This is a genomic window from Pedobacter sp. WC2423 (genome assembly GCF_040822065.1).
Lineage (GTDB): Bacteria > Bacteroidota > Bacteroidia > Sphingobacteriales > Sphingobacteriaceae > Pedobacter.
The window spans coordinates 4,151,066-4,208,736 of the sequence record NZ_CP162005.1 but is presented as its reverse complement, the minus strand read 5'-3'; the positions used below and the strand labels follow the sequence as shown (position 1 = coordinate 4,208,736).

Sequence of the window (57,671 nt, the reverse complement as noted above, 5' to 3'; positions counted from 1 at the left end):
AATCCGTGCAGTAAACAGAATAGAACAGCGGATTGCTGAAGCTGACAAGCTGGGATTTGAAAGGATCTTTGTTTCCAATTATAATTTAAAAGGTCTGATTACAGATAAATATAAACTGGAGATTACAGGAGTGAACAAAATTGAAGATGTCTTTTCTTTATTGTTCGGATAAATTTCAATAGTTTTAATGAAAATCTAATATTATAAAACATGCTCATTATCATACTCATTGTTGTCGTACTGATCGCAATTATTGGCATTAGTTTCTACAACTCACTTATTGCTAAAAGAAACCAGGTCAGCAATGCTTTTTCGTCTATTGATGTCATGCTTAAAAAAAGATATGACCTGATACCAAATCTGGTTGAAACGGTCAAACAATATACAAAATACGAAGAAGGTACGCTGACAAAAATAACTGCCCTAAGAAGTAAAGTAGAAACCGGTCAGCTGAGCAATCAGGAAAAAATCGAACTGGATAAACAAATTGGTACAGCAGTCAATGGAATGATGCTTACTGTAGAAAATTACCCTGATCTTAAAGCCAATCAGAATTTTCTTAACCTTCAGTCTACCTGGACAGAAAGTGAAGAACAGATTGCAGCTGCCAGAAGAAATTATAATGCTTCAGTGACTGTATATAACAATGGGATAATGATGTTTCCGGGAAGTATTTTTGCCGGCATGCTGAATTATCAGCCTTTCCCGGTATTGGAAAATACAGTAGAAGAGCGAAAAAATATAAACGCCAAAGATCTATTCAATAATTAATGGCAGCAGATTTCAGAAATGATCCTGCATTACAAGAGGTTATACAGCGCTTGGAAATTGAGCGTAAAGCCATAGTTGCGCTCCAGGGTAAAGCAGGACTCTATGCTTTAACTGGTATACTCGTGCTGATTGGCTTTGGCCTTTTAGGCATCGCATTATTCTGGTTTTATATTCCAGCGATCGCCGCCCTGATTTATGCCTTTACCATCTACCTGAAAGTAACTCCGGCTTACCGCGCTTACAGACACAGTTTTAAAGCCAATGTCCTTACTGCAATTTTAAAATCCAATTACCAGGATATTACTTTTGAGCCTTATGAAGGTTTATCATTGGAAGAATTCCAGAGCTCACAGCTCTTTTCACATACTCCTGACCGTTATGACACTGAAGACCGTATCACAGGTTCTTTAGCCAAAACCAATTTCTATTTTTCGGAAGCAGATGCTTCTTACAAAACAGAAAGTACCGATAGCAAGGGCAATAAAACCGAAACCTGGCACGAAATTTTTAAAGGAATTATTTTTACGGCAGACTTTAATAAAAATTTCAACGGAGTAACCCTGATCCGGCCCGAAGATATTGGAAGTTCTATAGCGGATTGGTTTGCGAAGGCGCTACCGATATTTAATTCATCTGGAAATACAAAGGTTTTGCTGGAAGACCCTGAGTTCAACAAAACTTTTAGTACGCATTCAACTGATCAAATAGAAGCGAGGTATATTCTCACACCATCCATGATGAGCAGGATTCTGGCACTGAATCAGAAAACAAAGAGTACGATTTCACTTTCTTTCATTGCCTCCCGCGTATACATTGCATTTCCGATCAGCGGAAACTATTTTGAACCTCCTTTAAAGAAAAGTATTCCAGAAGACACTTCCATTGATCAGGATCTTTATATCGTTCAGTTTATGTATGATATCGTCAACGAACTTGATTTAAATACAAGGATCTGGGGCAAAAATTAAAATCTGGTTAAAATTAGGTCGCATATCACTGATATAGAAGAAGAAAGCGTAATTTCGCTGTAAATCAGCCTCTAAAACATGCATCCTAATCTAAAAAAACTATCCGCAGCGGGTATGTTAGTCACATTGGGTATAATATTCGGTGACATAGGAACGTCCCCGCTTTATACCTTCCAGGTATTACTCAAAGAAGGTGGACAGGTTAATCCCGCCTTAGTATTAGGAGCTATTTCCTGCGTATTCTGGACGCTAACCCTGCAAACTACTTTCAAGTATATTTTTATTACGCTTCAGGCAGATAATAAAGGGGAAGGTGGTATATTTTCATTGTACGCTTTAGTGAGGCGTTATGGTAAATGGATGGCCATCCCCGCAATAATTGGTGCCGGTACATTGCTGGCAGACGGAATCATTACGCCCCCCATCTCTGTAACTTCAGCTATTGAGGGCTTAAATCTCGTTCCGGCATTATCAAAGATTATTGTCCCCGGTAATACCCTGATTCTGTGTATTGTCATTACAATTATTGTATTACTGTTCTTTTTTCAGCAATTCGGGACCAAGATCATCGGGGCTTCATTCGGGCCGATCATGCTCTGCTGGTTCTGTATGATTGCCTTGCTTGGATTAATCCAGGTATTACATTACCCTGAGATTTTTAAAGCGCTGAACCCGTATTACGGCGCCAGGTTATTAATGGATCATCCACATGGTTTTTGGCTACTGGGTGCTGTATTCTTATGCACAACGGGTGCAGAAGCACTCTATTCTGATTTAGGACATTGTGGAAGAAAGAATATCCAGATCAGCTGGATTTTTGTTAAAACTGCCTTAGTACTGAATTACCTTGGTCAGGGTGCGTGGGTATTAATGCAAAGCCCGCAAAAAGATTTCAATGGGATCAATCCTTTCTTTGAAATTGTTCCTCATCTATTTCTGATTCCTGTGGTGATCATCGCAACCATGGCGACCATCATTGCCAGCCAGGCCTTAATTTCAGGTTCATTTACCTTGATCAGTGAAGCGGTGAGCATGAATTTCTGGCCTAAAGTCACGATTAAATATCCGACAAATATCAGAGGTCAGATTTATATTCCGAGTATCAACTGGTTACTTTGCATCGGTTGTATTGCAGTTTCTCTTTATTTCAGAACCTCCGAGAATATGACCGCAGCATACGGGTTTTCTATTACGATTGCAATGCTGATGACGACCATATTGATGTATTACTTTATGCGTTATGTAAAACGCTGGCCGCTTTGGCTGGTGATCATCATTGTGAGTGTTTTTGCTGTAGTAGAAATTTCTTTCTTTATAGCGAACTCTGTAAAAATCGTTAAAAGATTATTCTTCTTAGTCTTCGAAGTTGGTTTGATTTTCACCATGTTCATCTGGTTCAAAGCACGTAAAATTACAAACCGCTTCTTGAAATTTGTAGAGCTTGAAGATCAGGTACCCATGCTGAAAGCGTTAAGTGAGGATCGTTCCATAGCTAAATATTGTACACACCTGATCTATTTAACTAAGGCAAATAACAGCAAGCAAATTGAACAAAAGGTTCTTTATTCCATATTCAGCCGTAATCCTAAACGGGCCGATGTGTACTGGTTCGTGCATATTGAAAGAACTGATGAACCATATACGATGGAGTTTATGGTCGAAGAGCTTTCAGATGATAAAATTATCCGCATCGAGTTCAGACTCGGCTTCCGTATTCATCCAAGAATCAATGTGCTATTTAGAAAAGTGGTACAGGAGATGGTTGCAAATAAGGAAATTGATATTACCAGTAAGTATGACTCCTTGAATAAGTTCAATCTGGCAGCAGATTTCCGATTTGTGATCATGGAGAAATTCCTTTCTTATGAGAATGAATTCAGTTTAAAAGATGGATTTATCCTGAGAAGTTATTTTGCCATTAAAAGACTGGCGCAATCTGATACCAAAGCTTTTGGACTGGATACAAGCGAAACGGTCATTGAAAAGATCCCACTGGTGGTTTATCCTGCTGAGAACATTCATTTAAAACGGGTTTTTAAAACTGTTGGTTAACTGTCTTTTTTATAAGGATCCATTCAGGGCATAATTACAATCAAGGCCCTCTTTCGCGAGAAAAAAACCATTTACAATCCACTTCGTAATTGTCCGGGCAGAGACGAATACATTCTGTTAAGCCAGAAAAAACACAAGAAAAATCCAATGAAATCAACGCTATACCCAAACTGTTGAGCGTATTGAAACTCAAAGGCTCACGGTGCAGATGAAGTACTTACCGCTAAATAAAATCAGATACTTAAAATTAACTTAACTAAAAAATAGTAAAGGGAAATTATTTACAACCCAGCAACATAAAATCCATTTGAAAGATCTATATTTGACCAATTAAATATTAAAAACCAACAAATGAGAAAAAAATTTACAACAAATACTTGTGTCGGGTTTATTTTACTTGGATTAATTGCATTATTTGGGAGTTGTGCCAAAGAAAATAATACCACAGTCCAGCCAGTAACAAATAAAAGCGAAAATTCAAATGTAACAATGGCGGCAGCGTTACCACCAAAACCTAATTACGTTAAATTAGAAAAGAATGAATACAATAAAAGGTATGTGATAACAATTGATGTACTTCATCAGACTACGCCAACCGTGAGTGATCAATCAGTTCAAATAGCAAAAAACGGCCCTTATCACTTAGAATTTCAGTCTGATGGAAATTTAGTTCTTTATAAAGAGGGATTGGATTATGCATTATGGGCTTCTGATACAAATACTAAAGATGGTCAATACCAGGTTGCATCTCTTAGCTTTTATGAAAACGGACGGGTAATTATTTATAGAGCTAATGCAAAAAGCTGGACACCAGCTCCATTTACATCAATAGGCTCGCCCTATTACCCAATTTGGGTTCTGCAAGATGATGGAAATTTTGTAGGGTATGAGACTTACACTCAAGATGCTGCAGGTAACGTAACTATAACTGGTAAAGTTATCGGATCAACTAACACACAAGGTGGCCAAAGAAGTCATAGAAATGGTACTCTTTAGTATACGAGAACTACTCTTCAGTATACGTTAAAAAATTTAAAGGGAATAGGTTAGCTTAAATCCCTTTAAATTTAACTTCGGTATTCAGAAGGCGTTGCAATTCAGTTATTGGATATCATTCTCGTTTAAATACAATTTTACCCGGATAGCTTTTCTGAGCAAACCTATCAAAAATTCCTTCTGTAGTGATATTTTTCAGCCGAAGCTTTACCATAATAACCTGTAACGGATTATTATGGTAAAGCTTCGGCTGAAAAATATTATTTTGATAAATACATCGATTTGTCTTTATACAACTTTCTGAAATACGGATCTTCCAGGTCTTTGATAAAACGGATAGATTCACCAGTTGATTTCATCTCAGGGCCTAACTCCTTAGGTACTTCCGGGAATTTATCGTAAGAGAAAACGGGTTCCTTAATGGCATAACCTTCTAATTTACGTTCAATTGTGAAGTCTTTCAGTTTGTTGACACCTAACATGATTTTAGCTGCAATATTGATATAAGGAACATCGTATGCTTTAGCGATGAAAGGAACAGTTCTGGAAGCTCTTGGATTCGCTTCAATCACATAAACCTTTTCGTCTTTCACAGCAAACTGAATGTTCAGTAAACCGATTACATTTAATGCTCTGGCAATTTTCTTAGAGTAAGTCTCCATGCTCTCCATTACTTTAGCAGAAAGACTGAATGGCGGTAATACTGCAAATGAATCTCCGGAGTGGATACCAGCTGGCTCAATGTGTTCCATTAAACCTACAATATGCACATCATCACCATCACAAATCGAATCTGACTCCGTTTCTTCTGCTCTGTCAAGGAAATGATCAATCAGCACTCTGTTACCAGGTAAATCACCTAATAACTTCACGACTGCTTTTTCCAGATCCTCATCGTTGATGACAATACTCATTCCTTGTCCACCCAATACATAACTAGGACGAACCAGTACCGGGTAACCTACTTCATTAGCCACCACGATAGCTTCTTCCGCATTTTCCGCCACACCATATTTAGGGTAAGGAATATCCAGTTCTTTTAACAAGTCTGAGAAACGGCCGCGATCTTCAGCAACATCCATATCGTTGTAAGATGTCCCGATAATCTTAATACCATTCTCATGAAGCTTTTCTGCCATTTTCAAAGCAGTCTGACCACCTAATTGTACAATTACACCTACCGGGTTTTCCAGTTCGATGATTTCACGTACATGTTCCCAGAATACCGGCTCAAAGTATAACTTATCAGCCATATTGAAATCTGTGGAAACCGTTTCAGGGTTACAGTTAATCATAATCGATTCAAATCCGCTTTCTTTTGCTGCCAGTAAACCATGCACGCAAGAGTAATCGAATTCAATACCCTGACCAATACGGTTCGGGCCTGATCCTAATACTATAATTTTCTTTTTATCCGTAGGAATAGATTCATTCTCTTCCTCAAAAGTTGAGTAGTAGTATGGAGTTTGTGCAGAGAACTCAGCAGCACAAGTATCTACCATTTTATAAACTCTTCTGATTCCCAATGATTTTCTGCGGTCATAAACCTCATCCTCAGTTACATTACCTAGCAGGTAAGCAATCTGGATATCAGAGAATCCTTTTTGTTTCAGGGTAAAGAAGAATTCCTTCGGTATATTATTTAATGAATAACGTTTTAATTCTGTTTCCAGCTGTACCAGTTCCTGGATCTGTGCCAGGAACCACTTATCAATTCTGGTAACTTTACGGATAGACTCCAATGGAACGCCCATGCTCATTGCATCCTTGATCAGGAATAAGCGGTTCCAGCTTGGATGTTCCAAACCGTGCATAATCTCTTCGATACTTCTGTTGTGTTTTCCGTCGGCACCTAAACCAGCGCGTCCGATTTCTAAACTCTGACATGCTTTTTGAAGGGCTTCGATAAAGCTGCGGCCAATAGCCATAACTTCACCAACAGATTTCATCTGTAAGCCTAATTCCATGTTTGCACCTTTGAACTTATCAAAGTTCCAGCGTGGTATTTTAACGATTACATAATCTAAAGTCGGCTCAAAGTAAGCTGAAGTAGTTTTAGTAATCTGATTTTCGATTTCATCCAGGTTATACCCTATCGCCAGTTTAGAAGCAATTTTAGCAATCGGATAACCAGTTGCTTTACTTGCCAGTGCGGATGAACGGGAAACCCTCGGGTTAATTTCGATAGCGATGATATCGTCGTTATCAGGGTTAACTGAGAACTGTACGTTACAACCACCTGCGAAAGTACCAATCGCACGCATCATTTTGATAGCCTGGTTACGCATCTCCTGGTAACAGGTATCAGACAAAGTCATTGCTGGTGCTACTGTAATAGAGTCACCAGTGTGAATACCCATCGGGTCAAAGTTTTCAATCGAGCAAATGATAATCACATTATCATTACTGTCTCTTAATAACTCCAGCTCATATTCTTTCCAGCCCAAAACGGCTTTTTCTACTAATACTTCGTGTGTTGGAGAAGCTTCAAGACCACGTTTCAATGCAGCATCAAACTCTTCTTTCTTGTGCACGAAACCACCACCTGATCCACCCAGTGTATAAGAAGGACGGATAACCAGCGGATAGCCAATTTCCTGTGCAGCTTCTTTACCTTCAAGGAAAGAGTTTGCAATTTTTGAGGGTGCAACACCCACACCTATATCTACCATTAACTGGCGGAAAGCTTCTCTGTTTTCTGTTTTTTCAATTGCAGCAACATCAACGCCAATTACTCTAACGCCATGTTTTTCCCAAACACCACGCTCTTCAGCTTCCTTACAAAGGTTTAAGGCAGTTTGCCCTCCCATTGTTGGTAATACAGCATCAATTTTCCGCTCTATTAAAATCTGCTCAATAGAGTCTACCGTTAAAGGTCTGAGGTAAACATGGTCTGCAATGATCTTATCGGTCATAATCGTTGCAGGATTGGAGTTTATAATAGAAACTTCAATTCCTTCTTCTTTTAAGGATAAGGCAGCTTGGGATCCGGAGTAATCAAACTCACAGGCTTGGCCAATAATAATAGGTCCGGAACCGATAATCAATACTGAACGTATGGAGGTGTCTTTAGGCATAAGGCTTTAAAAAAGTCTAAAGTGTTTTGTTAAAAAATGTTCGTCTTGTATGACTGATAGCTGGGCGAGATTTTACGTGCTATTGCTAAAGAATCCCGACTGTTCTGTCGGGATGCAAAGATACATCATTAGCGCGTAATAATTAAGCTTTTTAAAAGAAATTATTAAATAAAGTCAGTAATAATTGCAGTTAAAAAATGGGATTATTAAACTCCGGAAGCGTTTTGATTTCTATTAGCGTACTTTGAACAACTTTTATGCGTTAATTAGAAAATACCTGACGCTGTTATACCTTATAAAACGATGAAGAAATTATTATTTACAGTCTTTGCTGCTGTTATCTTATTAAGCGGATGCGGAACTGTTCAATCCATTATCAAATCCAGTTTCCCATATACTGCTACCCTGGTTATTCCCAAATCTTCAAAATCAGATACAGTAGCTTCTGTGACCAGTACCGCCGGCAGCTTTGACGAGGTAATAGGCAATCAGAGTGGAAATGATTATGTCAGGGATATCAGAATTGCATCTGCAAGGATTATTGCTTCCGATCCGAATGATAAAAGCATGGGTATGTTTAAATCCATTAAAATTTTTATTTCCAACGGAAACAGTGGCGAAGTCATGGTCGCCTCAAGAAATGACGTATCAGAACATATCGGGTCTTCTTTGGTCCTGGACATTGACAATTCACGTTTTGTTGATAAGTTCATTAAAGGCAACAGCCTGAAAGTGCGATTGGAATATGTATTAAGAGAAAATTTAACCACAGATGTGAGTGTCAGAACTTCTTTGAGCTTCAGCTCTTCACCTGCCAGTAAAAATTGATCATAACCTCAGTATCAGGTATTCTTTTGTTTAGTTTAAAAATACCGCCTGGGATGTTCATCTCTGCCGGATTTTTTTACATTTGACCCATGGTAGCTCTAGTTGATGTAGTCAGGGAAAGTATTATTCATTTTTTTAAGATAACAAGCCGGCTGGAATGGTGTGGCGTCATTACAGGAACACTTTGTGTATGGCTGGCAGCAAAAAATAATATTCTGAACTGGCCTCTTGCTATTATCAGTGTACTGATTTATATTTTTATCTTTTTTGAAAGAAAATTATACTCAGACATGGGTTTGCAAGTCTATTTCTTAGTAACCAATGCCTATGGCTGGTATTTCTGGAGTAAAAACAGTAATAACCCTGAATCTTCCAGACCAGTCAGCTTGATTACAAACAAGGAGATAGCTTTATCTGCGCTGGCAGTCCTCCTGCTGACTATTCTCCCCGGTACTTTACTGCATTACTTTACTAAGGCATCTTATCCATTTCTGGATAGTTTTTGTACGGCATGCAGCCTGGTCGCTCAAATATTCCTCGCCAGAAAAGTATTGCAAAACTGGCTGATCTGGATTTTTGTTGATATCATTTACGTGGGCATTTATATTTCAAAAGACCTTTATGCTACTGCAATTATGTATGCTTTATATGTTTATATCGCCTGGGTGGGTTACCAGGAATGGAAAAAATCAACAGTGGAAACAGAAATTACATTGAAAAGTCATGACTAAAAAAATAGCTATCGTTGGCCCTGAAAGTACAGGAAAGTCAACACTCACAAAATTACTGGCCAAACATTACCATACGCTTTGGGTACCTGAGTTTGCAAGGTATTATTGTGCGGCATTAACAGCTCCTTGTACCATGCAGGATGAAGTTAATATGTTTCATGGACAACAGGCACTTGAAGAATCGATCCTGGCTATTGCAGAACAGGAGCTGATTTTCTGTGACACCACATTTTTAACGGTTAAAATATGGAGCGATGAGATGCTGGGTGAGACTCCTCAGCTTGTACTGGATGCGCTGCCATTGAGAACCTATGATCATTACTTACTGCTGAATATTGATTTGCCATGGCAGGAAGATCCGCAGCGCGATTTTCCGCATATGCGCGAACATTTTATGGCGATATGGCATAAAGAATTGAAAAACCTTGGTGCAGACTATGTTGTGATTAGCGGCATTGAAGACAGATTACAAAATGCGATTACAGCAATAGATAAATTTTTGGAAACAAAATAAGCATACGAAATGAACGAAACAGAATTTTTAGACTATTGTAAAAGTCAGCTAACCGGCCCGATTAAAGATGAAGATATCATTACGATGTTAACCGCCTGGGGAAGTATCAAATATTCACAAGGATATACGAATGCACAAAGCGAGAAAGAAGATATAGAATAGCGGTACATGTGTTGTTAAATTGCTATATCTAAAATATTTTATACATTTGCCGATATCAAAAGGGGTGCCTTGTTTTGTAAAAAACACAAAGACAGGCTGAGATCATACCCATTATTTGAGCGCTTAATTGATTTCACGCGATTCAAATATGCACCTGATCCGGGTAATGCCGGCGGAGGGATTGGAGTTATGGAGTTTAATTATGTTGTATTAGCCCTATGTACAACAGGTTTTACTAAAAAAACAGTAGCAAATTGAAAACATTATTGATCGCAGTTATAGCTGTGTTCCTTTTACCAGTATTTGCCAGCGCGCAATTCACAATTTCGGGATCAGTTTCCGAAAAAACAAAACAGACCAGTTTACCAGGAGCAAGTGTCAGCTTAAAAAACACTAATATTGGTTCCAGCAGCAATGCTCAGGGAGCATATGAGCTTAAAAATGTTAAAGCGGGTAAGTATGTGCTGACCGTAAGTTTTGTTGGTTATGAAACACAGCACAAAACTATTGAAGTCAATGGAGATCAGCATATCGATTTCACCCTGGAGCCTTCAGCATATCTTGCAGATGAAGTTATTGTCATGGCGACAAGGGCTACAGAAAAGTCAGGTACGACTTATAAGAATGTCAGCAAATCTGATATTGAAGCCAATAATTTCGGACAGGATTTACCTTTCATCATCAACAATACGCCAGGTGTGGTGGTTACTTCTGATGCAGGAACCGGAGTAGGTTACACAGGTATCCGGATCAGGGGGAGTGATGCGACAAGGGTCAACGTTACAGTTAACGGAATTCCTTTAAATGATGCGGAAAGTCAAGGTTCATTCTGGGTAAATATGCCTGATTTTGCTTCCTCAGTAGAGAGTATTCAGATTCAGCGTGGCGTGGGAACTTCTACAAATGGTGCAGGTGCCTTTGGCGGAAGCCTGAACATACAGACCTCTGCACCAGGTTTAGAACCTTATGCAGAAGTTAACAGTACCTATGGTTCTTTCAACACTTTAAAAAACACAGTGAAAATCGGAACAGGATTGATTGATAATAAATTCAGTTTTGATGGCCGTTTGTCCCGGATACAATCTGATGGTTTTGTAGACCGTGGCGCATCCTTATTAAAATCTTATTTCCTGTCTGGCGCCTATCATGGCAAAACTGATCTGTTACGGATCAATGTCTTTTCTGGTTCAGAGAAAACTTACCAGTCCTGGAATGGTGTTCCCGAATCGAAGTTAAGAGGTGATGTGCAGGGGATCAATGATTATATCGCAAGAAATGAGATAACCGGAGCTGATGCGACAAACTTATTAACTGCAGATAACAGGAAGTACAATTCATTCTTATACAAAGATCAAAATGATAACTACTGGCAGGATCATTACCAGGTATTGTATGCGAAACAGTTTAATGACAGGTTCTCTTTTAATGGGGCCTTACATTACACTTATGGAAGAGGCTATTATGAAGAGTTTAAAGCAAAACAAAAATTTGCCGATTATGGCTTAGAGAACCCGATTATTAACGGCGCACCAGTATTGATAACGGATCTTGTCCGCAGACGCTGGTTAAACAATAATTTTTACGGCGCAACTTACAGTTTCAATTACAAAGCGTCTTCTCAACTCAATTTCACAGTAGGTGGTGCTTATAACCAATACCGCGGGCAACATTACGGGCAAATCAACTGGTCACAAACCTCTTCGAACCTGAATAACTCTGATCATTATTATGATGGAGACGGAAATAAAAATGATTTCAATATTTTTGCGAAGGTTTCTTACAGCCCAGTTGAAAAACTGAACTTATTTGCAGACCTGCAATACAGAAGATTGAATTACGATATCACAGGTAATGACAATGATTTATTGCCTTTAAATATCCATGATAAGCTGAACTTCTTCAATCCTAAACTTGGTGCATCTTACTTTTTAAATCCAAAAAGCAATCTCTATGCTTCTTTAAGTATTGCCAACAAGGAGGGTAACCGCGATGATTATGTGAATGCAAATGTGGGTACTCTTCCACATCCTGAAAGGTTGTATAATGCAGAAGCCGGATACCGGATCAAAGATGCACAATACAGTGCGGGCGTAAACGTATATGGCATGTTCTACAAAGATCAGCTGGTAGTTACCGGAAAGCTAAGTGATGTGGGTGCTCCGATCCGTCAGAATGTTCCTAACAGTTCCAGAATTGGAGTTGAATTTGATGGATCCTATACTTTAAGCCGTCATTTTCTGATGAATGCCAATGCTGCATGGAGCAGAAATAAAATTAAAGACTTCTCTGAGTTCATTTATAATTATGATACGAAAAAAGAGGATACCTACAATTACACGAATACTACTATTTCTTTTTCACCGGATGCGGTATTATTCGGGGAGCTGGTTTATAAACCGTTTACCAGTTTCGCTGTAGCTTTACAAAGCAAGTACGTGAGCAAACAGTATATGGACAATACACAGAATGAAGGCAGAAAGTTGAATGGGTACTGGGTAAACAATGTCCGTTTAGGTTATGATTTCAGCTTTAAAGGGGTGAAAAATATGAACATCGGTTTACTGGTTAACAACATTCTGGATAAAAAGTATGAGAGTAATGGATATACCTATGGATCTTATAGTGGTGGTAACCGTGTAACAGAGAATTTCTATTTCCCGCAGGCAGGAACCAACTTATTATTATCCTTAAATGTTAAGTTTTAAGATTTAACTTTAGAAAATTTTAATAAGATATAAACTCATGAAAAAATTCATCGAAAAGCTTCAGTTTATCACACATGATATTGATGCCTTAACGCATATTGAACAGGCACAAATTGCTTGTGAAGCAGGCGCCAAGTGGGTTCAATACCGTTGTTTGACTAAGGATGACGAAGCTCTTTTAAAGGATATTCATGCCATCGCAGAAATTTGTGATGACTGGGGCGCAACACTGATTGTAACCAATCACATTCATTTGAACAGAAAAGCAGATATACAGGGTTTTCATATCGAAGACATGGATGCCGATTTCAGTGCATTGCGTGAGCAGTTAGGAGAAGACATTACTATTGGCGGTTCTTCCAATACCTTAGAAGGATTACTCAGGTTAGCCAGAGAAGGCGCCGATTATGCAGGCTGTGGTCCGTTCAGCCATACGGATACGAAGCCGAATAATGCTCCATGGTTAGGCCTGGAAGGTTATGCAAAAATTGCTTCAGCTTTAAAAGAAAAAGAAATTGATCTTCCGGTATTAGCTGTCGGTGGTGTAAAATTAACTGATGTAGAAGCTTTACTGGAAACAGGCATCTTTGGAATTGCAGCTTCTTCTGCCATCAACCAGGCAGAAAACATGAAGCATGCTTATCAGGATTTCTATGATCTTGTAAAATAATTTATTAATGTCAAATATGGCTTTGTCATATTTGACATTACATTTCAAAAAGACTTGCTTATACTATACATTTGTTTCAAATCATTTTCCTTTGGACAGTCCCACAATTGTAGATAAACAAGATCCTTACGCCGCCCTGCGCTACAGGGAATTCAGATCTTTTCTTGGTATGCGTTTCTTTTTTACGTTTGCCTATCAGATGCAAGCTGTAATTATCGGCTTCCACATTTATCACTTAACGAAAGATCCGCTTGCTTTAGGGCTGGTTGGTCTTTGTGAAGCACTCCCCGCTATCGGGATTGCACTCTATGGAGGATATATTGCAGACAAATCTGAAAAAAGAGGGCTGTTACTGAAAATATTTCTGGGCGTTTTTATCTGCTCACTGATCATGCTGATTGCAACCTCCCCTCAAATGCATCCATATGTTCCGGAAAGTTATATCATCCCTATTATGTATTGCATGGTATTCGGAATAGGTATAGCCAGAGGGTTCTTTAGCCCGGCTACTTCTTCTTTAATGGCCATAACCATTCCCAGAGAACTTTATCCCAATTCCAGTACCTGGAACAGTTCTTCTTATATGGCCGCATCCATTTTGGGGCCTGCTGTTGGAGGACTGGTTTACGGCTTTTACGGAATCACGGTTACTTATACAGTAATCATCGCTTTTATACTGATCGCTTTAGTCTGTGTATTTTTCCTGAAATCACATCCGCCAAAATATATTCCTAAAGAAAGTATTATGAAAAGCCTGACAGAAGGCGTACAGTTCGTATTCAAGAGTAAAATGATGCTTGGTGCAATGAGCCTTGATTTGTTCTCCGTATTTTTTGGGGGCGCAGTTGCTTTATTACCTGTTTTTGCGAATGACATTTTAAAGGTAGGTTCTGAAGGACTCGGTTTTATGCGCGCAGCAGCTTCGGCAGGCGCAGTACTGACCATGCTGGTCATGACCAGGGTCTCCCCGATGAACAAACCCTGGAGGAACCTGCTGGTAGCTGTAGTTGGCTTCGGCACAAGTATTATCTGTTACGGCCTTTCTAAGAACTTCTATCTGACTTTAGTGTTCCTGTTCATGGAAGGCGCATTTGATAGCGTCAGCGTCCTGATCCGGTCTACAATCATGCAATTACTGACACCCGACCGTATGCGTGGCCGGGTATCAGCTGTAAATAGTATGTTTATTGGTTCTTCTAACGAAATCGGTGCTTTTGAATCCGGGCTTACTGCAAAGTTAATGAGAACTGTTCCGGCAGTGGTGTTTGGTGGCTGCATGACTATAATCATCGCAGGTATCACTTATACCAAAACTAAAAGTCTGCTTGGCCTCACCTTACAGGATATTCACGAAGAAACAGTTTAAGCTTTATCTTTCTCCTACCTGCTGTCTCCACATAGCATAATACAGTCCTTTCTCTTCTAAGAGGTCTGCATGTTTGCCCTGTTCGATGATATGACCCTTTTCAAGTACATAAATCCGGTCTGCATGACGGATTGTTGATAACCGGTGTGCAATCAGTATCGTGATATGATTCGTAAATTCTGAAACTTCTCTGATCGTAGCAGTGATCTCTTCTTCGGTCAGGGAATCTAAAGAGGAAGTAGCCTCATCAAATACCAGGATATCTGGTCTGCGCAATAAAGCCCTGGCAATAGAGAGCCTTTGTTTTTCACCGCCGGATACTTTCACTCCACCTTCTCCGATCACCGTATCCAGTCCTTTGTCTGCCCGTGCTAAAAGCGTCTGACAAGCTGCCTGCTCCATCACGCGCAAACATTCTTCGTCTGTAGCTCCCGGACGGACAAACTGAAGGTTTTCCCTGATCGTACCGGAGAACAGCTGCGTATCCTGAGTCACAAAACCTATTTTTTCTCTCAGCTGATCCAGATCAATCTCTTTACTTGAAATACCATTATACAATACTTGTCCTACTTCTGGCTGATAAAGACCTACTAAAAGCTTCACTAAAGTCGTTTTTCCTGAACCTGATGGCCCTACAAAAGCAATAGTCTCTCCATCATTGGCTTTAAAATTAATTCCGTTCAGCGCATTTGTTTTTCCAGTAAGGTGTCTGAAATTTAATGCTGAAAATTCCAATGATTCAATTTTGTTCAGCACTTTAGGATTTAAAGGCTTCTTGTCAATTGGTGTACTCAGTATCTTTTTGAAATTACCCAGAGAAACTTCTGCTTCTCTCCAGGAAAGAATGACATTACCTAATTCCTGCAAAGGTCCAAAAAGGAAAAATGAATAAAACAGGAAAGAGAAATACTGACCTGCTGAGATTGTATTTTCAAAAATAAGAATCAACAGCACAACAACCATAATACTTCTGACCAGGTTAACTGTGGTTCCCTGTACAAAACTCATACTTCTTACGTATTTAACCTTTCTGAGTTCCAAACCCAGAATTTTGTAGGTAGTTTTATTCAGGCGGTCTATCTCTTGATTGGCAAGCCCTAAACTCTTTACCAGCTCAATATTTCTTAAGGATTCTGTTGTTGAGCCAGCCAATGCAGTAGTCTCAGCAACAATATTACGTTGAATCACTTTAATTTTACGGCTTAAAAACCAGCTGACAAAGCTAATCACCGGAATAGCCAGAAAATAAATTACGGTTACTTTATAACTTACAGTAACGGAATAGACGATGACAAAAACCATCCCGATCAAACTGACAAATAGAATACTGATGAAAGAAGTAATAAATTTCTCGCTATCCAGCCTTACTTTCTGAAGAATTCCAAGCGTTTCTCCGCTTCGCTGATCTTCAAAAACCTGGTAAGGTAATTCCAGTGAGTGTTTAAGGCCATCGGCATACATCTGTGCGCCAACTTTCTGAACAATAATGCTGGTAAAATAATCCTGGAAATTCTTTGCAATACGGGAGACCATTGCTGCGCCGACGCCCAGGCCAATCAGGCCTAAAACACCCCAGACGAACTGATCCCGGCTCAACACATCCTTTTTCTCAATGAACCTATCTACAATACGTCCGGTGATATAAGGGTCAAGTAATGAAAAGCCGATGTTAATGGCTGCAAGAACCAGTGCAAGACAGACTATCCATTTATAATTTTTAAGATATTGTACTAATAAATTCATGGCGCAAAAATAGAGCGCAAAAATAAACAAAGGGAATATAGCAAAAGCTATATTCCCTTTTAATTACTCTTAAATTATATTTGAGCAAATCCGGATTATACCGTCATTACATCTTTCTCTTTTGCTTCAGCGTGTTTATCCACCTTTACAATATAAATATCCGTTATTTTCTGTACTTCACCTTCACCTGCCTTGATTTCATCATCAGAAACTCCTTCACCTTTCAGCTTTTTAATTTTCTCATTGGCGTCTTTACGGATGTTACGCACTGTGATACGTCCGCGTTCTGCTTCTTCTTTAACCTTTTTAACCAGGTCTTTTCTACGTTCTTCAGTTAGTGGTGGAACTACCAGACGAATAACAATACCATCATTTTGCGGATTGATACCAATGTTAGCTTCCATAATTGCGCGTTCGATTGGAACTAACATGTTTTTTTCCCACGGCTGAACCAAAATAGTACGTGCATCAGGAGTAGTTAAACTCGCTACCTGAGCCAGGCCAGTTGCACTGCCATAATAGTCTACCATAATTCCATCCAGCATACCTACTGAAGCCTTACCCGCACGTATTTTAGTCAATTCAGTTTCACAATGCGCAATTGCTTTGTCCATTGTTGCCTGAGCATCTTGTAATTGTTTCTTTATGAGGTCGTTCATAATTTGTGCTTTTTATCGAAAAAATATATTTGTATTAAATTTAGCCTTTTACCAGTGTTCCGATTTCTTCGCCCTGTGCAATTTTCATGAAGTTTCCTGTTTTATTCATATCGAAAACGATAATAGGAAGCTCATTTTCTTCGCAAAGTGTAAAGGCGGTCATATCCATCACGTTTAGTCCTTTCGAATAAACTTCCTTGAAAGAAATTTCAGTATAACGTGTTGCTGTCGGATCTTTTTCAGGATCAGCAGTATAAATACCATCTACACGTGTACCTTTCAGTACAACGTCTGCTTTAATTTCAATTGCGCGTAGTGCCGCAGCTGAATCTGTTGTGAAGTAAGGATTTCCAGTACCCGCACCAAAAATAACAACGCGGCCTTTTTCAAGGTGTCTTACTGCTCTTCTGCGAATAAATGGTTCACAGATCTGCTCCATTTTAATGGCGGTAAGTAATCTTGTTTTAAGTCCTACTTTTTCCAGTGCATCCTGTAAAGCCATACTGTTAATTACAGTAGCTAACATTCCCATATAATCAGCTTGTGCACGATCCATACCAGATTTCTCTGCGCTCAAACCTCTGAAAATATTACCACCACCTATAACTATTGCAATTTCCAGGCCCTGTGCATGAACAGCTTTAATATCTTCTGCGTATTGCTTAACGCGGTCATTATCAATACCATATTGCTTTTCGCCCATTAGCGACTCTCCGCTTAACTTGAGTAGGATCCTTTTATACTTCATGACTCCAAAAATAACTATTTGTTTTAATTATTAAGCTGAAATGTTCAAACGTTTATTAAACCTGCGACAAAAACCTTTTGCAGGGCCAGCTGATCTGTAATTAACAACAAATCTGCTGCTTTTCCTACGGCTATCTGTCCATATTCTGCCTCCATTCTCAAAACTCTTGCCGGATGAGCTGAAGCCATATTTAAGGCTGCCGACAGCGGTACATCACAATGGTTCACACAATTGCGTACTGCATCCAGCAAAGTGATGTTAGAACCTGAAATCGTGCCTGCAGGAGTTACATATCTGGAACCTTCCAGCTGATGCTGATAAGGCCCTATATTACATGCGGTAACTGCATCTGTGATCAGGAACAAACGTTCAGGCATTAATTTATAAGTCATTTTGACAATTTCAAAATCAACATGAGCGCCATCAGCAATGATACTGGCCATAGCGGTTGGATGATTAAAGACTGCCGTTGGTAAATTTGGATTTCTGTGGTGGATACCAGGCATCGCGTTATACAAATGCGTGGTTGTGGTAAAGCCGCTGTTATAAGCATGATTTGCCTGTTCAAAACTGGCATTGCTATGTCCTAAAGAAAGCACGATTCCCTGATCCAGCAAATAATTGATGATTTCATCGTCCTGTAGTTCGTGCGCAATGGTCATCATCTTCACTACACCGTCCGAATTTTCAATTAATTCCTTTACTTCTTCCAGCGTAGCTTTATGTACATATTCCAGCGGATGAGCTCCTAATCTTTCAGGATTTAAATAAGGTCCCTCTAAGTGCAGTCCTAAGAAAGCACGGGCATATGGCTTATAAGCTTTAGCTGCTTCAATGGCCTGCTTAAAGATATCTGGTGTATTGGTGGCCACACAAGCAAGAAAACCAGTTGTTCCTTTACTGACCAGATCAGCGTCCATCTGTTTTAATGTCTCTGCTGCAGGATAAGCAGAAAACAGCTTGCCTCCGCTACCATATATTTGCAGATCCATAAATCCGGGAGTCAGATAATTCCCTTCTGCGTCTATGACTTCATATCCTGCCGGGATATCGCCTTTGATAATTTCTTTGATTAACCCATCTGCGATTAAAACAGTCGCATCGGTAATCAGCTGGTCACCTTTGAAAAATCTGGAGTTCTGGATTGCTATCATATCTTGTTTTTAACAGTTTTTAAATATGGGCAAAAAATACAGGGCAAAAAAAAAGTCCCTTAAAATAAGGGACCTTTTAATTTATCATTGAAGGAACTATGATCCTAATTGAACACGTTTAAATGCAGTAACAGTTAAACCGTTAGCTGTGTCATTTAAAAATTTACGAACGTCTTTAGAAGAATCCTTAACAAATTCCTGGTTTAATAAAGTACTGTCTTTGTAAAACTTGTTCAGTTTACCAGCAGCAATTTTCTCAACCATTTCTTCTGGTTTACCTTCTGCACGGATTTGCTCTTTAGCAATTTCCATTTCACGCTCGATAGTGTGTGTGTCTACATCCGCTTTGTCTAAAGCAACCGGGTTCATTGCAGCAATTTGCATAGCTACATCTTTTCCAGCTTCGTCAGCACCAGCAACAACCTGGTTTAAAGCAACCAAAACACCTAAACGGTAGTTACTGTGGATGTAAGGGATAACTTTTTCGCCTGATACTGTTTCAAATTTAGAGATACCAATTTTCTCTCCGATTTTACCAGTGTTTTCAACGATGATGTCAGAAACTTTTTGACCATCAACTTCAAGCGCTAATAATTCTTCTAAAGTAGCTGGGTTTTTCTCAACCGCTAAATCAGTGAATTTATTTGCCAAAGCGATGAAATCAGCATTTTTAGCTACGAAATCTGTCTCGCAGTTTAACTCAACTACAACACCACGTTTTCCGTCAGCTGTAGCTTTTGCAATTACAACACCTTCGTTAGAATCACGATCCTGACGGCTTGCTGCAACTTTAGCTCCTTTTTTACGTAAGTAATCAACCGCAGCTTCGAAATCGCCATTGGCCTCTATTAATGCTTTTTTGCAATCCATCATACCGGCACCGGTTTGTTGGCGTAATTTGTTTACATCTGCTGCAGAAATTTGTACTGACATTTTATTTTCTTTTTTAAGTTTTTTATCTAAAAAATTATGGGTTGTACATTGTATGTTGTAAGTAAGAACCCGCAACGCACAACATACAACCCAAAAATATATTATTTATGCTTCGCTTGTACCTTCTTCGGTTTCAGCATTTTCTTTTCTTGCTCTTCTAGCGCCAGGTGCAGCAGTTTCAGGAGCATCAGCAGCAGTTTTAGCAGCTACAGCTTCTTTTTCAGCTTCATCATCTTTTTCACGTTTACGCTCGTCTAAACCTTCTTCAATTGCTTTGATGATCACATCAGTAATTAAAGAAATAGATTTAGTTGCATCATCATTCGCTGGAATAGGGAAATCGATGTTAGAAGGATCAGAGTTGGTATCAACCATTGCGAAAGTTGGAATGTTTAATTTCAACGCCTCACTAACAGCGATATGCTCTTTTTTAACGTCAATTAAAAAGATAGCAGCTGGTAAACGGTTTAAATCCGCGATACCACCTAATAAGCTTTCCAATTTGATACGCTCACGCTGGATCATCAAACGCTCTTTCTTAGAAAGAATAGAGTAAGTACCGTCTTTAGTCATTTTATCGATGTTAGACATCTTTTTGATTGACTTACGTACAGTTTGGAAGTTAGTTAACATACCACCTAACCAACGCTCAGTTACGAAAGGCATGTTTACTTTTCTTGCTTGATCAGCAACGATTTCTTTAGCTTGTTTCTTAGTCGCTACAAATAAGATCTTACGACCCGATTTTACGATCTGTTTGATCGCTGAAGCAGCTTCTTCAGTTTTAGTTAAAGTTTTGTTTAAATCTATAATGTGAATCCCATTGCGTTCCATAAAAATATATGGTGCCATTTTCGGATTCCATTTGCGGGTAAGGTGACCAAAATGTACACCTGCATCCAATAAGTCTTGATATGTTGTTCTTGCCATTGTCTTTGTCCTCCTTGAGATTAACGTTTACTGAATTGGAACTTTTTACGAGCTTTCTTGCGACCTGGTTTCTTACGTTCAACCATACGCATATCACGGGTCATTAACCCTTTAGCACGTAATGCCGGTTTTTTCTCAGCATCTATTTCAACAATAGCTTTAGCGATAGCTAAACGAACAGCTTCTGCCTGGCCTTTAATACCACCTCCTGCTACGTTTACTTTTACGTCATACTGACCGATAAGTTCTGAAACTTCAAAACTTTGGTTTACAATATATTGTAAAGGTAATGTAGGGAAATATACTTTGTGATCTTTACTGTTAACAGTAATTGTACCGTTGCCCTCTTGCATGTAGATTCGCGCAACAGCAGTTTTTCTTCTTCCTGAAGTGTTAGTAACTGACATTTCTTTCTTCCTTTAATTAAAGTGTAATGGTTTTTGGTGATTGTGCTGCATGAGGATGCTCAGTACCTGCATAAACAAAAAGGTTGGTGTATAATTTTGCACCTAATTTTGTTTTAGGTAACATACCACGAACTGCTTTTTCTACTACACGTGTAGGATGTTTCGCCAATAACTCTTTTGGAGAGATGAAACGCTGACCACCTGGATATCCAGTATATGAAACGTACTGTTTGTCGTTCATTTTGTTTCCGGTCAACTTAATCTTGTCCGCATTGATAACGATCACATTATCGCCGCAGTCTACGTGTGGGGTGTACTCAGGCTTGTTTTTACCACGGATGATCATTGCGATCTTCGATGACAAGCGCCCCAAAATCTCGCCTTGTGCATCAACAACAACCCACTGTTTGTTAACAGTTTTAGCATTGGCAGAGACAGTTTTGTAACTTAACGTATTCACTTGCTTGTATTTAATTTGTTAAACAATTATTTTTTCTCCCTAGGATTTAGGGACTGCAAAGATAGATTAATATGTGTAATTTTCAAATAGTTAATCAAATTATTTATGTATTTTTTTGTATAAGCTTGCCAAAAGCTGCAAAAAGATCGTAAATGAGAATAACAAACCAGAAACAATCAGCAAAACCGTTTCTGCAGGATAATAATGATAACTGACTGTATCAATTAATAATGAAACCGCACTATAGCCCATATAGGAAGCGTATAGTAAGGTCACAAATCCGGCCACCCACTGTAAAACAGACCATCTGGCTTGTTCAGTCTCCATATTCCGCAACACCATCCAGTTAAAAACAATGACAATCAATAAGCCGAAAACAACCCACCGGTTGCCATTCAGCAGATACGTCAAAAAATAAAGGACGGCAAAAATCAGGTTCAGATAAGATAAAGTTCTAAGCATGCATCAATTTTTTCAAAAAACAGCGTTTATTATATAAATTTAAGAACCTTTTTATTCGCATATTGTTACACTAATACAAAAAGACATTTATTATGACAAAAGAAACGAAAATAGTTGCAGGTATATTGGCAGGAGCTGCCCTTGGTGCTGCGGTAGCTTTAATCTTATCTTCAGACAAAAGCGATGACGTAAAAGATAAAGTTACAGACTGGTTCTGTGACCTGCTGGATGCTTCTAAAGACAAAATTTTTGACGTAGCTGATACTGTAAAAGACAAAATTGCAAAAGTAAAAGCCTGATATTGTTTTAACATTATAGATGGCACCGGATGCTTACCGGTGCCATTACTGACCATTACACCTAAATATAACCGATGAAAATCGCTTTCCATGGTGCTGCACGCGCCGTTACTGGTAGTAAACACCTCATTACTTTAACAAACCAGACTCAGATACTATTAGATTGCGGCATGTTTCAGGGCATGGGCGAATCAACAGAAAAGCTAAATAGCTATTTCGGGTTCGAACCTTCAAAGGTCACTTACATGATTCTTTCGCATGCGCATATTGACCATTGTGGTCTGTTGCCGCGCTTAGTTGCAGAAGGGTTTAAAGGAAATATATTTTGTACACCAGCAACGATGGATCTGGCCAGAATTCTTTTAATGGATTCAGCAAAAATTCAGGAGCAGGATGCGGAATATGCAAATAAGAAAAGGCCTCAGAACGAAGAAGTGGAAAAAGCGCTTTATACGGAAGATGATGTAATTCAAACATTAAGTAAGTTCAAAACCATAGACTACGATACTAGTTTTGATATTTGTCCGGAAGTTGCTGTATGTTTCACGGATGCAGGGCATATTGTAGGCAGTGCAGCAGTACATCTGACGATAAAGGAAGATGGAAAATCCACACGCCTGACTTTTAGCGGAGACGTTGGCCGTTATGGAGATCTGATACTCAAAAGCCCGCAGATTTTTTCGCAAGCAGACTACATTATCATGGAATCTACTTATGGAGACTCCCTGCATAAGGATCTTGAACCTATAGAAAACATGCTGCGTGAAATTATACAGCATACCTGTATAGAAAAAAGAGGTAAAGTGGTTATTCCTGCATTTAGTGTAGGCAGAACACAGGAATTATTGTATGCACTGAATAACCTTGAACTTAAGCACCAATTACCAGATGTACCTGTTTACGTAGATAGTCCTTTATCCATTCAGGCTACAGAAGTTTTAAAGAACCATCCCGAGGTTTATAACAATGGGGTTAAGGAAGTCATGAAAACTGATGAAGATCCATTTAGTTTCAAAGGACTGAGATTCATTGAAAGTGTAGTGGAATCTAAAGCACTCAACAATGACAACAGACCTTGTGTAATCATTTCTGCTTCTGGCATGGCCGAAGGAGGAAGGATAAGGCATCATATCCGCAACACGATCGGCGATCGTAAAAATACAATTTTAATGGTTGGTTATGCTTCTCCTGGTTCACTCGCCGGCAGATTACTGGCTGGAGACAAACAAGTTTATTTATTCAGGGAAAATCTTGACGTTGTTGCAGATATTCGTTCCATCCGCTCTATGAGTGCACATGGTGATTATGAAGATTTGCTTCAATTCCTTTCTTCTCAGGACCCTGCACTGGTTAAACAACTTTTTCTGGTACACGGAGAATATCCGGTACAGCAGCATTTTGCAAAAAGACTAAATGATCATGGATTTAAGCAGGTGGTTATTCCTGAATACCACCAGGTATTTGATTGCGAGACTGAACCTGTATGGAGTATTTAAATGATTTTTTTGGTTACCCGGTACCACAATTTCTGCAAAATATAATTATTGCAGTATGCAGTTGTACACTGGGAGTTATACTCACTATAATCATTCGGAAAGTCTTTAAGTTTTTTGCACGATTCTGGGCAACATTTGAGATTGAGTCCATCATTAAACACTTAAATGGGCCTGTCGGTGTTTTCATACCGCTATTATTCCTGAATATATCACTGAGTTTGATGGTCATGAATAAATCCATCATGGCGCAGCTGAGCAGAATTACAGAGATAGCCCTGACCATCACTTTTGCTTTAGTCCTTATCCGGATTATTAAAGTACTCGAAGATTATTTTTATCATAAATACGACCTCAATAAAGAAGATAACCTGAAGGAAAGAAAGATCAGGACACAGTTACAATTTATAAGAAAATTTGTAGTCTCATTGATTGTCCTGGTCACTGTTTCTATTATCTTGCTGAGCTTTGAGAGTATGCGCAAAATCGGTACAGGCTTACTGACCGGTGTTGGGATTGGTGGCATTATTATTGGTTTCGCCGCTCAAAAGTCACTGGGTAATTTACTTGCAGGTTTCCAGATCGCTTTTACACAGCCGATCAGGATTGACGATGTGCTGATTGTCGAAGGAGAATGGGGCCGGGTGGAGGAAATTACACTGACTTATGTTGTTGTCAACATCTGGGATCAGCGGAGATTGATTTTACCGATTACTTATTTTATCGAAAAGCCTTTTCAGAACTGGACAAGAGTCTCCGCACAGTTACTGGGCACTGTTTTTCTATATCTCGATTATACAATTCCTATTCCACCGTTAAGGGATGAATTAACCAGGCTGCTGACCGATCATCCTTTATGGGATAAAAGGGTTAATGTGGTACAGCTCACAGACAATAAAGAAAATACGGTAGAAGTTCGTTTTTTAATGAGTGCCCGCAATTCCTCTCAGGCATTTGATCTGCGCTGTTATGTCCGTGAAGAGATGATTGCTTTTATCAGAACTAATTATCCGGACAGCCTGCCGAAAACGAGACTGGAATATAAAGACAGTAACGCTCAGGGAGCAGAAGACGCTGTCCTTCAAAAAAAATAGGCTTTTATGGCATTAGACATTCACAGGCTCGACAATCACGATCATTTATTCGGAATTGATGATATTAAATTCAAAAATCTGAACGATATATTTACAGCATATAAGCATTGGACAGGTATTTCGATTAACCAATATGACGATACCAGGCTGACGGTAGGAGGTCAGCAAACAATGATTAAAATTATAGATGATTATGTCAAAAAGACAAATTTAAATCAGGACAAAGCAAAGACCACAGACATCCTGGAATTCAGAGGGCTGTTAACCTATTTCATCCATAACAATTATGATATTGAATTTTTTGCGGATTAATCCTACTTACCTGCAAAGAGAGCCTTTCTTATCCCTGAGCTTCAAAAAAATAATTTAATACCTTTGTTCCGATGGACGTTTTCGGAAATGCTTTACAAGATCAGTTTATAAATGGTACCGCAGCAACACTATTGCTGCATAATTCTTATGATGAACCGGAAGAGATGCCTGTAGACATCTTTTTTCGTACAGAAGAAGAAATGCCGGATATAGAACTCGAAGCAATGGATCTCTGTGAAGGCAGGGTACTTGATGTTGGCGGAGGAGCCGGCAGTCATGCGCTTATTCTGCAGGCACGGGGCTTTGATGTGATCGCATTGGACATTTCACCTATCGCCGTAGAAATTATGAAAACCAGAGGCGTAAAGAATGCTGTTGAGGGAGATGTTTTCAGTTACCAGGGAGAGAAGTTCAATACTTTATTATTCCTGATGAATGGAATCGGACTGACAGGTACCATTGACGGCTTCAAAACATTTCTTAATCATGCAAAATCCTTATTAAACGAAGACGGACAATTATTATTTGATACTTCGGACATCTCTTATTTATATGAAGATATGGAGAAACCTGCCGGTAAATATCATGGTGAGATCGCTTATCAGTACGAATATAAAGCTCAAAAAGGAGAATGGTTCAACTGGCTGTATCTTGATCCACAGCTCCTGAAACAAATCGCTAAAGAATGCGGATGGGAATGTCATTTGTTATTTGATGACGGCCAGGATCAGTATCTTGCAGAAATGAGGGTCACTCAATAATCTGGAAGTCACAATAATCAAGAAACTCATTTGCCAGAAACAGACATTGTATTTTTGTAATACAATTTGTCAATATGAGCAATTCTTCCATTCAATTAAGCGTTCTTGACCAGTCACCGGTTAGAAAAGGTGTTTCTGCACAACAAGCCATACAGGAAACTGTTGAGCTTGCGAAAATAGCGGACAATCTCGGTTATACCCGTTTCTGGGTTTCTGAGCATCACAATACAACTGCACTGGCCGGCTCAACCCCCGAAATTCTGATTGCACACCTGGCCGGCCAGACTAAAAATATAAAATTAGGATCAGGAGGAGTTATGCTCCCTAACCATAGCGCCTTAAAGGTGGCAGAGAACTTTCGTATGCTCGAAGTACTTTTTCCGGGAAGGATTGATCTTGGACTGGGCAGAGCTCCAGGTACAGACCGGATTACGGCCAGCGTACTTAATCCATCTAATCAATGGAGAGAGCAGGACTTTTTAGAGCAGCTGAATGACCTGCGAAACTACCTGCATGATTCCGGAGAACCTGGCACTATACAGGAAAAGATTATCGCTATTCCACAAGCAGCAACCGTACCACCGATGTGGTTATTAAGTTCGAGTGGCCAGAGTGGTTTATTTGCAGCCCATTTCGGCATGGGAATGTCTTTTGCCCATTTTATTAATCCTTTAGGCGGCCCTGAAGCTGTTCAGATTTATCGTGACCGCTTTCAGCCATCGATTGATAAGGCAGAACCTGAAGTGAATGTAGGAATAGGTGTTTTTTGCTCAGAAAGTGAAGAAATTATCTTCCGTCAGCAGGCCGTAATGGACTACAGATATCTGCAACTTGAAAAAGGAGGCAGATTATATCCAATTGCCTACAACGACATTAAACACGTGACTTATAACGCTGCTGAACAGGAAAGAATAAACCATAACAGACAACGAGTGTTAATCGGAACACCAGATGTATTGAAAGAGAAAATAGATACATTGCTGAATGACTACAAAATAAATGAGCTGATGGCTGTAACGATCACCGAAGGTTTCGAAGAACGCATCCGCTCTTATGAGCTTTTAGCAGCAATGTACCTGAAATAGTTTAGTTGCTCTTTTCTTCCCAGATCAACGCAATATTAATAATAGTTTCCACTGCTTTTTCCATGTCTTGTACGGAAGCCCATTCCTGCTTGCCATGGAAAGCATGTTCTCCTGCAAAAACGTTAGGACAAGGTAAGCCCATCAGTGATAGTCTTGAACCATCTGTGCCACCTCTGATACTTTGTCTTTTAACCGGAATACCTGCACGTTCAATAGCCAGAACGCCATATTCCAGTACTTGTGGATGCTGATCCAGTACTTTTTTCATATTGCGGTATTGTTCCTTAATCTTAAGCTCGTAAGTAGCATTAGGATAAGCAGCGATAACCTGCTTAACCATAGTTTCCAGAGTACGGCCATGTTCAGCTAATAAAGCATCATCAAAATCACGGATAATAAAATGTGCTTCTGCCTGTTCTACATTTCCTTGCATGGTAACCGGGTGTAAAAATCCTTCTTTTTTCGAAGTAGCTTCTGGCGTTAAGGTATCTTTGGGTAAAGCACTGATAATATCACTCAGAATCTTGATCGCACTTTCCATCTTACCTCTTGCAAAACCCGGGTGAGAGCTAATACCATGTATAGTTAAAACTGCTCCATCAGCAGAAAAAGTCTCATCTTCAATAGAACCACAGGTTTCCCCATCTATCGTATAAGCGAAATCCGCACCTAATTTCTCCAGGTCTGCTTTATCCACACCTCTTCCAATTTCTTCATCGGGCGTAAAAAGAATCCTTATTTTACCATGTTTATGTTCAGGATGCTGCATCAAAAAAGCAGCAGCTTCCATAATTTCTGCTAAACCAGCTTTGTTATCTGCTCCTAACAAGGTAGTACCACTCGCAGTGATGATATCGTTTCCGATCTGATCTTTGAGATCTTTATGTTCGCTCATTCTCAAAACCACTGAATGGTCATCAGGAAGAACAAGATCCTGCCCCTGGTAGTTGGTATGAATTATCGGTTTCACGCCATAACCGCTACAGTCCGGAGAAGTATCCATATGCGAACAGAAACAAATTACAGGAACGTCTTTTGTCGTATTGGAAGGAATAGTCGCATACACATAACCGTATTCGTCCAGGTGCGCATCTGTTATTCCCAGTTCCAGCAATTGAGCAACCAGGACTTTACCCAGGTTCTTCTGTTTTTCGGTGGAAGGAATGCTTGCAGACTCAGGATCAGACTGTGTATCTATTTTTACGTATTCAGTAAATCTATTTTGTAAAGAATTACCTGCGTTATGATATTTTAGCATAATTTTAAAAAAATTAAAGGCCTTCTTAGTCAGTAAATTCAGAAGTTGTTTTAAATATATTCAAACAGCTTCTTGAAAGGCTAAAGATAACCAAAGATGATATTTATCTATAAACAATCAGCATAATTTGAAAAGGATACTTATTTCAACCTTATTTTCGGCATTAGCGTTTTCATCTTTTGCACAATCAAATTTTTACAAGTTTGCTGTTGGTGCTGGTGCTGGTATTACCCAATCTTTCACAGATCTTAAAAAACATGACTTCGGACTGGCCGGATATGCTACGCTGGATTATTTATTCACTCCTTACCTGAGCCTCGGCCTTGAACTTCAAAAAGGAGAAATCAACGGAGGAGATGTCAATGCGACTCCCGATGACAGACAGTTCATCAATGGTTACCAGGCAATGTCTGTCAATGGAAAAATATCTTTAGGACAATTTATAGATTTTGACTATAATAGCTTCTCTGGCAAACTTAAAGGCCTGTATTTTGGCAGCGGATTGGGAATTATACAAAATAAGATGACAGGGATCAGACGTATAAATGTAAAAAACCCTGACCATCCATACCCTGGACAGGATGGTTCTAAAGACATTTACTTTCCACTGAACCTGGGTATTAATTTGTTTTTCCCGGACCAGGAGGGATTTTACAGGTACACGCTGAATATTAATTGCCAAAGTAATGTGACCCTGGGAGAAGGACTTGATGGGTATGATAATTCATCCGTAACCCATAAATCCGGGAAACCCGATATCTATAATTTTTATACTATTGGATTCAAATACAGTTTCGGAAAAATGGGATTGTATAAGAATACATTCAGACGCTTTTAGTCTGAGAAATGCAGAGTAATTTATAAATATGTATCAATGAAATATCTTTTACTGTCTTTAATTCTGTTAACGATGGAAACATTTGCACAGCAAACGCCTTACGAGCTTGGTAATAAAAATCAAACGGCTACTTATGAGCAGGCTATCGCTTATTATAAACAGCTGGCTGAAGTATTTCCGCAGGCAAAACTCCTTTCTTATGGAATGACTGATTTTGGGAAACCGCTTCATCTTCTGGTCTTGTCAAAGCATAAAGTCTTTGATCCTGCCGAACTCAAAAAGAATAATCAAAGAATATTATTAATTAATAACGGGATTCATCCTGGTGAACCTGAAGGTATAGACGCATCAATGCTGCTGGCAAGAGACTTATTAAAAGATAATCATCTGCCTGACAACGTTGTGGTCTGTATCATTCCAATTTACAACATAGACGGCTCATTTAACCGCAGCAGTACTTCCAGAGCAAATCAAAATGGCCCTGAAGCTTATGGGTTCAGAGGAAACAGTAAAAATTATGATCTGAACAGAGATTTCATTAAAACGGACTCCAGGAATTCTGCCGCCTTTCAGGAAATATTCAATACCTGGCAGCCGGAGATCTTTGTAGATACACATACTAGTAACGGCGCTGATTATCAATATACGATGACACTTATCCCGACACAAAAAGACAAGTTAAATCCTATTTTATCAGAGTACCTGACCAAAACTATGGTTCCTGCTTTGTATGCAGGAATGAAGAAAAAAGGATATGAACTCATTCCTTATATTAACTCGATAGAAAATACACCAGATGCCGGAATTATTGGCTTTCTGGAGACTCCACGTTACTCAACTGGTTATGCAGCCTTACATAATACCATTGGCTTTATGCCAGAAACACATATGTTAAAGACTTATCAGAAAAGGGTAGAATCCACTTATCAATTGCTTCAGACTTATGTTGCCCTGGTGAGCAGGGATGCAAAAATTATCGGTGAGAACAAGCGTAAAGCAGATGAAGCCGCTGCTGTACAAAACGAATTCCCTTTGAGCTGGAAACTCAATGAAACTACCTATGAGCTGATTACTTTTAAAGGTTTCGCTGCAAAATATAAACCCAGTGCAGTGAGTGGGGCTGACAGGCTTTATTATGACCGGAACGATCCTTATACAAAAAAGATCAAATACTGGAATAAGTTTGAACCGCAGTTTACTGTAGCAAAACCAGCAGCATACGTGATTCCAAAGGCATGGGACAAAGTAATTGGCTTGCTGAAGCTGAACGGAGTGAAGGTACAGGAGCTCAGGGAAGATCAGGAACTGGCAGTGGATGTTTATTATATCGAAGATTATAAAACAGCATCAAGACCTTATGAGGGACATTATATTCACAATAACGTTCAGGTGAGTACAAAGAAACAAAACTTAAAGTTCTACAAAGGAGATTACCTGGTTTATGTGAATCAGCCGCAAAACAGGTATATCATGGAGACGCTGGAACCAGAGGCCACTGATTCTTTCTTTAACTGGAACTTCTTCGACTCTATACTGGATCAGAAAGAACATTACTCTGCTTATGTTTTTGAAGATACAGCTGCGGAACTGTTAAAAGATAATCCTGAGCTTAAAGCCAGGCTGAATCAAAAGAAAATAAAAGATAGTACATTTGCACAGAATCCTTCAGCGCAGCTTGAATTTGTATACCAAAATTCAAATTACTATGAAAAAACATATTTACGCTATCCAATTGCTAGATTGCAATAATTTAAAATCCGATACGAATACTATATGATACAAGAATATCTGATCAACACCCCCGTCGCTTCTCTGATTTTCATTTTTACGCTGGTAACGAGTATATATGCTTTTAATGACAGTTCTCTGTATGGAAAGTTTATGCTTCATCCTTACAGTGTGTACCGCAGAAGCAATGTTTACACGCTTTTAACCAGCGGCCTGATACACGGAAGCTGGATGCACCTGGCATTTAACATGTTTACTTTCTATTTTTTCGCTTTCTCATTGGAAGCTACGGTAGGAAGTCTGAGGTTTGGCCTGATCTATTTTATTGGTTTGATTTTAAGTGATATTCCTTCAGTGATCAAACATAAAGATGATTATCATTACCATAGCCTGGGCGCATCCGGAGCAATTTCAGCAGTATTATTCAGTTATATACTGTTCTATCCACTAAATACTTTAATGATATTTCCATTACCAGTACCTATCTGGGCGGCATTATTTGGTGTATTATATTTAGTTTACTCTTATTATATGTCAAAAAGTTCCAGAGATCATATTAATCATGATGCGCATTTATTCGGCGCAATTACTGGTATCATCATTACGATATTAGTTGTGCCAGGCATTGTCCCTCATTTTATTGAAACAATTACTGCCCGTTTCGGAGGTTAATCCGTAGCTGGCAAAGAAGGCGGGTTGAAGTAGCTCGTAGGTGCCATAGGGTCTTTTCTGATTTCCATCAGCAGATTTCCCCAGGGTTTCCAGACAGTCTCTAAAACCTGCGCATAAATTTTATGCTGCCAAACGTCAAACAGAGGTTTGTTGGTTGTTCCTCTTAAAGGCATTGCATCAATATAGATTGCCCCTTCCACAGGCATAATCGTATATTCCGGTAAACGGTTGAACAGATAGGCAGAGTAAAAGAACCTTGCACACAATTCTTCAAATTGCTGATCTGTTAAGCGCTGTCCTGCAATCTGATCCAGGATTTCCTGGTGATATCTTTTATTGGTTCCGTTATCCTGCAAACAGGCAATGATACCAAAATCTTTAAGTTTTAAAGAGAAAGTAAGCGTATTGATCTCATCCCTGAAACTGAAAGGAATATCATCCTGCTCCAGCGGTACAATCACAAAAGACCATGGCGTAAAATCTTCCAGCACCACACTGCGGTAAATACCCTGGATCATGGTCTGCAAATTGCCGAATTTGTGCATCAGTCCTTGCGACATATTTAATCCGTCATCGCTTAATTGCTGTAAATTAACCGCAGCATTCATCTCGATATAGATCAGACTGTAAAGAAATTTACCAATCCATTTAAACAAGTCTATTTCTTCCAGCTTTGAAACTCCGGCGAACCCTTCGGCAAATGCTGCAGCTATTTTATCTTCCAGCGGCCCGATAAAATGGAGTAATACCTCTTCACTTACTGGTACTTTCAACGTATTATATGACCTGATAGACTCATCTAACAATTTAATCTGTTCATCACCGCTAAAATTCGCTACTTCCAATAACCACGCAGGTAATACATTAGTCTGTATCACAGGTGCATCAAAAGTATCTCCGCTCAAAAAGCAGTTTTTGAATTTAAAGTCGAAGTTTTTAAATGGCTGATAGATTGTGTTAGTCATATTAAGCGCAATATTAGGGATATTATTTTTACATTCGGTGAGGCGCCCATTTTTTAACTTTGATATTACCAAAAGCTTTTAAAACACATGCAAGCAGTTCATATTTCTTTTAACCTGGAACTTAAACATCCTTTCGCAATTGCCGGATTCACGAGAACAAGTACCCCTTTATTACTATTAAAGCTTACTTATGAAAATGTTGACGGTTATGGTGAGGCCTCTATGGTTCCTTATTTGGGCGAAAGTTATCATTCAGCAGAAGCGTTCCTGCAAAAAGTAGACTGGACACATTTTAAGCAACCTTTTAACTTCGGAGAGTTTACAGCCTATTTAAACAACATTGATGCTGGCAATCCAGCTATAAAAGCTGCTATTGATATTGCACTGAACGACATCAATGGAAAGATCCTGCAAAAGCCATGTTTTGAAATCTACCATGCTGATCCGGCAAAAATGCCTGTTACTTCTTATACGATAGGTATTGCTGCACCAGAATTAATTAAAGAAAAAGTTGCTGATGCAAAAGGATTTAAAGTGCTCAAAGTCAAATTAGGATCGGGCCATGATAAAGAACTGATCCATGCGATCAGAAGCGTAAGCAATTTACCGCTATATATAGACGCCAATCAAGGCTGGACAGACCGTAAAATGGCCATAGACCTGATTTACTGGTTACATGATCAGGGTGCCGTATTAATTGAACAGCCTATGAACAAGGCAAATATAGAAGGAAATGCATGGTTAACGGGTCGCAGTCCAATTCCAATCCTCGCTGATGAAGCTGTGCAAAGATTAAGTGATATTGACCACATTAAGGGAGCCTACCATGGCATAAACGTTAAACTGATGAAAAGCGGTGGAATGTATGAAGCTCACCAGATGATTTTAAAAGCCCGTTCCTATGGGATGAAGGTCATGATCGGCTGTATGAGCGAGACTTCTATAGCTACACAAGCTGGACTGGCTTTAGCGCCATTATGTGACTGGGTAGACCTGGATGGCCCCTTTCTCACTAAAAATAATCCATTTGAACCACCCGTCCTGCAAGAAGGCAGGTATATTTTAAAAGACCTTCCAGGTTTAGGGCTGAAAGGTCTTTCTCCTAGTTTGTTTCTTCCTTAACAGAAGAATTATTTACGATATTTTGTTTTTCTTTGATACCAGCTCTTACTTCTTTGACAATCTTAATCTTCAGGTAAATGAAAAATAAACCTGTGGCGATTAACAAGCCAACAACCGGATAATTTGCATTCTGGAAAGCCCATTTAAGGCCGATTACAGAAATTACAATACCCAGGGTATAAAACGTATTTAATGCGATTTGTTTCTTCATCTTATTAGTAAACTGGCATTCCAGGATCAAATGCAGCCTGCCATGCCAGGATACCGCCTTTTAAATTGTAAAGGTTTGTAAAACCATGCAGCTGCTCCAATTGCATTACTGCTGCTGCGCTGCGTTTACCACTTCTGCATTGCATAATTACCGGTTTATCGGTGGCAATTTTCTCTACTTCAATCAAAATCCCGCCCAAAGGAATATTCTCTCCGTTCAGGTTTGAAGTATCGTATTCGAAAGTTTCTCTTACATCAATCAGTTGAAAATCTTCCTTGTTATCTATTTTTTGTTTTAATTCTTCTACGCTAATTTCTTTCATCTTCAAAGCTTTTAAATGGATGTTTTATGATCCATGAATATGGGTCAAATATAAAGTTTATCAATAACTTATCTGCTAAATGCAAGTCAAAATTTATGGTTTTAACTCCTGGCTTGTAACAACTAACAATGCCGGGCGTTTAATAGTATTCTTTCTTAACTTTGTTACTATGGATGCTCTGTCACGTTTCTTTTGGTTTTGCTCTGGTATACACCAGCCTACATTAGAGAAGCACCCTACTGAACATAATAAATATGTCGGTATCGGCGCAACTATCTTTTTCACTGGATTATTCGCCGCTTTATCTGGTGGATATGCGATGTACTTTGTTTTTAAAGGCGACACTGCCGCTGTGCTTTTCGCCCTATTTTTCGGCATCCTCTGGGGCCTTGCTATTTTTAACATGGATCGCTATATCGTATCCAGTATCAACAAGAATTCTTCTGCTACCAAGCAGATTTTTCAGGCTACACCACGTATATTACTGGCTATTATGATCGGCATGGTCATCTCCCGTCCCCTGGAGCTTAAAATCTTTGACAAAGAGATTAAAGAGCGGCTTAAAGTAAGTTACCTGAACAACCAGCGTTCAAAAATTGATACCTTGAATAAAGCATTCACCAATAAATATACCATTGAGCTTAACAAACTGAACGAATCCAAAACACAAAGAGACTCTTTGGAAAATGGTATCAAATCTGACCGGCAAAAACTTAACTTTGAAGTCTTTGGAACCAAAACTACCGAAACATCAGGTGTGATGGGCTACGGCCCTTATGCGAAGCGAAAAGAGGAAGAACTCAAACAGCGGCAGCAAAACCTGGATTCCCTGAACTCGGATGTGAGGAGGATGGAGCGTTTTGTAGACGGCAGAAAGCAGTTTGATGGCTTATTATCGGAGCGGCTTTACACAGGCAAGCAGTTAGACAGTCTAACCAGTATTGCCGGTTTTGCTGATCGTAACTGGGCATTAGGCCAGTTGAGTTTTAATACAGATGGTACAAAAGATACTACAACTGCCTTAGCGGTCACTTTTATCGGCTTGTTATTTATCTTTTTTGAATGCCTGCCGGTATTTGTAAAAATGATGAGTTCCAGAGGCCCGTATGACAGGTCTGTAGAAAATCTGGAGATCAGCCAGATCCATACTTCTGAAAAGGACAAAGACTTTGAAATCGAAGTTACCGATGGTGTACATGATACCAGGGTAGCGACAACTATTGCAAGAGAAAAAGAACTATTAACTAAATTATGATGAAATACTTTTATTACCCATTGATTTTACTTTTTATCGCCCGAACGGCATCAGCACAGGACATTGATAAAATTATTACTAAAGATTATGTAGACAACCTGATCAAAACCCTGAGTAGTGATGACATGCAGGGCAGAGCAACCTTCAGCCCCGGAATTGATAAGGCGGCAACTTTTATTGAGGGTGAATTTAAAAAAATAGGATTGCAGCCGCTAAAAGGAGCAACTGGTTACAGACAAACTTTTTATAAGTATGAGCTTAAACCGGTTTCAGGTCAGGTATCCGTTGACGGGAAAGTGATTGCGCCTGCTGATTTTGCGGTTTGGGGAAATACAAGCGAAAGCCTGGATTTTGATAATACCGGTGGAGACGGATGGGCCAGACTTGATTCCTCAAAAACCTTCAGAGAGCAGTACAGACTTCTGGTCCGTAATAAAAAAACAAAACTCGTTCTGGTAGATCCGAAATTCACCAAAGAATTTAAGGAGTTAAAAGCTTATATCTCAAAAGCAGCCGTTGTAGACGAGAAGATGATGCATGAGCTTAACAAATTTGCTTTAGTCCTGGTATTATCTGCTGACACTACGGTAAAGAACTTTACAGTATCCTTAAAAAACAAGGCTAACAAATTACCTTTATTTAATGTTGCCGGAATCATTCCCGGAAAATCAAAAGCTAAAGAATTAGTTATATTTTCGGGTCATTATGATCACCTGGGCATTATTCATTCGGCAGATCAGGACAGTATTGCAAATGGCGCAGATGATGATGCTTCTGGTACTACTGCGATGATTGCTCTTGCCAAATACTATAAGAAACTGAACAACAATGAGCGAACCCTTATTTTTGTTGCTTTTACAGCAGAAGAAATTGGCGGCTTTGGTGCAAAGTATTTCTCTGAGCAATTGAACCCTGATGAAGTTGTTGCGATGTTTAACATTGAGATGATCGGTAAAGAAAGTAAGTTTGGTAAAAATACGGCCTTCATCACTGGCTATGATAAATCTGATTTTGGAAAGATCTTGCAAAAGAACCTGGAAGGATCAGCATTTACTTTCCATCCGGATCCTTATTTACAGCAGAACCTGTTTTACAGAAGCGATAATGCTACGCTTGCCGCATTAGGTGTACCTGCTCATACGATCAGTACTGACCAGATAGATATTGATAAACTTTATCATACGGTTAAAGATGAGTATAGCACGCTCGATACTGAAAACATCTTGTTAACGATCAAAGCAATTGCTAAAAGTGCAATTACAATCGTAAAAGGAACAGATACACCAACCAGAATACCTAAATTAACTAATTAAGCAGGTTTTACTGGGGTCAATGGCAGTGCCATCACATAATCATTCATAAAGAAACCGTTGCCAATTTCAATGTCAACGGTTTCTTTAACCACAAAACCTATCTTTTCGTAGAAGTCTTTTGCATTATTGTAACGGTTTACATTTAATTCCAGGCTATCCGCACCGGCTTCCATAGCTTTATTCCTCACTTCATTCATTAAAAGCTTACCCAGACCTTTTCCATGTGCCTCAGGCAAAACATATAATTTATGCAATTTGGCAACAATATGTTCTTTGTGTTCTGTTGTGGAATAAGATACAAAAGCCAGATCCTGATCTCCATCCTGAGCAATTAAAAAAGTATGCCCTTCCATCAGCTGTTTCGTTAAAGCAACGATACTGTAAAATTGATCAAGCATGTAATCTATTTGTACCTGATCGAGAATATGGCCATAAGTAGGGCCATAGGTAAAAGTTCCTATATGCTGGATAATTGCCAGATCTTCTTCTTTCGCTTTTCTTAGTGTGATCATATTTTTTCTGTTAAAAGCAAATATTCCGTAGCGAAAGTAAATTCCACAAAACCATCTTTCACCACTTCAAATTCTCTTTCGTCTTTTTGCATCAGGTTAGTGGCTTCGAAATAAGAAACCACATGAATCAGAAATATACTTCCCGCAGGCTTCCAGACACTAAATCCAGTTTTAATCGCATAAGATTTGTCTGTTGCAGTGAATAAAACAATATTAATTTTAGGCAGATAAAAAGTCAGGTCTGATAGTGATTTCTGAGCATCAATAATATTTACCGCAGGATATTTCTCTGAAATCAGATAGTTTAATACCGTATTATATTCATCACCTGGCCCCATAATAGACTTTGTGTTTTCCTGCGGAGCAAGCTCACCGGTAGCATTCAGAATCACATCTACTTTTAATCCCAGACTGAGAACTTTTTCATAAATAGCGCTGTTGACTATTAAGGTAGGACTCCATTCCAGGATTTGTCCCAGATATTCTTCCTCAAAATTACCCAGATTATGAATATATAAGGCTGGCTCCTGTTTTTCTCTGACTATATGGTGCGACGACATGTTGCTAAGGTATTAATGATTACTGAGAAGCTGAATGATTATTTGAAGAAATAACGGGAAACATTCAACACCGCTTACTGTTATACTATAAATATCTTATGTATAAATTAATACTCTTATTGCTGATGACACCATTGCTTACTTTCGCGCAACAGGTGGATGATGAAACGCTCTATTTAAACAGCAAAAATGAAATTACGACTACAAAAGGTGAGTTTAAATGTATTAAAAACAAGGATTTATCCAGAGAACGCGTTAATTGTTATGACTGTGAAAATTTACAACATCAGCTAGTGAAACAACTCTCTGTTAATTTCCAGATTCCGGACGCGATTAAGCAGGGAGTCAATACCGCTTATTTTGGTCATACAAACCATACTGAGTATCTGGTCGGCGATCTTAAAGCCGGAAAACCCTATAATGGTTTTTTCAAAGAAAAAAGAGCAGGTTCCGAATGGGTGATTTATAATTATTATCAGCAGGGTGTTTTGGTACAGCAATGGTATAATGATTTATTTAATAAGATCCTGGCAGAAGATCATCAAGAGTTTTCTGATGTGAAACTGGATGCTAAAAACACCTTTATCAATGGCAAAATTGACAGCGGAATAGAAATTATTCCTGTTGACATGAAACAACAACGTGCAATGGCGGAGCTTATCCGTACAGTAAAAAACACGAAAACAGTTTTATTCAGAGTGCTGATTTTTGCAGAGAATACTGGTATTCTTTTGAAAGTGAGTCCAATTGCACAGGGTTATCTGCTGGAAGATTTCGGAAGAAATAGTATCAAGATAACTTTTACTCCGGAAGGCCGGAATATAGAAACCATAGCTCCTGAAAAAAAATCAGGGAAGGTAATAGAGTATAGCTATTATAACTTCTCAGATCGTACCAGGATCGATAAAACACGCCCTTATTCCTATTTTCAGAAAAATAATAAGCTGTATATAGAGCAGGCCAGATCTCCGCAGCAAGAACCTGAAGATCATGATCGGGAAAGCAGCCGGATGTTACAGCGGTTATCTTTAAGTTTATATGATACCACTCCGCTGGAAACCGCAGACATGATCGCGTTTTTACAGGGGCGTAATGAAATAAAGAATTATATGGGCCACTGCGAACTTTATGAGGGTAAATTAGAAGGTTTTGTCTATAAGCCCGGAGATACTGAAGGGACGTACACCATGGAGCTGTACAGCCAGGGAAAACCAGAACCGGCAAAAGTCTCTGCAAAAAACAAAACATTGCGGGAGCTTGCTGCAATCCTGAAAGCGCACTATTAAATTTGCTCAAAAAAAGGGGCTATTCTTTTGGAATAGCCCCTTGATTAATTTTAAATATGATTATGGATTCTGTCCACCAGGACCAATCGCCGGATTAGCGTTGATTTCAGATTGTGGGATCAACCATTGCCATTTTGCATCACCAGCAACTTCACCTAAGGTTTGTGCCAGCTCATTAGTATGGTTAGAATTAGTTCTGTCCAGTGCAGAGTTCAGACGTTTAAGATCCGTAAAACGGAATCCCTCACCCCATAACTCAGCGCGGCGCTGAATTAAGATCTCATTGATCAAAGCCTCACCAGTATTAGTTGACAATACATATTTAGGATCTCTGTTCACAGCCAATTTATACAATGCTGCTTGTGCAAGAGTATTTTGTCCTGCTCTGGCCAAAGCTTCTGCTTCAATCAGGTACATTTCACCAGCACGCATATGTGCCACATCGCCAATACTAGTAGCGCCCGGGGCAAGAAACTTTCTGTTCATGTATGGCTTTCTTACTCCGCTTGGCGGAACAGGGAAAGTCTTATCCGCACCTGTCGGATCCCATAATGTTTTTCTTACGTCAGTTGCAGCGATTTTATCATACAATAATTTGTTAATCGCTTTAGGGTTTGTTCTGATGTTAGAAGAGTTATAATTCGCAGACATATAAGCGAAAAAAGAAGAGAAATAAGAAGTTTGATCTTCAACTTGTTTACTTCCCCAGATCCACTCTTGATTTGCACTATTATTAAACCCGCCTTTGTATTCATCATTAGTCATTAAACTGCTTGCTGCTCTTGCTTCTGCAGCATTCGAAGCTGCAACAGTCCACAAGCCCTGAGTTAAAGCAACTCTTGCTTTGATACCTTTTGCCACTCTTAAATCGAAGTGAGATTTATTTGCTCTTGCTGAACTTGTAGTAAAAAGAGCAATAGCCGCATCAATGTCTTTATTGATTTGCGTATAAACACCTTCAACCGTACCTCTTGGTTTTGCAGTAACATCAGTAGCTAATACGATAGGCACACCTGGTTGTGTATTATTTCCAGCTGCATCATAACGCTTCGAATAGATTTGTACCAATAGGAAATGTGCCCATGCTCTGTAAGTTAATGCCTCGGCCATAATGGCATCTTTCGTTGCCTGTTCGCCTTCAACTCCATTTACTTTAGCAATGATCTGGTTTGCATTTGCAATAATGGTATAATAGAACTTATACGCATATTTGTCCGTTGTGCTTGAAGCGTTTCTGTGGTCATTCCACTTGTATGTATTATTGTACCAGCCATTACCAGCAGTTGTCATGACCAGATCTTCTCCAAGCATATCCAGGTTGATTTTCATACCTGATTCTCCACCCTGATCCTGGTTGGCATCATCAAACTGCCTGTACAACATCCGGTGAATACCGTTTAAAGCGGCCATTGCATTGTCTGTAGTTTTAAATACAGTGGCATCATCCGCCTTGTCTGTTGGATTTGTATCCAAAAAAGACTTTTTACATGATGCAAAGGTCAATGCAATCAATAAAAAAGGAAGGAATTTATATTTTATATTTTTCATTTTTGCTATTTAATTAAAATGCAACATTTAGTCCCAATGTAATTGTACGTGTTGGTGAATAACCAGCCGACGTAGTTCCATTATAAGAATAACTTGGATCTAAACCTTTACGTTTAGACAATAAGAATAAGTTCTCTCCACCAACATATACTCTTGCATTTTTAAGGTCTGCTTTAGCAATTAAAGCTTTTGGCAAGTTATAAGAAAGAGTAGCCGATCTGAAAGCCAGGTAAGACGCATCAATTAACCAGCGATCTGAAGCAGCATTATTGAAAGAAGACTGACCTACATCTAAACGCGGAACATCAGTAACATCTCCTGGATTTTTCCAGGCATTTAATGCATCAACATGTAATGCACCGCCATATCTGCTATAGGCCATTAAACCTGCATATGCCGAATCATAAACTTTACCACCAACCTGATAGTTCACCATGAAAGAGAATTGGAATTCTTTGTAAGTAAATGTATTGGTAATACTACCTGCAAATTTAGGAATAGCTGTACCAGCATAACCGTATTCAGCATTATTAGGATTAGTAGTATAATCTACACCATCAATAGTTCTGCTTTGTGCAGGATTACCAACAGGAATCTTTTTATCTCTAACATATAATGAAACTCCATCCGAAGGATCTACACCTCTCCATTTTCTCAACCAGAAATCATATCTTGAATGACCAACTTCTAATTTTGTAGTCCCATCAATGATAGTTGGTGTTTCTTCCGGTAATTTCGTCACTCTGTTTTTAACCGCAGTCCAGTTGATATTAGCAGCCCATTGGAAAGCTTTTCCTTTAATGATGTCTCCGCCAATTTCAATCTCAATACCTTTGTTATACATGCTTCCAATGTTTCTTGCAACGGTTGGAACACCATTAGAAACCGGAAGTGGAACATTAAATAATAAATTATCTGATCTTCTGTCAAATACTTCGAAAGTACCACGTAACCTGTTTTTGAATAAACCGTATTCTAATGCTATGTCAGTAGAATAGTTAGTTTCCCATTTCAAATTAGGTGTTGCTAAAGTATTTAAAGCTAATCCACCTTCCTTATTGTTGTTGTAGTTTAAGTTGTAATATGACTTATAGTTATAATAAATATCATTTCCATCCGCATCAAGTAACCTGTCGTTACCAACAGAACCATAAGATGTACGCAATTTCAGGTAATCTACCCAAGGTGTACTTTTCATAAAGTTCTCAGCAGTAATTAACCAGGAAGCACCTACGGAGAAGAAATTACCCCATCTTGATTCTGGTGAGAATTTAGAAGAACCATCACGTCTGTATGATCCGTTCAGGAAATACTTACCATCATAACTATAATTTACTCTTGTGAAGTAAGATTCCAGGTTATAAAGGTTTTTATAAGCGTTTAAATCACTTGTAGTCGTAAAGTTGATCAACTCTGTATTTCCGTCTAAAACCTGACCGTTTCTTGATCCTGTAAAATAGTTATATTGATACTGGTAAGTTTCATGACCCAGAAGGACGTCAAAATTACTTTTCTCAACAGTCTTATTATAATTTAAAACCTGAGTTGAAGTGAATGACGTTGTTTTTGAACCAGTATTAGATGCCCTGCCGCCAGGTGCCCCGTCACCAATCAATTTATTGTCATAAGAATATGCACTGTAGTTCGAGACGTCTACATTCAGTTTTTGAGTGAATTTAAAATCTTTAAGGAAAGTAATTTCTCCGTAAGTTCTTGCACTCAACGAGTTAATTTTGGTTAAATCCTGATTTAATAAAGTCTCTTGTACCACGTGTCTTCCACCATTTGCACCAGCAGGGCGAAGTGCTCCCTGATCAAATATCTTATCACCATTACTATCAGTCAGTAAAGCTCCTGAAGCATCATGCATATATACAGGATAAATCGGACCAATGTTACGTGCAAAATAGAATACGTTGTTATAGCTTGTTCCACCAGTAGTTCCCTGAGAATTTAAGGTCATACCACTTGCTCTATTAGACTTACTCAAGTTTCCTGAAACATTTAAGCCCGTTTTAAACCATTTTAATGGATTTGCATTCACGCTTACACGACCAGTAATTCTGTTGTAATCTGAACGCTGGATGTATCCTTTATCATCAAGATAACCTAATGACATGATATAATCTGCTTTTTCAGAAGCTCCACTGTAGTTAATATTCGCATCGGTTCTTTTACCAATACGTTTTAGTGGTTCTGCCCAATCAAAATCATCATACAATAGTTTTGCATTTGGATTAAGTAAACCATCAGTGCCTACAACAGCACCGTCAGCAACATTGAAAGGATTATATCCTAATGCACCTTTAATCGATGAAGAAGCTTTTGCTCTTGCATCAGCATCCGGCATTCCTTTTCCACTTTGTGGGTATACCAGGTTATTTTTATAAGCCTGCCATGCTAAAGGATAGTATTGAGCAGCATTAACTCTGTCATATTCAGAAACACCTCTTGAACTTACACCCTGAGTAATGTTTACGCCTAACTGATCGTTACCTTTTCTACCTTTAACAGTAGTTACAATAACAACACCGTTTGCTGCACGAGATCCATATAAAGCAGATGCAGAAGCATCTTTTAAGATTGAAATATCCTGAATATCATTCACGTTCAGGTTCGAAAGGTCTCCATCATATGGAGCACCATCTACTACGTATAATGGTGTGTTTGAAGCGTTAATCGAACCAAAACCACGGATACGAATAGATCCGGAAGCGCCTGGCTGTCCACTACCAGCACTTGACATTACACCAGCAGAAGCCCCGGATAAAGCACTGTTAACATTAGTTAACGGTCTTAATTCAAGTTCTTTTTTGCTGATTTGTGCCACTGAACCAGTAATTGCCTCTTTTTTTGAAGTTCCATAGGCAACATTAATAACCACTTCACTTAGTGACTGCGCATCTTCGCTTAGTAAAGCATTGATTACCGCTTTTGACCCAACTGTTTGTTCTGTTGTAGCATAGCCGATTGCTGAAAATACAATCACGTCTGTTGGAGTAACCGGGCTTATTGCATAAGCACCATTTCCATCTGTCTGGGCACCTGTGGTTTTTCCTTTAATTTTCACAGATACTCCTGGAATCGGAAGGCCATCTCCTTTTCCTGTAACTTTACCTTTTATTGTTGTGTTTTGTGCAAATGCAGAACTTATGCATAGCAAACTCAGCACAATAAAATTGAGTAGTTTTCTTTTCATTTAAAATAAGTAAGGTTAATTAATTGTTATTTGGGGCACAATATGTACAATAAATTCTACCTACAAGAACTGTTCGCGGAAAAAGACATACATTTAGCTTATTTGCATGCTGTTTTTATTTATCAGAAAACAATTACACTATAAGTGGCTGAATAAAATTGAAAAATCATTTTAGTAAAGAAATAAACCGAATATTTCCACCACACACAGCAAGAGTCTTCAGGTTTTTATTGAATACAGTTTTCTCTATCTTTGAATCGCTGCTCAAAGATCTTGCAGGGCCAGTACTACTGAGCGATTCAAAAGAACGTTTCAGTGCGGGAAATATAAAGTTCGGTCAATAACATCATAGCATTACCGGATCCGAGACTAGCTTTACAAATTATTACCCTGTTTTACTGATGAATACCTACCTATGAAGTTATGGCTAAGCATACTAAAGAAATAAGTGAACGTACTTTTTATCAGCACTTCAGGTTTTTCATTTTACCTGTCGTCTTTTTCTGTTTTTACATTTTCATTTATCTGTTAAACCCCTACGATCCGTTCTGGAATGTTTATTTTGAACAGAATATATATACTTTGCTTACCGAGTGGCTGGGGGTAATGGTCGTTTGTTTTCTGATTACTGAATCCAGCCTCCTGATAGCCAGATGGCTGGACCGGCATATTCCATGGATAGAGTCTCCATTATTGCGTTTTATTTGCCAGTTCTTCTTACAGATTATCAGTGCAGGCACTGTCATCAATCTGCTGCTTTATATTGATCACCTGGTTTACCCGCATTATGACAGTTATTCGCAAAGTGACAAAACATTTGGCTGGCAGGTTGGCCTGGTGAGCATTATCATCAGCACCTTAATCAGTGCAATTTATACAGCCGATTTTTTTCTGCGTAAATGGAAAATGTCGATGCTCGAAACATCAGCGTTAGAACTTAAAGCTTACGATTTGAATCAAGTGGCTATGCAAGCTGAACTTCAATCACTGAAGGCACAGCTTGACCCTCATTTTATGTTTAATAACTTCAGTACCTTATCAAGTCTGATAGCTGAGAACCCTGATTCTGCACTTGTTTTCCTGGATAATCTATCCAAAGTATATCGTTACATGATCATTAATCTGAGCAGGGATATTATCTCGTTAAGGGACGAAATCAAGTTTATCAACTCTTATATTTACCTGATCAAAATCAGGGTATCTGATAATCTTCAGATTAACATCGATATTCCTGAAGATTACGAAATCAAAGGGGTACCGCCAATTACTTTACAATTACTGATAGAAAATGCCATTAAACATAATGTGGCCTCTCGTTCACGCCCACTGTATATAAATATCTGTATCAATGCAGAAGGCTGGCTTGAAGTTTCAAACAATTTGCAGCTGGTGAATTTTCATATCCCATCCACACGGGTTGGATTAAAAAATATCATCAGCCGTTACCGGTTATTATCAGATGCCTGTCCGCAGATCGTCGAGAATGATAACACATTTATAGTCAAACTACCCTTATTAGAAATAACAGAATAACAGAAATGAATGTACTGATTATAGAGGATGAAAAATTGAATGCTATACGCCTGCAAAAGATATTGCTTGAAATAGATAGCCATACCGAGATTGTTGCAATACTGGATACGATTGCCGATAGTGTACAATGGCTGCGGTTAAATCCGCATCCAAACCTGATATTGATGGACGTACGCCTTGCAGACGGCATTTGTTTTGAAATCTTTACTCAGGTAGAGATTACTGTTCCAGTTATTTTCACAACAGCCTACGATGAATATGCATTACGTGCTTTTAAAGTAAACAGCATTGACTACCTTTTAAAACCAATTGATATGGAGGAGTTAAAAGGCAGCATTTCTAAATTTAAGCAACAGCATACACAGAAGATATCCCCTGGAACAATTGAAGAGGTTGTTGCCATTATTAAAAAACAAAATGCCAATTATCGTTCCCGCTTTCTAATTCCCTATCGTGATGGCTACAAAACCATTATAGTTCCCGATATCGCTTATTTTTATTCTGAAAACAAGATCACAAACATTGTTACCCGCGATGCAAAAGAGCAGGCCGTGTCTTACACGATGGATGAACTTGAAGAACAGCTGGACCCGGCGATATTTTTCCGTGCAAACCGGCAATACCTGATCAACATCAAAAGCCTGGAGAGTATCCACAATTATTTTAATGGTAAATTAAAACTTATTCTCATCCCTGCGGCGGCGACAGATATCCATATCAGCAAGGAAAAGGCAAGCCAGTTTAAAAGGTGGCTTGACAGCTGATTCAGTTGGACTGAAAGTTGTTTCATCTGCCAATAAAGCGTTCTCAGTTATTTCTTCTCCTTCATTTAGTCATGTAAATCATAAAATTGCATCGTTGTAATCTGTATTCCATTAAGTAATATGGGTTCACGCAATTTATGCAAATCCTATCACCACATGAAAGTTGAAAACAAATCGCTTCTATTTAGAGGGCCGGGTCTTTTATTCTGTTCTGCACTGCTGCTTACTACTTTATTCAGCTGCCGCTCCACCAATGAAAGTGCTGGCGCTCAGGAAGCCCCACCCACAATTCCGGTTATTACACTGACACAGTCATCAGCAACGACTACTAAAGATTATACGGGTACACTTGAAGGAAAAGTAAATGTTGAAATCAGACCTCAGGTAGACGGTTATCTCGATAAAGTTTATGTTGATGAAGGTGCATTTGTGCAAGCAGGCGAGCTGCTATTTAAAATTAATGATCAGCCTTATACGCAACAATTCAATAATGCTGTTGCTGTTATGCATGCCGCAGAAGCCGCATTAAGCAACACGCAACTAGAGGTAGATAAAGTAATCCCACTGGTTAAAAGCAATGTAGTCTCTATTATACAACTTAAAACTGTACAGGCAGCTCATCATGTAGCAAAAGCGAACCTTGAACAGGCTAAAGCAGCAGTAGAATCTGCAAAGATCAATCTTGGATTTACAAAGATTAAAGCTCCTGTGAGTGGTTTCATTGGCAGAATCCCGCGCAGACTGGGCAGTCTGGTTGGTAAAACTGATCAGCAGCCTTTAACTACGCTTTCAGATGTACATGAAATCTACGCTTACTTCTCTATTGGTGAAAATGACTTTATCAATTTCAAAGCACAGTTTCCGGGTAAAACACTGACAGAAAAGATCAGACAGATCCCGCCAGTTTCTTTGCTCCTGGCAGATAATACGATTTACACTCACAAAGGCCGTATCAGCATGGTAGACGGTCAGTTTGATAAGAATACAGGATCAATTATGCTAAGAGCGACATTTCCCAATGCAGATGGCTTATTACGCGCAGGAAATACTGGCAAAATCAGAATTGATCAGCTCCACATAAACTCTTTACTGGTGCCTCAGGCTTCTACACTGGAACTTCAGAATAAAGTGTTTGTCTACAAACTTGCAGACAGCAATAAACTCAGCAGAGTAATGATTGATATCGATGGTAAAAGCGGCACAGACTATATCATTAAAGCTGGCTTAAAGCCTGGTGACAAGATTGTATCTGTTGGGCTTGATCGCTTACACGAGGGAATGGTCATTAATCCGGGCTCTTCATCAGCATCTGCAAAAGCCGGAAAATAATAATATTAACATTAGCCGGCAGTTGATCTGTCTGGCATCATCAGACAATGAATCATGTTTAAGAAATTCATAGAAAGACCCGTACTGGCTACGGTGATCTCCATTTTACTGTTAATACTTGGATTCTTAAGTATGACAAAACTCCCGGTCACTCAATTTCCTGAAATTGCACCACCAAGTGTATTCGTAACAGCAGTATATCCTGGTGCAAATGCAGAAACAGTGGCGCGTACCGTTGCACCGTCCTTAGAAGATGCAATTAATGGTGTAGAGAGTATGACTTATATTAAGTCAACTTCAAGTAATGATGGCTCACTCAGTCTCCAGGTTTACTTTAAACTTGGTACAGACCCTGATCAGGCGGCAGTAAACGTACAAAACAGAGTATCTCAAGCCATTAGCCAGTTACCCACAGAAGTAGTTCAGATTGGCGTAACTACGCAGAAACAGCAGAACAGTATGATTATGTTCATGTCTATTTATGATGACAGTAAGAAATATGATGCTGCATTCGTGGAAAATTACGCGAAGATCAATGTGATTCCTGTGCTGAAAAGAGTTACAGGAGTTGGTAACGTTACTGTATTCGGGAACAAAGATTATGCGATGCGTATCTGGTTAAACCCGGAACAAATGGCTTCTTATGGTTTAGCTCCGCAAGAAGTAATGGCAGCTATTCAGGATCAGAATGTGGAAGCGGCTCCGGGAAAATTCGGTGAAGGCAGTAAAGAAGCATTTGAATATGTACTTAAATATAAAGGTAAGTCTAATCAGCCTTTAGGCTTTGAAGAGATGATTATCCGTGCAAATGCCGATGGGTCGGTATTGCGTGTAAAAGACGTGGCAAAAGTTGAATTCGGCTCTTATACCTATAGTGGCGACACCTGGGTGAATGGTAATTTCGGCGCAGGTATGGCTATTTACCAAACCGCAGGATCCAATGCGAATAAGGTACAGGAAGAAATTAATGAAGCGATGCTGAAACTATCAAAAACTTTTCCTAAAGGCTTAAGATATGAAACCCCTTTGAGTACAAAAGTTCAGCTTGATCAATCCATTTCACAGGTAATACACACTTTGATAGAAGCTTTTATCTTGGTTTTCATCGTTGTATTCATTTTTCTTCAGGATTTCAGATCAACTCTGATCCCCGCTATTGCCGTGCCGGTAGCAATTATTGGAACATTCTTTTTTATGCAGTTATTCGGATTCTCGATTAACTTGTTAACGCTGTTCGCCCTGGTACTTGCCATTGGAATTGTAGTAGATGATGCGATCGTTGTAGTGGAGGCTGTCCATTCAAAAATGGAACATGAGCATCTTGCTGCAAAACCGGCTACGCTATCGGCTATGCATGAGATAACCGGAGCAGTAATCTCGATTACCCTGGTGATGGCAGCTGTATTTTTACCAGTAGGTTTCATGGAAGGACCGACGGGGGTATTCTACAGACAATTTGCCTTTACCCTGGCCATCGCTATTGTAATTTCAGCAGTGAATGCATTAACACTGAGCCCTGCATTGTGTGCGTTATTCTTAAAAAACAACCATACAGCTCCAGCTCAAAAGACAAAGTTTAGCGACCGGTTCTTTACCGCATTCAATACCGGATTTTCAGCAATGACAGATCGGTATATCAAAAGCGTTAAAGTATTGATTCGTTTCAAATGGGCAAGTTTCGGTGCATTCGCTTTATTAATGCTTTTAACTTTCTGGATGCTGCGTACCACACCTAAAGGCTTTATTCCTGATGAAGATGGCAGTTTCATCGTATTTTCATTAGCGATGCCAGCCGGATCTTCTTTAGACCGGACCGGAAAGGCATTGAAAAAAGCCGATAGCATCATTAAAACCATACCTGCCGCTGAAAGCATTACGAGTATTTCTGGTTTTGATATGTTAAGCTCAGCTAATAGTCCCTCATTTGGTGTCGGTTTCATTAAATTAAAAGATATCGATAAAAGAGGAGAGATTAAAAACATTAATGAGATCATCGGTGTGATGAATCAAAAGCTATCTGCTATTCTGGAAGGCAATATATATGTATTTACCATGCCAACTGTCCCTGGTTTTGGAAATGTGAGCGGATTGGAATTTGTTTTACAAGACCGTACAGGAGCCAGGCTGGATAAATTCAGTGAAATTGCCCGGGGATTCACTCAGGAGTTAATGAAACGCAAAGAAATAGAAGCCGCATTTACCACTTTCAGAACAGATTATCCGCAGCTGGAAATGGAAGTTGATGCCGTAAAAGCCAAGCAACTCGGTGTAAGTATAAAAGAACTGATGGGTGTGATGCAAGCTTACTACGGAAGTATCCAAACTTCAGACTTCAACCGTTTCGGCAAGTATTACAGAGTTGTTGTGCAGGCAAATGTAGCTTCAAGAGCCACACCAGAAGCTATGAATGGAATATTTGTTAAAAACAACAGTGGCCAGATGGTTCCTGTTAACACGCTAATTAAATTAAAAAGAGTTTACGGTCCCGAAACTGTAGCCCGTTACAATCTTTTTAATGCGATTAGTATTAACGCAATGGCCAAAACCGGATTTAGTACAGGCGATGCAATTAAAGCCACGGAAGAAGTGGCAGCTAAATATCTTCCTGAAGGTTATAGTTATGAATGGACTGGAATGTCCCTGGAAGAAAAGACATCTGGCGGACAGGCAGCGACCGTATTCGGTTTGTGTTTACTTTTCGTTTACTTCCTGCTGGCTGCTCAATACGAAAGCTATATTTTACCACTGGCAGTTATTCTTTCTGTTCCTGTAGGTATTCTGGGAGTATTGTTAGCTGTTAACATGGCCGGGCTGGAAAACAACATTTATGTGCAGGTAGCCATGATCATGCTGATCGGTTTACTCGCTAAAAATGCAATTCTGATTATTGAATATGCCGTACAAAGACGGAAAGCTGGAATGACCTTATTAGATTCAGCTCTTGAAGCATCCAAACTCAGGCTGCGTCCAATTATTATGACCTCTCTTGCATTTATTGTCGGTTTAATCCCTTTGATGCGCGCGGTTGGGCCATCGGCATTAGGTAACCGTTCTATTGGAACAGGTGCGGCAGGCGGAATGCTGCTGGGTGTCATTCTGGGTGTGTTTATTATCCCGGTACTTTACGTCGCTTTTCAGTATTTACATGAAAAAATAAGTGGTAAGCCTACCGCAATAGAAAGTTAACAGACCTTTAGAAATCCAAACATGAAACTAAATAAATATATATACCTTTTAGCTGTACCGCTTGCATTCGCGGCTTGCAAAACCGGGAAGAACTATAGCAGACCGCAAACTGCCCTGCCTGAACAATTCAATACCAGCACAGCAGCAGCTTCCGGAAAAAGTATAGCCACTATTGCCTATAAAGATTTCTTCACAGAGCCAACCTTGAAGCAATTAATAGACAGTGCAGTGCTGCGTAATTTTGATCTGGCTTTTGCTATTAAGAATATAGAAAGTGCAAGATTAAGCTTAAAACAGGCAAACGCAAGCCTGTTTCCTGATCTTACGCTGCAAGTTAACGCAGCGACTAACAGATCTTCAGATAACAGCATAAACGGGAAGAGTGCGGCGATGTTTGCCGGATCAAAACATATAGAAGATTACAATGTGAGTTTAGGCTTGTCTTGGGAAGCGGACATCTGGGGGAAAATCGGAAGACAAAAAGAGGCCGCGCTTGATACTTATCTGCAAACTGAGGCTGCCGCAAGGGCAGTTCAAACCCAGGTAGTGGCTAGTGTAGCACAGGGCTTTTTTAATCTGCTGATGCTGGATGCTCAACTGGAAATAGCACATCGCAATGTGATACTGAACGATAGTACTTTAATGGTTATCCGTTTACAGAAGGAGGCCGGACAAGTCAATAGTCTTGCGGTGCAGCAGGCCGAAGCACAACGCCTTTCTGCTGCATTGCTTGTGCCACAATTAGAACAGACGATTGCCATTCAGGAAAATGCGTTAAGGACACTGGCAGGTGCTTTACCTTCAAAAATTGAAAGAAAAGTGAGCCTGACAGCTTTTATTGTACCTGAACATTTTACGACTGGTATTCCGGCAGATATACTGGCAATCAGACCAGATGTTAAATCTGCGGAATTAGCTGTCATGGCTGCTAATGCAAGGGTTGGAGCAACTCAGGCAAATATGTACCCTTCTTTAAACATCACGGCAAGTGGCGGGATCAATGCCTTTAAGGCAAGTAACTGGTTTAATATTCCCGGTTCACTGTTTGGTACAGTAGCCGGGGGATTAACACAACCAATTTTTCAGCGCAAGCAATTAAAAACGCAATTTGAACTCGCCAGGGTAGAAAAAGACAAATCTGTTATAGGGTTTAAGAGGGCTGTAGTTAACGCGGTAACCGAGGTTACCGATGCACTTGTCAAATTAGAAAAGCTAAAAAAACAACGTGAACTTGAGGAATCAAGAGTACAAACTTTAAAGCAGGTGATTAAAAATGCAGATATGCTGTTCAAAAATGGAATGGCAAATTATCTGGAGATCATTACTGCCCAAAGTAACGTATTACAGAGTGAATTGAATCTCATGGACATCGAACGTCAGCAGCTCAGTGCAATGGTAGACCTTTACCGTTCGCTGGGCGGAGGATGGAATTAGTAGTGCAAAAGCCAGAATTGTTTTAGATATTTGCAGAATAAATATCGCTGAAATCCTATTTAACGATCTCCCGATCCTATTTACGCTCATTATCTAAAACAACAACATGGCAATGCCGGCAAAAAAAGAACATGCAAAGAATATCGCACTGATAATTTTAGGAACCCTTATTTTCGCTTCGGGTATCAACTACTTTGCTATTCCTAATCAACTGTCTGAAGGCGGAGTGATTGGTCTGACCATTGTTGCCTTTTACTATTTTCATTGGTCACCTGGTATTCTGAACCTGATTCTGAATGCTATACTGATGGCAATAGGCTATAAGCTACTTGACAAACGTACCATCGTTTATACCTTATTTGGTATATTTTTCTCCTCCCTGTTTTTATTTCTTACAGAGAATACGCATCCTCCTTTAACTTCCAATCCACTGCTTGCTGCAATATTTGCAGGTTTGTTTGTTGGCGGGGGTATAGGCCTGGTTTTCCTTTCGGGAGGCACAACTGGTGGCTCAGCTATTATTGCCAGACTATTTCAAAAGCTCTGGGGATGGAAACTGGGTACAGCAATGCTGATCGTTGATATTGTAGTTATCGGACTTTCCACTTTTATTATTGGCCCTGAAAAAACGATGTATACCCTTGTTGCAGTTTATATTGGTGCAAGAGTTGTAGATTTTATAGTTGAAGGATTTAACACTAAAAAAGCAGTAACTATCATCTCTGCTCAATCGGTGATGATTGCTGAGAAAATAACAATGGGCCTGGTTAGAGGAGCAACTGTATTACATGGCCATGGTGCTTACACAAAAGACCGCAAAGAGGTTATCTATGTGGTAATCAGCAAACCTGAACTTATAGAATTAAAAATGATGGTACATGAAACAGATCCTGATGCTTTTGTAGTGATTCATGATGTCCATGATGTTTTCGGTAAAGGATTTACTATTTAAAAAGAGCCTGCAAATTTACACTGCCCCAAAAAAGTCAGACACTAATTTACAGGCTCTTTTTTTTCTATTTTTTCTCCAAAAGCTGTTGTGCTGCTGTTACCCAATTTTGAGTTGGCGTGAGTATATAGTCCGGCCTGATCCCGACATTATCTATACCAAGCCCCATATCAACCCTTCTGCTGCGACTGGTGGCATAATGTAACGCATAGGGCATGCAGCTAAAAGAGATATCTCTCACATTCGCATAATCCAGTACACCAGCAGAATTTTCGCCCATTACGATGATCTTTTTACTCTGCTTTGCTGTCAAAAGAAATTGCTCAGTCGTTGACCCGCAGCCTTTATTAATCAAGACCACAATCTTTTTGGGAAAGACCTTGATGCTATCTAATACCAAATCATTATCTGCACCCAGATCAATAAACTGATCGCGGTGAAGTTGCATCGCCTTTATCTTTTCACGAATAAATACTTTCTGGTCTTCGGGAATATCGTTCATTTTTAACAGTCCCCGCCATCCTTCCTCGTTATCTTCTGAAGCCAGGATATCCGGTCCTATAGTTTTTATTTTATTCGTATACAAATAAGGGATCAGAGGTCTGTAGGAGAAATCTGCACCCCCGCCATTATTCCTCAAATCAAGAATCAGGTTAGGTGTTCTTTCCAGAATTGCCCGGTTTGCCTGAATTGCAGAATCAATACTTTTAGCATTTCTCTGATTGAAGGTCCCGATCTGGATATAAAATGTCTGGTCTGAAAGCGATTTACAAGAGATGTCGTTTGTCAGAATCTTTTCCGTTTTCACGCCCGCTGTACCTTCTCTCTGCCAATCGCCAAATGCATTTTGACTTAGCTTTAATAAAACAGATTCCGGTGTATAATATTTATCATATATGATTCCTTTTAAGCCGGTTTTCTGAGCTTTCAATTCCATCATTACAAAACCTGGTTTCCAGGATTTATTTTTAGATTCGAGAACTACACCTGCATAATCACGAAAGCCATTTTCACTTTTGATCAGCGCTACTTTATAAATAGAGTCTTTGCTCCAGTAAATACCCGCTGTTCCGCCCGATTTCTTTAAACTGTCTACCTCATGTTTGCTGACTTCCTGTTTTTCAACATCCGCTATTAACCTGTCCTGATCTGCATCATATTTCTCTTTAGAAAGCCTGTTACGTCCAACTTCAATATGTCCATCCTTAAAAAAACCAATCCATTCGTTAATCAAATTGACACAGTAAGCCGACGAGGTGATCTTTTTGGATCTCTCCAATACCTGCGTGGAATATTTTTGATAAGCTATCTTAGTTTTAGGATTTACCTTATCACTGAATCCCGCATAATTCTTTTCAATTTTATTTTTAACATATTGAAATTCTTCTGCACAATTACAACTCTGAGAGAAGCTGCGGGTTTGAAATAGAAACAAGAAAAGAAGAGAAACAAGAATTACTTTCATGTGGGCTAAACTGGTAATTGATCAAATATAATTATATCTATAAGATCAATGCAGCAATAAAGAAATGCAGCAGATTTTTTACAGGATTTCCAATGCTTATATATTTCAATATTGTCATATTAATAAATATATAGAGAAATGAGCATGACAATATATCAAATAAGCAAAATAATAACTGTATTTATTATTAAACAATATAATTATTAAAAACAATTATTTTACTGTTAAAAATAGTTAAATTTATTTTTAGTATCAAATGACTGATACACAACAATCTATCCAAACCTATGAAAAACCTAACCATTTTCAATCTGTTAAAGTCCAGAACGGCACTTTTCGTTTTAGCAGGAACAATGATTTTTGCCTCCTGCAAAAAAGAAGTTGAAGTTCAAAACCCTGGCTCACAGGATGTTTCAACAACAAAAGTCAACGCCGAAGTATGGCGCAAAGCTAATTTGACAAATTATGAGTCCTTTCCACTTCCGGGAAGTCCTGAATGCATTGAGTTTAATGGCTGTACCTGGGCCGGGCAATTTGCATTTCTTTCCGGAAAACAGACTTTAAGCTGGGTAAAAGCAAATAATATTATTTCTATTCATTCAAAAGATGCAGGCAAGTACAAGTTAAAAACATTTAGAATAAGACAGGGAAGTAAACAAATCGATGCCAAAGTTTATGATAATTGCTCTGATTCTGATTGTAATGGATGCTGTACCATTAACGCGAATGAAAATGGAATTGGCTTCCTGATAGATCTTGAGAAATATACAATGCAGCGTTTCGGATCCGGATCAGGCATCGTAGAATGGAGATGCCTTGATTGTTAATCCTGAACGGTCTGCAATCAATGCCTTTTGACTAATTATAAAAAGTTTTATGAAAAATAAAAGGGGAGTTTTCTGAAGAGAGGCTCCCCTTTGTGCTGTAAATATTTTAGATTTCTTATCTTCCGGCAATATATAGCTCAAATCCAATTCATGAAAAAATTAGTAATCGCCATCCTTGCTTTATCCTTTGTGGCATGCAAACAGGAAAATGACGACAAAGTTAAAGAAGTAGATAAAAATGGTTCAGTAGAAACTAAAGTTCATATCTCTCACCTGAATGATTCACTTGATGTAATGAAGACTGAAAATATATTCTGGGTAAAGCATAAGAATGTTAAAGAAGTTACAAGATTAGATACGATTCCCGCTCTTGGATTCTCAACTGAGCAGGGAGAAAATAGCGCAGGCCAGGATACTACTCTAAAAGTCAAAAAAAACTATCAGCTCTTTATTACAGTAAATTAATATGAAGAAATCAAAAGTTGTAAACCTGGTGCTGATTACCGCAGCTTTGGCTTCCTGTAGTAAACCTAAACCAGACTGGGACTCTAATGAAGTTTATATGCGGTCTGATACTACCGCAAATTATACACATACCCAGGGTATGTATCTCTCCCCATTTCTATGGTACTATGCATTCAGGCCTTATGGCATGTTTTATGGAGGCAGTTATCATCATTCCGGCTACTATTCCTCTTCGCTTTCTGAACGCTCTAACATTGGCAGATCGGGCATGAAAGGCGCAGCAATAAGAGGCGGATTTGGCGGTTCACATTCATTTTCAGTTTCTTCATAATGCAAAGACATACCATTACTCCCAGAAACAACTGGCAATCCTCAGTAGAAAAACTAGGCTTTGGTTTTCATACAGCGGATGTTCCTTATTGGAATGAAAATGCTTATTACGAGTTTTCACTCTCAGAAGTAAATAAAATTGAAACAGCTACAGCCGAACTTTGGGGCATGTGCCTGGAAGCAGTGCAGTATGTTATAGACCATAAGCTATACCATAGATTTGCTATCCCGGATCGGGCAGTAGCGGTTATAGAAAAAAGCTGGAATGATGATGTCCCTGCGATTTACGGCCGTTTTGATTTCGGTTTTGACGGCACAGACTTAAAATTATTCGAGTTTAATGCAGATACACCAACTTCATTATTTGAAGCTGGAATTGTACAATGGTTCTGGCTACAGGATTTCGCGTCTCATAAAGATCAATTCAACTCGGTACATGAACGCCTGATTGATTACTGGAAATATTTAAAGCCCTATCTGTATGAAGGGATTTTACATTTTACCTGCGTCAAGCAATCACTGGAAGACTTAACGACAGCAGAATATATGAGAGATTGCGCTATTCAGGCTGGTATACCAACTAAACTCATTTTTATAGATGACATTGGCTGGAATCAGGAAGAGTGTGAGTTTGTAGATTTAGAAGATCAGGAGATTAAAAACATTTTCAAGCTTTATCCATGGGAATGGATGGTAAATGAGCCATTCTTTGATCAGCTGCTCTTAAACCCGGAAGTATACTGGATTGAGCCGGCCTGGAAAATGATTCTTTCTAACAAGGCTATATTACCTGTTTTGTGGAAGCTGTACCCTAACTGTCCTTATGTCCTGGAATGCTATTTCGAGGAAGAAAATACGCTGAAGAATTATGTAAAAAAACCGATCTATTCCAGAGAAGGGGCAAATATCAGCATGGTTAAGGATGGACAGATCTTAGCGGAAACCAAAGGTATTTATGGAAAAGAGGGGTTCATCTGTCAGCAGATATTTAACATCCCAAGATTCGACAACAAGATCCCGATCATCGGATCATGGATTATTGGTCAGCAACCCTCGGGCATGGGAATACGGGAAGATGATAGTTTAATTACCGGAAACACGTCCTGTTTCATACCCCATCTGATTAATAATTAAACTTAGCTGCCAGCCCGTATTGACGAAATGCTCCAGGGATTTTCTCTTTGAAATATTTAACTTTGTATATGAGCTCAATAGAGGAA

The 57,671-nt window shown here is 39.1% G+C and carries 55 protein-coding genes and 1 riboswitch (2 of these 56 running past the window's edge); of the genes, 36 read left to right on the top strand and 19 right to left on the bottom strand.

The window, feature by feature from the left end; all coding sequences use genetic code 11:
- From radA to AB3G38_RS17515, 5 genes are all read left to right on the top strand, one after another.
- Positions 1-172: the 3' portion of a DNA repair protein RadA gene (radA, locus tag AB3G38_RS17535; protein WP_068404300.1), read on the top strand. Its footprint begins 1,205 nt before the window's first position; only the last 172 of its 1,377 coding nucleotides appear in the window; the start codon falls outside the window, past its left edge; it ends in the stop codon at positions 170-172.
- 38 nt (positions 173-210) lie between these two features.
- Positions 211-771 carry a LemA family protein gene (locus AB3G38_RS17530; protein WP_367865117.1) on the top strand — a complete coding sequence of 187 codons (561 nt, stop codon included), beginning with the start codon at positions 211-213 and terminating at the stop codon, positions 769-771.
- Positions 771-1,739 carry a DUF3137 domain-containing protein gene (locus tag AB3G38_RS17525; protein ID WP_367865116.1) on the top strand — a complete coding sequence of 323 codons (969 nt, stop codon included), beginning with the start codon at positions 771-773 and terminating at the stop codon, positions 1,737-1,739. The genes AB3G38_RS17530 and AB3G38_RS17525 overlap by 1 nt, the downstream gene beginning before the upstream one ends.
- Positions 1,740-1,817: 78 nt before the next feature.
- Positions 1,818-3,791, top strand: coding sequence for a KUP/HAK/KT family potassium transporter (locus tag AB3G38_RS17520; protein ID WP_367865115.1), 1,974 nt, complete (start codon positions 1,818-1,820; stop codon positions 3,789-3,791).
- Positions 3,792-4,142: 351 nt separating this feature from the next.
- On the top strand, positions 4,143-4,787 hold the full coding sequence (locus AB3G38_RS17515; RefSeq protein ID WP_367865114.1) for a hypothetical protein: 645 nt from the start codon (positions 4,143-4,145) through the stop codon (positions 4,785-4,787).
- A 260-nt stretch (positions 4,788-5,047) separates the two neighbouring features.
- On the opposite strand, the gene carB is transcribed toward AB3G38_RS17515, so the two are convergent.
- The gene (carB, locus tag AB3G38_RS17510; protein ID WP_367865113.1) at positions 5,048-7,864 is read right to left on the bottom strand and encodes a carbamoyl-phosphate synthase large subunit; all 2,817 of its coding nucleotides are present in this window, start codon (positions 7,862-7,864) and stop codon (positions 5,048-5,050) included.
- Positions 7,865-8,167: 303 nt separating this feature from the next.
- Between carB and AB3G38_RS17505 the strand changes: the two genes are divergently transcribed.
- The 7 genes from AB3G38_RS17505 to AB3G38_RS17475 all read left to right on the top strand — a co-directional run bounded on the left by AB3G38_RS17505 (position 8,168) and on the right by AB3G38_RS17475 (position 14,840).
- Positions 8,168-8,692 carry a hypothetical protein gene (locus tag AB3G38_RS17505; protein ID WP_367865112.1) on the top strand — a complete coding sequence of 175 codons (525 nt, stop codon included), beginning with the start codon at positions 8,168-8,170 and terminating at the stop codon, positions 8,690-8,692.
- 89 nt (positions 8,693-8,781) lie between these two features.
- Positions 8,782-9,423: a nicotinamide riboside transporter PnuC gene (gene pnuC, locus AB3G38_RS17500; RefSeq protein WP_367865111.1), complete on the top strand. Its 642-nt coding sequence runs from the start codon at positions 8,782-8,784 to the stop codon at positions 9,421-9,423.
- Entirely contained in the window at positions 9,416-9,937 is a 522-nt protein-coding gene (locus tag AB3G38_RS17495) for an AAA family ATPase (RefSeq protein ID WP_367865110.1), read from the top strand. Before pnuC ends, AB3G38_RS17495 begins: the two co-directional genes overlap by 8 nt.
- Before the next feature lie 9 nt (positions 9,938-9,946).
- The gene (locus AB3G38_RS17490) at positions 9,947-10,099 is read left to right on the top strand and encodes a hypothetical protein (protein ID WP_367865109.1); all 153 of its coding nucleotides are present in this window, start codon (positions 9,947-9,949) and stop codon (positions 10,097-10,099) included.
- Positions 10,100-10,149: 50 nt separating this feature from the next.
- A riboswitch (TPP riboswitch) is annotated at positions 10,150-10,297 on the top strand.
- Positions 10,298-10,353: 56 nt separating this feature from the next.
- Entirely contained in the window at positions 10,354-12,804 is a 2,451-nt protein-coding gene (locus tag AB3G38_RS17485; protein ID WP_367865108.1) for a TonB-dependent receptor, read from the top strand.
- A gap of 37 nt (positions 12,805-12,841) precedes the next feature.
- Complete coding sequence (locus AB3G38_RS17480) at positions 12,842-13,474, top strand: thiamine phosphate synthase (RefSeq protein WP_068404317.1); 633 nt, start codon at positions 12,842-12,844, stop codon at positions 13,472-13,474.
- 91 nt (positions 13,475-13,565) lie between these two features.
- Complete coding sequence (locus AB3G38_RS17475; protein WP_367865107.1) at positions 13,566-14,840, top strand: MFS transporter; 1,275 nt, start codon at positions 13,566-13,568, stop codon at positions 14,838-14,840.
- Between the two features lie 3 nt (positions 14,841-14,843).
- Here AB3G38_RS17475 and AB3G38_RS17470 read toward each other — a convergent pair whose 3' ends face one another.
- From AB3G38_RS17470 to AB3G38_RS17430, 9 genes are all read right to left on the bottom strand, one after another.
- Positions 14,844-16,583, bottom strand: a complete 1,740-nt coding sequence (locus AB3G38_RS17470) for an ABC transporter ATP-binding protein (protein WP_367865106.1) — start codon at positions 16,581-16,583, stop codon at positions 14,844-14,846.
- Between the two features lie 95 nt (positions 16,584-16,678).
- Positions 16,679-17,242 (bottom strand): ribosome recycling factor, encoded by a 564-nt coding sequence (gene frr / locus AB3G38_RS17465; RefSeq protein ID WP_068404323.1) that lies wholly within the window; start codon positions 17,240-17,242, stop codon positions 16,679-16,681.
- A 40-nt stretch (positions 17,243-17,282) separates the two neighbouring features.
- Positions 17,283-17,990, bottom strand: a complete 708-nt coding sequence (gene pyrH / locus AB3G38_RS17460; protein WP_068404326.1) for a UMP kinase — start codon at positions 17,988-17,990, stop codon at positions 17,283-17,285.
- 44 nt (positions 17,991-18,034) lie between these two features.
- Positions 18,035-19,144, bottom strand: coding sequence for an N-acetylglucosamine-6-phosphate deacetylase (nagA, locus tag AB3G38_RS17455; protein WP_367865105.1), 1,110 nt, complete (start codon positions 19,142-19,144; stop codon positions 18,035-18,037).
- 96 nt (positions 19,145-19,240) lie between these two features.
- Complete coding sequence (gene tsf, locus AB3G38_RS17450; protein ID WP_367865104.1) at positions 19,241-20,077, bottom strand: translation elongation factor Ts; 837 nt, start codon at positions 20,075-20,077, stop codon at positions 19,241-19,243.
- 105 nt (positions 20,078-20,182) lie between these two features.
- Entirely contained in the window at positions 20,183-21,007 is an 825-nt protein-coding gene (gene rpsB, locus AB3G38_RS17445; protein WP_068404332.1) for a 30S ribosomal protein S2, read from the bottom strand.
- A gap of 20 nt (positions 21,008-21,027) precedes the next feature.
- The gene (rpsI, locus tag AB3G38_RS17440) at positions 21,028-21,414 is read right to left on the bottom strand and encodes a 30S ribosomal protein S9 (RefSeq protein WP_068404334.1); all 387 of its coding nucleotides are present in this window, start codon (positions 21,412-21,414) and stop codon (positions 21,028-21,030) included.
- A 16-nt stretch (positions 21,415-21,430) separates the two neighbouring features.
- Positions 21,431-21,874: a 50S ribosomal protein L13 gene (gene rplM, locus AB3G38_RS17435; RefSeq protein WP_068404336.1), complete on the bottom strand. Its 444-nt coding sequence runs from the start codon at positions 21,872-21,874 to the stop codon at positions 21,431-21,433.
- A gap of 99 nt (positions 21,875-21,973) precedes the next feature.
- Positions 21,974-22,336 carry a hypothetical protein gene (locus AB3G38_RS17430; protein ID WP_367865103.1) on the bottom strand — a complete coding sequence of 121 codons (363 nt, stop codon included), beginning with the start codon at positions 22,334-22,336 and terminating at the stop codon, positions 21,974-21,976.
- 92 nt (positions 22,337-22,428) lie between these two features.
- On the opposite strand from AB3G38_RS17430, the gene AB3G38_RS17425 reads away from it, so the two are divergent.
- The 6 genes from AB3G38_RS17425 to AB3G38_RS17400 all read left to right on the top strand — a co-directional run bounded on the left by AB3G38_RS17425 (position 22,429) and on the right by AB3G38_RS17400 (position 27,380).
- A complete protein-coding gene (locus AB3G38_RS17425) occupies positions 22,429-22,635 on the top strand; it encodes a YtxH domain-containing protein (RefSeq protein WP_367865102.1) in 207 nt (68 codons plus the stop codon).
- Between the two features lie 74 nt (positions 22,636-22,709).
- Positions 22,710-24,131 carry an MBL fold metallo-hydrolase RNA specificity domain-containing protein gene (locus AB3G38_RS17420; RefSeq protein WP_367865101.1) on the top strand — a complete coding sequence of 474 codons (1,422 nt, stop codon included), beginning with the start codon at positions 22,710-22,712 and terminating at the stop codon, positions 24,129-24,131.
- Entirely contained in the window at positions 24,119-25,222 is a 1,104-nt protein-coding gene (locus AB3G38_RS17415; RefSeq protein ID WP_367865100.1) for a mechanosensitive ion channel family protein, read from the top strand. Before AB3G38_RS17420 ends, AB3G38_RS17415 begins: the two co-directional genes overlap by 13 nt.
- Positions 25,223-25,228: 6 nt before the next feature.
- Entirely contained in the window at positions 25,229-25,534 is a 306-nt protein-coding gene (locus AB3G38_RS17410; RefSeq protein ID WP_367865099.1) for a hypothetical protein, read from the top strand.
- 71 nt (positions 25,535-25,605) lie between these two features.
- A complete protein-coding gene (locus AB3G38_RS17405; RefSeq protein ID WP_367865098.1) occupies positions 25,606-26,295 on the top strand; it encodes a class I SAM-dependent methyltransferase in 690 nt (229 codons plus the stop codon).
- Positions 26,296-26,369: 74 nt separating this feature from the next.
- Positions 26,370-27,380 (top strand): LLM class flavin-dependent oxidoreductase, encoded by a 1,011-nt coding sequence (locus AB3G38_RS17400; RefSeq protein WP_367865097.1) that lies wholly within the window; start codon positions 26,370-26,372, stop codon positions 27,378-27,380.
- Between the two features lies 1 nt (position 27,381).
- On the opposite strand, the gene pepT is transcribed toward AB3G38_RS17400, so the two are convergent.
- Positions 27,382-28,638, bottom strand: coding sequence for a peptidase T (gene pepT, locus AB3G38_RS17395; protein ID WP_367865096.1), 1,257 nt, complete (start codon positions 28,636-28,638; stop codon positions 27,382-27,384).
- A 127-nt stretch (positions 28,639-28,765) separates the two neighbouring features.
- Here pepT and AB3G38_RS17390 point away from each other — a divergent pair, with 127 nt between their 5' ends.
- Genes AB3G38_RS17390 through AB3G38_RS17380 form a run of 3 tightly spaced genes read left to right on the top strand, consistent with a single transcriptional unit; the run spans position 28,766 to position 31,876 of the window.
- Positions 28,766-29,476 carry a hypothetical protein gene (locus tag AB3G38_RS17390; RefSeq protein ID WP_367865095.1) on the top strand — a complete coding sequence of 237 codons (711 nt, stop codon included), beginning with the start codon at positions 28,766-28,768 and terminating at the stop codon, positions 29,474-29,476.
- Between the two features lie 36 nt (positions 29,477-29,512).
- A complete protein-coding gene (locus AB3G38_RS17385) occupies positions 29,513-31,225 on the top strand; it encodes a M14 family metallopeptidase (protein ID WP_367865094.1) in 1,713 nt (570 codons plus the stop codon).
- A 24-nt stretch (positions 31,226-31,249) separates the two neighbouring features.
- A complete protein-coding gene (locus tag AB3G38_RS17380; protein WP_367865093.1) occupies positions 31,250-31,876 on the top strand; it encodes a rhomboid family intramembrane serine protease in 627 nt (208 codons plus the stop codon).
- Here the strand turns inward: AB3G38_RS17380 and AB3G38_RS17375 are convergent.
- Entirely contained in the window at positions 31,873-32,841 is a 969-nt protein-coding gene (locus AB3G38_RS17375) for a hypothetical protein (RefSeq protein ID WP_367865092.1), read from the bottom strand. The two genes, AB3G38_RS17380 and AB3G38_RS17375, sit on opposite strands and share 4 nt — an antisense overlap.
- A gap of 87 nt (positions 32,842-32,928) precedes the next feature.
- Between AB3G38_RS17375 and AB3G38_RS17370 the strand changes: the two genes are divergently transcribed.
- Positions 32,929-33,963, top strand: a complete 1,035-nt coding sequence (locus AB3G38_RS17370; protein WP_367865091.1) for a dipeptide epimerase — start codon at positions 32,929-32,931, stop codon at positions 33,961-33,963.
- On the opposite strand, the gene AB3G38_RS17365 is transcribed toward AB3G38_RS17370, so the two are convergent.
- Positions 33,944-34,174 carry a DUF6358 family protein gene (locus AB3G38_RS17365; protein ID WP_367865090.1) on the bottom strand — a complete coding sequence of 77 codons (231 nt, stop codon included), beginning with the start codon at positions 34,172-34,174 and terminating at the stop codon, positions 33,944-33,946. The genes AB3G38_RS17370 and AB3G38_RS17365 overlap by 20 nt on opposite strands.
- Before the next feature lie 4 nt (positions 34,175-34,178).
- Positions 34,179-34,496: a rhodanese-like domain-containing protein gene (locus AB3G38_RS17360; protein ID WP_111632695.1), complete on the bottom strand. Its 318-nt coding sequence runs from the start codon at positions 34,494-34,496 to the stop codon at positions 34,179-34,181.
- Positions 34,497-34,665: 169 nt separating this feature from the next.
- Here AB3G38_RS17360 and AB3G38_RS17355 point away from each other — a divergent pair, with 169 nt between their 5' ends.
- Both AB3G38_RS17355 and AB3G38_RS17350 read left to right on the top strand, forming a co-directional pair.
- Entirely contained in the window at positions 34,666-35,751 is a 1,086-nt protein-coding gene (locus AB3G38_RS17355; RefSeq protein ID WP_367865089.1) for a DUF4407 domain-containing protein, read from the top strand.
- Complete coding sequence (locus AB3G38_RS17350; protein ID WP_367865088.1) at positions 35,748-37,064, top strand: M20/M25/M40 family metallo-hydrolase; 1,317 nt, start codon at positions 35,748-35,750, stop codon at positions 37,062-37,064. The genes AB3G38_RS17355 and AB3G38_RS17350 overlap by 4 nt, the downstream gene beginning before the upstream one ends.
- Here the strand turns inward: AB3G38_RS17350 and AB3G38_RS17345 are convergent.
- Together AB3G38_RS17345 and AB3G38_RS17340 are read right to left on the bottom strand one after the other, a co-directional pair.
- Positions 37,061-37,576 (bottom strand): N-acetyltransferase family protein, encoded by a 516-nt coding sequence (locus tag AB3G38_RS17345; protein ID WP_367865087.1) that lies wholly within the window; start codon positions 37,574-37,576, stop codon positions 37,061-37,063. The genes AB3G38_RS17350 and AB3G38_RS17345 overlap by 4 nt on opposite strands.
- Positions 37,573-38,136, bottom strand: a complete 564-nt coding sequence (locus tag AB3G38_RS17340) for a thiamine pyrophosphokinase (protein ID WP_367865086.1) — start codon at positions 38,134-38,136, stop codon at positions 37,573-37,575. The genes AB3G38_RS17345 and AB3G38_RS17340 overlap by 4 nt, the downstream gene beginning before the upstream one ends.
- A 98-nt stretch (positions 38,137-38,234) precedes the next feature.
- Here AB3G38_RS17340 and AB3G38_RS17335 point away from each other — a divergent pair, with 98 nt between their 5' ends.
- A complete protein-coding gene (locus tag AB3G38_RS17335) occupies positions 38,235-39,422 on the top strand; it encodes a hypothetical protein (RefSeq protein WP_367865085.1) in 1,188 nt (395 codons plus the stop codon).
- 60 nt (positions 39,423-39,482) lie between these two features.
- On the opposite strand, the gene AB3G38_RS17330 is transcribed toward AB3G38_RS17335, so the two are convergent.
- Together AB3G38_RS17330 and AB3G38_RS17325 are read right to left on the bottom strand one after the other, a co-directional pair.
- Positions 39,483-40,970 carry a RagB/SusD family nutrient uptake outer membrane protein gene (locus AB3G38_RS17330; RefSeq protein WP_367865084.1) on the bottom strand — a complete coding sequence of 496 codons (1,488 nt, stop codon included), beginning with the start codon at positions 40,968-40,970 and terminating at the stop codon, positions 39,483-39,485.
- Between the two features lie 13 nt (positions 40,971-40,983).
- Positions 40,984-44,169: a SusC/RagA family TonB-linked outer membrane protein gene (locus AB3G38_RS17325; RefSeq protein ID WP_367865083.1), complete on the bottom strand. Its 3,186-nt coding sequence runs from the start codon at positions 44,167-44,169 to the stop codon at positions 40,984-40,986.
- A 423-nt stretch (positions 44,170-44,592) separates the two neighbouring features.
- Between AB3G38_RS17325 and AB3G38_RS17320 the strand changes: the two genes are divergently transcribed.
- The 6 genes from AB3G38_RS17320 to AB3G38_RS17295 all read left to right on the top strand — a co-directional run bounded on the left by AB3G38_RS17320 (position 44,593) and on the right by AB3G38_RS17295 (position 53,367).
- Entirely contained in the window at positions 44,593-45,702 is a 1,110-nt protein-coding gene (locus AB3G38_RS17320; RefSeq protein WP_367865082.1) for a sensor histidine kinase, read from the top strand.
- A gap of 5 nt (positions 45,703-45,707) precedes the next feature.
- Positions 45,708-46,466 (top strand): LytR/AlgR family response regulator transcription factor, encoded by a 759-nt coding sequence (locus tag AB3G38_RS17315; protein WP_367865081.1) that lies wholly within the window; start codon positions 45,708-45,710, stop codon positions 46,464-46,466.
- A 156-nt stretch (positions 46,467-46,622) separates the two neighbouring features.
- Complete coding sequence (locus AB3G38_RS17310) at positions 46,623-47,795, top strand: efflux RND transporter periplasmic adaptor subunit (RefSeq protein ID WP_367865080.1); 1,173 nt, start codon at positions 46,623-46,625, stop codon at positions 47,793-47,795.
- A gap of 54 nt (positions 47,796-47,849) precedes the next feature.
- A complete protein-coding gene (locus AB3G38_RS17305) occupies positions 47,850-50,981 on the top strand; it encodes an efflux RND transporter permease subunit (protein ID WP_367865079.1) in 3,132 nt (1,043 codons plus the stop codon).
- Positions 50,982-51,002: 21 nt separating this feature from the next.
- Positions 51,003-52,415 carry an efflux transporter outer membrane subunit gene (locus AB3G38_RS17300; protein WP_367865078.1) on the top strand — a complete coding sequence of 471 codons (1,413 nt, stop codon included), beginning with the start codon at positions 51,003-51,005 and terminating at the stop codon, positions 52,413-52,415.
- Positions 52,416-52,521: 106 nt separating this feature from the next.
- Positions 52,522-53,367 (top strand): YitT family protein, encoded by an 846-nt coding sequence (locus AB3G38_RS17295; protein WP_367865077.1) that lies wholly within the window; start codon positions 52,522-52,524, stop codon positions 53,365-53,367.
- A gap of 64 nt (positions 53,368-53,431) precedes the next feature.
- Here AB3G38_RS17295 and AB3G38_RS17290 read toward each other — a convergent pair whose 3' ends face one another.
- Positions 53,432-54,829 (bottom strand): S41 family peptidase, encoded by a 1,398-nt coding sequence (locus AB3G38_RS17290; RefSeq protein WP_367865076.1) that lies wholly within the window; start codon positions 54,827-54,829, stop codon positions 53,432-53,434.
- Between the two features lie 287 nt (positions 54,830-55,116).
- On the opposite strand from AB3G38_RS17290, the gene AB3G38_RS17285 reads away from it, so the two are divergent.
- From AB3G38_RS17285 to AB3G38_RS17265, 5 genes are all read left to right on the top strand, one after another.
- Positions 55,117-55,656: a hypothetical protein gene (locus AB3G38_RS17285; protein WP_367865075.1), complete on the top strand. Its 540-nt coding sequence runs from the start codon at positions 55,117-55,119 to the stop codon at positions 55,654-55,656.
- 150 nt (positions 55,657-55,806) lie between these two features.
- Complete coding sequence (locus AB3G38_RS17280; protein ID WP_367865074.1) at positions 55,807-56,121, top strand: hypothetical protein; 315 nt, start codon at positions 55,807-55,809, stop codon at positions 56,119-56,121.
- Between the two features lies 1 nt (position 56,122).
- A complete protein-coding gene (locus AB3G38_RS17275; RefSeq protein ID WP_367865073.1) occupies positions 56,123-56,452 on the top strand; it encodes a hypothetical protein in 330 nt (109 codons plus the stop codon).
- The gene (locus AB3G38_RS17270) at positions 56,452-57,585 is read left to right on the top strand and encodes a glutathionylspermidine synthase family protein (protein ID WP_367865072.1); all 1,134 of its coding nucleotides are present in this window, start codon (positions 56,452-56,454) and stop codon (positions 57,583-57,585) included. The genes AB3G38_RS17275 and AB3G38_RS17270 overlap by 1 nt, the downstream gene beginning before the upstream one ends.
- A gap of 68 nt (positions 57,586-57,653) precedes the next feature.
- Positions 57,654-57,671 carry the beginning of a helix-turn-helix domain-containing protein gene (locus AB3G38_RS17265; protein ID WP_367865071.1) on the top strand. The gene runs 870 nt beyond the window's last position, so 18 of the gene's 888 nt are visible here — the first part of the coding sequence; the start codon lies at positions 57,654-57,656; its stop codon lies off the right edge, out of view.

Coding starts and splice junctions, on each gene's coding strand:
- AB3G38_RS17330 (WP_367865084.1), bottom strand. CDS start 40,970: ATGAAAAATATAAAATATAAATTCCTTCCTTTTTTATTGATTGCATTG.
- AB3G38_RS17480 (WP_068404317.1), top strand. CDS start 12,842: ATGAAAAAATTCATCGAAAAGCTTCAGTTTATCACACATGATATTGAT.
- pyrH (WP_068404326.1), bottom strand. CDS start 17,990: ATGAAGTATAAAAGGATCCTACTCAAGTTAAGCGGAGAGTCGCTAATG.
- AB3G38_RS17350 (WP_367865088.1), top strand. CDS start 35,748: ATGATGAAATACTTTTATTACCCATTGATTTTACTTTTTATCGCCCGA.
- AB3G38_RS17380 (WP_367865093.1), top strand. CDS start 31,250: ATGATACAAGAATATCTGATCAACACCCCCGTCGCTTCTCTGATTTTC.
- AB3G38_RS17425 (WP_367865102.1), top strand. CDS start 22,429: ATGACAAAAGAAACGAAAATAGTTGCAGGTATATTGGCAGGAGCTGCC.
- AB3G38_RS17470 (WP_367865106.1), bottom strand. CDS start 16,583: ATGAATTTATTAGTACAATATCTTAAAAATTATAAATGGATAGTCTGT.
- AB3G38_RS17305 (WP_367865079.1), top strand. CDS start 47,850: ATGTTTAAGAAATTCATAGAAAGACCCGTACTGGCTACGGTGATCTCC.
- AB3G38_RS17290 (WP_367865076.1), bottom strand. CDS start 54,829: ATGAAAGTAATTCTTGTTTCTCTTCTTTTCTTGTTTCTATTTCAAACC.
- carB (WP_367865113.1), bottom strand. CDS start 7,864: ATGCCTAAAGACACCTCCATACGTTCAGTATTGATTATCGGTTCCGGA.
- AB3G38_RS17415 (WP_367865100.1), top strand. CDS start 24,119: ATGGAGTATTTAAATGATTTTTTTGGTTACCCGGTACCACAATTTCTG.
- AB3G38_RS17385 (WP_367865094.1), top strand. CDS start 29,513: ATGAAATATCTTTTACTGTCTTTAATTCTGTTAACGATGGAAACATTT.
- AB3G38_RS17345 (WP_367865087.1), bottom strand. CDS start 37,576: ATGATCACACTAAGAAAAGCGAAAGAAGAAGATCTGGCAATTATCCAG.
- rpsB (WP_068404332.1), bottom strand. CDS start 21,007: ATGGCAAGAACAACATATCAAGACTTATTGGATGCAGGTGTACATTTT.
- AB3G38_RS17360 (WP_111632695.1), bottom strand. CDS start 34,496: ATGAAAGAAATTAGCGTAGAAGAATTAAAACAAAAAATAGATAACAAG.
- tsf (WP_367865104.1), bottom strand. CDS start 20,077: ATGTCAGTACAAATTTCTGCAGCAGATGTAAACAAATTACGCCAACAA.
- AB3G38_RS17505 (WP_367865112.1), top strand. CDS start 8,168: ATGAAGAAATTATTATTTACAGTCTTTGCTGCTGTTATCTTATTAAGC.
- AB3G38_RS17400 (WP_367865097.1), top strand. CDS start 26,370: ATGAGCAATTCTTCCATTCAATTAAGCGTTCTTGACCAGTCACCGGTT.
- AB3G38_RS17530 (WP_367865117.1), top strand. CDS start 211: ATGCTCATTATCATACTCATTGTTGTCGTACTGATCGCAATTATTGGC.
- rpsI (WP_068404334.1), bottom strand. CDS start 21,414: ATGTCAGTTACTAACACTTCAGGAAGAAGAAAAACTGCTGTTGCGCGA.
- AB3G38_RS17515 (WP_367865114.1), top strand. CDS start 4,143: ATGAGAAAAAAATTTACAACAAATACTTGTGTCGGGTTTATTTTACTT.
- AB3G38_RS17320 (WP_367865082.1), top strand. CDS start 44,593: ATGGCTAAGCATACTAAAGAAATAAGTGAACGTACTTTTTATCAGCAC.
- AB3G38_RS17275 (WP_367865073.1), top strand. CDS start 56,123: ATGAAGAAATCAAAAGTTGTAAACCTGGTGCTGATTACCGCAGCTTTG.
- AB3G38_RS17490 (WP_367865109.1), top strand. CDS start 9,947: ATGAACGAAACAGAATTTTTAGACTATTGTAAAAGTCAGCTAACCGGC.
- AB3G38_RS17335 (WP_367865085.1), top strand. CDS start 38,235: ATGTATAAATTAATACTCTTATTGCTGATGACACCATTGCTTACTTTC.
- AB3G38_RS17295 (WP_367865077.1), top strand. CDS start 52,522: ATGGCAATGCCGGCAAAAAAAGAACATGCAAAGAATATCGCACTGATA.
- AB3G38_RS17300 (WP_367865078.1), top strand. CDS start 51,003: ATGAAACTAAATAAATATATATACCTTTTAGCTGTACCGCTTGCATTC.
- AB3G38_RS17375 (WP_367865092.1), bottom strand. CDS start 32,841: ATGACTAACACAATCTATCAGCCATTTAAAAACTTCGACTTTAAATTC.
- nagA (WP_367865105.1), bottom strand. CDS start 19,144: ATGATAGCAATCCAGAACTCCAGATTTTTCAAAGGTGACCAGCTGATT.
- AB3G38_RS17285 (WP_367865075.1), top strand. CDS start 55,117: ATGAAAAACCTAACCATTTTCAATCTGTTAAAGTCCAGAACGGCACTT.
- pnuC (WP_367865111.1), top strand. CDS start 8,782: ATGGTAGCTCTAGTTGATGTAGTCAGGGAAAGTATTATTCATTTTTTT.
- AB3G38_RS17405 (WP_367865098.1), top strand. CDS start 25,606: ATGGACGTTTTCGGAAATGCTTTACAAGATCAGTTTATAAATGGTACC.
- AB3G38_RS17410 (WP_367865099.1), top strand. CDS start 25,229: ATGGCATTAGACATTCACAGGCTCGACAATCACGATCATTTATTCGGA.
- AB3G38_RS17340 (WP_367865086.1), bottom strand. CDS start 38,136: ATGTCGTCGCACCATATAGTCAGAGAAAAACAGGAGCCAGCCTTATAT.
- AB3G38_RS17420 (WP_367865101.1), top strand. CDS start 22,710: ATGAAAATCGCTTTCCATGGTGCTGCACGCGCCGTTACTGGTAGTAAA.
- AB3G38_RS17280 (WP_367865074.1), top strand. CDS start 55,807: ATGAAAAAATTAGTAATCGCCATCCTTGCTTTATCCTTTGTGGCATGC.
- AB3G38_RS17370 (WP_367865091.1), top strand. CDS start 32,929: ATGCAAGCAGTTCATATTTCTTTTAACCTGGAACTTAAACATCCTTTC.
- AB3G38_RS17525 (WP_367865116.1), top strand. CDS start 771: ATGGCAGCAGATTTCAGAAATGATCCTGCATTACAAGAGGTTATACAG.
- AB3G38_RS17270 (WP_367865072.1), top strand. CDS start 56,452: ATGCAAAGACATACCATTACTCCCAGAAACAACTGGCAATCCTCAGTA.
- AB3G38_RS17495 (WP_367865110.1), top strand. CDS start 9,416: ATGACTAAAAAAATAGCTATCGTTGGCCCTGAAAGTACAGGAAAGTCA.
- pepT (WP_367865096.1), bottom strand. CDS start 28,638: ATGCTAAAATATCATAACGCAGGTAATTCTTTACAAAATAGATTTACT.
- frr (WP_068404323.1), bottom strand. CDS start 17,242: ATGAACGACCTCATAAAGAAACAATTACAAGATGCTCAGGCAACAATG.
- AB3G38_RS17430 (WP_367865103.1), bottom strand. CDS start 22,336: ATGCTTAGAACTTTATCTTATCTGAACCTGATTTTTGCCGTCCTTTAT.
- AB3G38_RS17325 (WP_367865083.1), bottom strand. CDS start 44,169: ATGAAAAGAAAACTACTCAATTTTATTGTGCTGAGTTTGCTATGCATA.
- AB3G38_RS17315 (WP_367865081.1), top strand. CDS start 45,708: ATGAATGTACTGATTATAGAGGATGAAAAATTGAATGCTATACGCCTG.
- AB3G38_RS17365 (WP_367865090.1), bottom strand. CDS start 34,174: ATGAAGAAACAAATCGCATTAAATACGTTTTATACCCTGGGTATTGTA.
- AB3G38_RS17520 (WP_367865115.1), top strand. CDS start 1,818: ATGCATCCTAATCTAAAAAAACTATCCGCAGCGGGTATGTTAGTCACA.
- AB3G38_RS17355 (WP_367865089.1), top strand. CDS start 34,666: ATGGATGCTCTGTCACGTTTCTTTTGGTTTTGCTCTGGTATACACCAG.
- AB3G38_RS17310 (WP_367865080.1), top strand. CDS start 46,623: ATGAAAGTTGAAAACAAATCGCTTCTATTTAGAGGGCCGGGTCTTTTA.